Origin of the sequence: Micromonospora sp. NPDC003816, assembly GCF_042874705.1 — a bacterium.
Lineage (GTDB): Bacteria > Actinomycetota > Actinomycetes > Mycobacteriales > Micromonosporaceae > Micromonospora.
The window spans coordinates 452,274-498,183 of record NZ_JBIANP010000004.1; the positions used below are offsets into that span (position 1 = coordinate 452,274).

Genomic DNA, 45,910 nt, shown 5'->3' on the forward strand with positions numbered 1-45,910 from the left:
CGTGCGGTTCGGGGTGGAGCTGTCGTCCTGCACGGAGCGGACCTCACTGGATCGAGGGGTACGTGACCTGGAAATCCTGGTGTCGGTCGGGTGTGTGTCGGGTACCGGGGTTCGGCGGGTGGATGGTGGCGGCGGGACGGCCGCCCGGTTCTGTCCCCGGTTGCCACCGGATGACCGGGTCGGTGCGTCGGCTGTGGTGTGCGCTCCGCCACAAAGCAGCCTGTGGCCTGGGACACTTTGCGTTCGGGCCGCGCACGCAAAACCGCCCGGATCGATCGATCCGGGCGGTCAACGGGTGCAACGGGGTGTCAGGACTCCGTTACCTCGCTGTAGATTGCCTCGACTTGCAGCTTGATGTCCACTCCGCGCTCCTGGAGCCAGGGCACCGGGTCGAGCGGCTTGCCCTTGACATGGATCTCCAGGTGCAGGTGGACCCCGTAGGAGTGGCCGGTGTTGCCCACCAGGCCGAGCTGGTCGCCGGCCTTGACCTGCTGGCCTTCCCGGACGCTCAACGCCGAGGAGTGGCCGTAGATCGCCTCGCTGCCGTCCGGGTGCTGGACGATCACGGCGTTGCCGTACCCGCCGAACCAGCCGGCCTTGGTGACGGTGCCCTCGTGGATCGAGACGTACGGGGTGCCCTCCGGTGCGACCAGGTCGATGCCGGTGTGCAGCTTGCCCCAGCGCATGCCGTAGGGGGAGTTGAAGTCGTAGCCCTGCAGCGGCAGCAGCCAGACGCCGGAGTCCTCGACGCTCTCCGGGGCGCTGCGGCCGTCCCGGGAGGGCCGCTCGGCGGCGTCGGCGCGCTCGGCAGCTCCCTGGCTGCTGACAGCGGCCTGCTTCAGCTCGTCGAGCACCGACTGTTCGACGCTCTTGGCGTCCGGCAGTGCGCCGGCGCCCAGTGCCACCACGCCGGCACCGACGAAGGCGGTGGTGACGACTGCGGCGTAACGGCTACGTGGGGGGGTGGGTACGCGGCGGCGACCGCGATATCGATCGGGCTCAGACGACAGGCGCTGGCGCACGCACACCCTCCGTTGTCGGGGTTCCGAAGCGTTCGGCCGCCGTCCGGATCAGTGATCCGTCCGTCGGCTGGTCGCGTCGTCACCCGTCCGCAAACCTGATGACAACCGTGGACACGGTAGCCAACCGTCAGTCGCCCCACAAGCCGGAGCGCCGAACTCGTTGCACCTTTCTGTCCCTTTCCGTCCATTAATGTCATGGCTCGCGGCACTAGTGGGCTGCCCTCGTTATCGTCCGTTCGTCGCAGACCGTGACCGATCGGCGGAGTCGTCCTCCTTGACCCGAGCCGCGTCGGTCGTGCCTGTGTGTGAGGTCGTCGTGGCGGCGGGTCCGTCCTCGGGTCCCGGCCCCGGTTCCCCGGAATCCGTGGCGCGGGTTACCGTTCGTTCAGGTGAAAGCCCCGGAGCCGGTGAAAGGGATGCGCTGATGAGCTCTCGTGTTCGGGTCGTCGTCGCCAAGCCGGGCCTGGACGGCCACGACCGTGGGGCCAAGGTGGTGGCCCGCGCTCTCCGCGACGCCGGCATGGAGGTCATCTACACCGGCCTCCACCAGACCCCGGAGCAGATCGTGGAGACCGCCATCCAGGAGGACGCCGACGCGGTCGGTCTCTCGGTGCTCTCCGGCGCGCACATGACGCTGTTCCGCCGGGTGCTCGAACTGCTGGGCGAGCGCGACGCCCGGGACATCGTGGTCTTCGGCGGGGGCATCATCCCGGACGCGGACATCCCGGAGCTGGAGCAGATCGGCGTAGCCAAGATCTTCACGCCGGGCGCGACCACCCAGTCCATCGTGGAGTGGGTCCGTAGCAACGTCGCCCAGCCGGTGAGCTGACCCGGACGAGCGGACCCGGGGGCCGACGCGAGAGTCGGGTACGGGGACGTGGGGCGAATGCGGGCAAGGGGAGGGGCCGGACGCACCCCTCACACGTCCGGCCCCTCTATGCACGATGCCCCGCCGCCACCCCTCGACCGACAGGGCATCGGCCGCTTGCGTCCTCGCGCCGTTCAGCGCTCCGACACCTGACTCAACGAGGCCCTGCCAACCGGGTTACGCGCCGACGTCCGGTTCCCTGCCAGGCCCGCCGAGATCGCTCGAACGGGTGACATCGGGGCGGCCGCTGCGGCGTGGCGCACACCGGTGACACAGCGTCGGTGGTGGCTGTGGATTACCGCACACCCCGCACCCGCTCGGTTGCCGCCCGTGCCGACATCGTTAGGCTGCGCCCAATGGACCTCGCACCACCTCCGCCCACGGTCCGACGGATCCACCGGGCGGGTGCGGTGCGCGAGCGCCGTGCGGTTCGGGCCGTGCGAGGTTCAGCGGTCTGCGTCAACTTCGACTGATGTCAGGCACCGCACTGTTTACTTTCCATACGCTGGTGGCGGCGCGACGGTGCGCCGCGGAGACGGGACGGGACGCGCAATCGTGGACCTGTACGAATACCAGGGGCGGGACCTGTTCGAGCGGCACGGTCTTCCCGTGCTCGCCGGCGGCGTTGCCACCACCCCGGAGGAGGCCCGCGCGATCGCCGATCGCCTCGGCGGCCGAGTGGTCGTCAAGGCGCAGGTGAAGGTCGGCGGGCGAGGCAAGGCCGGCGGCGTCAAGCTCGCCGAGGGCGCGGAGGAGACGGTGGCCCGCGCCACCGACATCCTCGGCATGGACATCAAGGGCCACACGGTCCACAAGGTCATGATCACGGTGACCGCGGACGTGGCCGACGAGTACTACTTCTCGTACCTGCTGGACCGGGCGAACCGCACCTTCCTCTGCATCGCCAGCGTGGCCGGCGGCATGGACATCGAGCAGGTCGCCGCGGAGACCCCGGACAAGGTGGTCAAGGCCCCGATCGACGCCGTCAAGGGTGTCGACGAGGCCAAGGCCCGGGAGATCGTCACCGCAGCCGGCTTCCCGGCCGATCTCGCCGACCAGCTCGTCGACGTCGCGGTGGGGCTCTGGAAGGCGTTCGTCGCCGAGGACGCCACCCTGGTCGAGGTCAACCCGTTGGCCAAGACCGGTGACGGCACGCTGCTGCTGCTGGACGCCAAGATCTCGCTGGACGAGAACGCCGGCTTCCGGCACCCGGACCACGAGGCCCTGGTCGACCAGGCGACCGTGGACCCGCTGGAGCAGGCGGCCAAGGAGAAGGACCTCAACTACGTCAAGCTCGACGGCGAGGTCGGCATCATCGGCAACGGCGCGGGCCTGGTCATGTCCACGCTCGACGTGGTCGCGTACGCCGGTGAGCGGCACGGCGGTGTCAAGCCGGCCAACTTCCTCGACATCGGCGGTGGCGCGAGCGCCGCGGTGATGGCCAACGGCCTGGAGATCGTGCTCTCCGACCCGTCGGTCCGCAGCGTCTTCGTCAACGTCTTCGGTGGCATCACCGCCTGCGACGAGGTCGCCAACGGCATCATCCAGGCGCTGGCCCTGTTGGAGCAGCGCGGGGAGCAGGTCACCAAGCCGCTCGTCGTGCGGCTCGACGGCAACAACGCCGAAGCTGGTCGGGCGATCCTCGACAGCGCGAACAACCCGCTCGTGCAGCGGGTCGACACCATGGACGGCGCGGCCGAGCGGGCCGCCGAGCTGGCGGCTGCGGGGGTCTGACAATGGCTATCTGGCTGACCAAGGACTCGAAGGTCATCGTCCAGGGGATGACCGGTTCCGAGGGTTCCAAGCACACCCGGCGGATGCTCGCGGCCGGCACCAACGTCGTCGGCGGCGTGAACCCGCGCAAGGCGGGCACCACCGTCGACTTCGACGGCACCGAGCTGCCGGTCTTCGCCAGCGTCGCGGACGCGATGAAGGACACCGGTGCCGACGTCACCGTCATCTTCGTGCCCCCGCAGTTCACCAAGGGCGCGGTCATCGAGGCGATCGACGCCGAGATCCCGCTGGCCGTGGTGATCACCGAGGGCGTGCCGGTGCACGACACCGCCGCCTTCTGGGCGTACAACACGGGCAAGGGCGAGCGGACCCGGATCGTCGGGCCGAACTGCCCCGGCATCGCCTCGCCGGGTTCCTCCAACGCCGGCATCATCCCGGCCGACATCACCGGCAGCGGCCGGATCGGCCTGGTCAGCAAGAGCGGCACGCTGACCTACCAGATGATGTACGAGCTGCGGGACATCGGCTTCTCGACCTGCGTCGGCATCGGTGGCGACCCGATCATCGGTACCACGCACATCGACGCGCTGGCCGCGTTCGAGGCCGACCCGGACACCGACGCCATCGTGATGATCGGTGAGATCGGCGGCGACGCCGAGGAGCGGGCGGCCGAGTACATCAAGGCCAACGTCACCAAGCCGGTGGTCGGCTACATCGCCGGCTTCACCGCCCCGCCCGGCAAGACCATGGGGCACGCCGGTGCGATCATCTCCGGTTCGGCGGGCACCGCCGACGCGAAGAAGGCGGCGCTGGAGGCGGTGGGTGTCAAGGTCGGCAAGACCCCGACCGAGACCGCCAAGCTGATGCGCGAGATCATGTCCGCCGGCTGAGCCGGTACGACAGTCTTCGAGGGGCCGACCGGAAGGTCGGCCCCTCAGCGGTTCCAGTACGGGTAGTTGCCCGTGGCGGACAGGATCAGGCTGACCACGATGTTGACCACACCCAGACCGATCGAGACGTAGCCCAGCACCGGGGACTGCCGGTAGCGGCGCGCGTCGCGGATCGACAGCCAACCGAAGACGATGCCGAGGATGCCGCAACAGAGCACCCCGGTCACGATGCCCAGCACGCCCCACAGGGTGGTGCGGTCCCGGCCCGCCGGTGGCGGCGGGGGCGGTGGATACGGAGCGTTCACGGCTTCCCTCCGGACACTAACTGCCGCGACGTCGGCCACGGCTCTGAGCCGAGGCTAGACCGGAGCCCCTTGCCGGCACGGCGGATCAGGCGAACTCACCTCCGGACGGGGTGGTGTCGGACAGCCGAGGCGGCCCCGACATGCCAGAGTAGAGACGATGTCCTCCGTCACCCCTGACCAGCCCCGCCGGGCCACCGACGCCCGTGGGGTCGGCGCCCGGCCACCCGGTCGTGCCGGCCCGCCCCGTCGGGTACCGGTGCAACGGGGCACACCCGGCGGCCGCCGTCACCCGCCCCTCGCGGTCGCCGCGCTGGTGGCGGCCGGTGGGGCCGCGCTCACCTCCTGGTTGCCGGTGGTGCTCGTGCTCTGGTTGTTCCAGCTCAGCGAAGGCGCCGCCACCCCGCTGGGCGCGATCCGCGCGGGCGCGGCCGGTTGGCTGCTCGGGCACGGCGTACCGCTGGAGACCGCCGCCGGCCCCCTGGGCCTGGCCCCGCTCGCGGTCACCGTGCTGGCGATCTGGCGGCTCACCCGGGCCGGCGTGCACGCCAGCCGCGCGGTCGGCGCACGCGGCGACCGGTCCCCGGGCCGCACGGTCGCCGTCGCGGCGGCGGTCGGCGTCGGATACGCCCTGATCGGCCTGCTCGCCGCGCTGCTCGTCGATTCCGGTGGCACCGGTGTGTCATGGCCACGGGCCGGCGTGACGCTCGCGGTGCTCGGCACGCTCGCCGCGGGTCTCGGCGCGGCCCGGACCACCGGGCTGGCCGAGGTGCTCGCAGGGAAGCTGCCGGGGCCGGTACGCGAAGGGGTCCGTGCCGGTCTGGTGGCCGCGTTGGTGCTGCTCGGCGCGGGAGCCGCCGGGGCGGGACTGGCCGTGGCGACCGGCGGGGGCGACGCGGCCGACCTGATCGGCGCCTACCGCACCGGTGTGGCCGGGCAGGCTGGCATCACGCTGGTCAGCCTGGCGTACGCGCCCAACGCCACCGTCTGGTCCACCAGCTACCTGCTCGGGCCTGGTTTCGCCGTGGGCACCGACACGGCCGTCCGCACCAGCGAGGTCTCCGTCGGCGCGCTACCGGCGCTGCCGTTGTTCGCCGGGCTGCCGAGCGGGCCGGTCGACGGGCCCGCCTCGATCATGGTTCTCGCGATGCCGGTCCTGGTGGGTATGGCCGCCGGTGGGCTGCTGGCCCGCCGGTTGATCCGGTCGGCCGGGGCGGACCGCGCTCCGCTGCGCTGGCGGCGTCTGCTGGTGCCGGCCGTACTCGTCGGTCCGGTGGCCGGGGTGCTGCTGGGGGTGCTCGCGGAGGTCTCCGGCGGACCGCTCGGTGCCGGTCGGCTGGCCGAGGTCGGCCCGGTCGGGTGGCAGGTGGCGCTGGCCGCGACGCTGATCACGGGCGGTGGGGCGGTGCTCGGTGCGGGGGCGGTCCGCTGGCTCACCCGACGCGCCGTCTAGACCTGCCGCAGGGCGGCCAGACCTCGACAGCGGGCCTGCTCACGACGAGGGGCGCCCCGGTCGTCCGGAGCGCCCCTCGCGTACTGCTGGTTCAAAGTCGCGGCACGGCGTAGTTCACCGCGATCAGCACGACATAGAGCAGGCCCAGCAGCAGGCCGATGCCGCCGCAGATCAGGCCGGTGAGTGCCTGCCCCGGGTTGCCGGCCAGGCCCTGGTCGACCTTCTGCTTGCCGAGCCAGCCGGTGATGACCGCGGCCAGACCCAGCGGAATACCGAGGTAGCAGCAGTTCAGCGGGATCGACGCGATGCCCAGGATCATCGCCACCAGCGCGAGGGTGTTCTGCTGGCCGCCGTGGCCGACGAAACCCGCGTGCGGGTACATCGGCGCGCCGCCGTACGGCTGCGGGGCGTACGGGTCCTGGTAGGGCTGGCCGTAGGGGTGCCCCGACGTCGGCGGCTGCCCGTAGGCCGGGGGCTGACCGTACGCCGGCTGTCCGGCGGGCGGTGCAGAGTACGGATCGTAGGGCTGCCCCGAGGTAGGCGGCTGCTGGCCGTACGGGTCGACCTGCTGGTACGGATCGACCTGCTGGTACGGGTCTGCCTGCTGGTACGGGTCGACCGCGGGCGTGTGCGGCTCCGGTGTGGCGTACGGGTTGGCCGGCGGAGGTGCGTAGGGATTGGCCGCCGGTGGCGCGTACGGGTTGTGCGGAGGTGGAGCTGTCGGATCCCCGTACGGCTGTTGCTGGCCGTACGGGTCCTGACCGGGGTTACCGGGTTGCATGTGGTTCCGTTACTCAGGCGTTCGAGCCGCTGAGCGAACCGAGGACGCCACCGCCCAGGCAGCAGAGCAGCACGATCACGAGCCACGCGACACCGACGATGATGGCCCACTTGGACCACTTCTTCGACTCGGCGGACGCGGCCTGGGCACCGGCGTAGTCACCCTGCTGGAGCAGCTGGTTGACCTTCGAGGCGTTGATGATGGCGGGGATCGCCAGCGGCCAGAACAGGAAGATGGCGACGATCGACATCGTCATGTTGTTGTCGACCTGCTGGGGCGGCTGGGACGGGTATCCGGGCTGCATGGTGACGAGCTCCTCACGTACGTGTCGCTGACGGGTGCGGGCCGGACATGCGCCGGTCCCAAGCGACCGGCAGCGTACCCGGTCTGTGCGACTTCGGTGGTCGGCGAAGGGTCGGCGGCCCATCGGGTGGGCACCGGACCAGCGCTGATCCGCCGCCGGATAGGGTGTGCCGGTGACCGAGCCCGCCCGCATCGTCGTCCTCGTCTCCGGCTCCGGCAGCAACCTGCAGGCGCTGCTGGACGCGACCGCCGACCCGGCGTACGGGGCCCGGGTGGTCGCGGTGGGCGCGGACCGCGACGGCATCGCCGGGCTGGACCGGGCCGCCGCCGCCGGGGTGCCGACCTTCGTGGCGAAGGTCAAGGACCACCCGTCCCGCGAGGAGTGGGACGCGACGCTCACCGAGCAGGTCGCCGCGCACCGGCCCGACCTGGTCGTCTCCGCCGGGTTCCTGAAGCTTGTCGGTTCCCGGTTCCTCGCCGCCTTCGGCGACCGCTACCTGAACACGCACAACACCCTGCTGCCGGCTTTCCCCGGCATCCACGGCCCGCGGGACGCGCTCGCCTATGGCGTGAAGGTCACCGGGGCGACGCTCTTCTTCGTCGACGCCGGAATGGACACCGGCCCGATCGTGGCGCAGGTGGCGGTGCCGGTGCACGACGACGACGACGTGGACACGCTCACCGAGCGCATCAAGGAAGCCGAGCGGCAGCAACTCGTCGAGCAGGTGGGCCGGCTGGTCCGCGACGGCTGGACGATCACCGGGAGAAAGGTCACAGTTCCGTGAGTTCCATCGAGGACGGGCGCCGCCCGATCCGGCGGGCACTGGTCAGCGTCTACGACAAGAGCGGTCTGGTCGACCTGGCCAAGGCCCTGCACGCCGCCGGGGTGGAGATCGTCTCGACCGGCAGCACCGCGTCGACGATCGCCGGTGCCGGCGTACCGGTGACCGCCGTGGAGCAGGTGACCGGCTTCCCGGAGATCCTCGACGGCCGGGTGAAGACCCTGCACCCGAAGATCCACGGTGGACTCCTCGCCGACCTGCGCAAGGACACCCACGTCGCCCAGCTCGACGAGCACGGCATCGCCGGGGTCGACCTGCTGGTCTCCAACCTCTACCCGTTCCAGCAGACCGTCGCCTCCGGCGCCAGCCAGGACGAGTGCGTCGAGCAGATCGACATCGGCGGTCCGGCGATGGTGCGTGCCGCCGCCAAGAACCACGCCTCGGTGGCCGTGGTGACCGACCCGGCCGCGTACCCGCTGCTGGTGGCCGCGCTCGACGGCGGTGGCTTCACCCTGGCGCAGCGGCGGGCGCTGGCCGCCCGCGCCTTCGCCGACATCGCCGAGTACGACGTGGCGGTCGCCGACTGGTTCGCCACGTCCCTGGCCCCGGCCGCCGACGGCGGGCCGGAGTTCGCCGGGCTGGCGCTGCGGCGGCAGGCGGTGCTGCGGTACGGCGAGAACCCGCACCAGGGCGCGGCGGTCTATGCGGACCCGGCGAGCCCGCCCGGCCTGGCCCAGGCCGAGCAGTTGCACGGCAAGGAAATGTCCTACAACAACTACGTCGACGCCGACGCCGCCTGGCGGGCCGCGAACGACTTCGCCGACCAGCCGGCGGTGGCCGTCATCAAGCACGCCAACCCGTGCGGGATCGCGGTCGGCGCGGACGTGGCCGAGGCGCACCGCAAGGCACACGCCTGCGACCCGGTCTCCGCCTTCGGCGGCGTCATCGCGGTGAACCGTCCGGTCTCGGTCGAGCTGGCCGGGCAGATCGCCGAGATCTTCACCGAGGTCGTGGTGGCGCCCGGCTACGAGCCGGGGGCCGCCGAGGTGCTCCAGGCCAAGAAGAACATCCGGCTGCTGCGGGCACCGGAGTTCCGTCCGCCGTCCACGGAGTGGCGGCAGATCACCGGCGGCGTGCTGGTGCAGGAACGCGACGCGGTCGACGCCGAGGGCGACGACCCGGCGACCTGGCGGCTGGCCACCGGTGACGCGGCCGACGAGGCGACCCTGGCCGACCTGGCCTTCGCCTGGCGGGCGGTGCGCGCGGTGAAGAGCAACGCGATCCTGCTGGCGCAGGACGGCGCCACGGTCGGTGTCGGGATGGGGCAGGTCAACCGGGTGGACTCGGCGCGACTGGCGGTCAGCCGGGCCGGTGCCGACCGGGCGCGGGGCGCGGTGGCGGCCTCGGACGCGTTCTTCCCGTTCGCCGACGGCCCGCAGATCCTCATCGACGCCGGAATCCGGGCCATCGTGCAGCCGGGCGGCTCGATCCGGGACGAGGAGGTGATCGCCGCCTGCAAGCAGGCCGGCGTCACCATGTACCTCACCGGCACCCGGCACTTCTTCCACTGACCCGCCGCCGCGCGACCGGCGGCGCCGTGTGCGCTTGCGGCTGTGATGTTAGGAAGGGTCCCCTGCTATACACCAGGCGTTAGCAGGGGACCCTTCCTTACACCGATCGCAGCTCGGCGAAATGACAGGCGGACGGGTGCGGGTCGGCGGCCCGTGGCACCGCCTGCGGATCCTCGACGGCGCAGATCTCCTGGGCCTTCCAGCAGCGGGTCCGGAAGTGGCAGCCGCTCGGCGGGTCGGCCGGGCTCGGCACGTCACCGTGCAACCGGATCACCGTCCGATGCTCCCGGGCGTCCGGGTCCGGCACCGGCGCGGCCGAGAGCAGCGCCTGCGTGTACGGGTGGGTGGCGCGCTGGTAGATCTCGTCCTCGGTGCCGATCTCCACGATCCGGCCCAGGTACATCACCGCGATCCGGTCCGAGATGTGCCGCACCACGGACAGGTCGTGCGCGATGAAGATGTACGACAGCCCCAACTCGTCCTGGAGCTGCTCCAGCAGGTTGATCACCTGGGCCTGGATGGAGACGTCCAGCGCGGAGACCGGCTCGTCGCAGACGATCACCTCGGGCCGCAGCGCGAGTGCCCGGGCGATGCCGATGCGCTGCCGCTGACCGCCGGAGAACTGGTGCGGGTAGCGGTTGACGTGTTCCGGGTTCAGCCCGACCACGTCGAGCAGCTCCTGCACCCGCCGGTCGCGACTGCCCTTCGGGGCCGCCTCGGGGTGGATCTCGAACGGCTCCCCGATGATGTCGCCGACGGTCATCCTCGGGTTCAGCGAGGTGTACGGGTCCTGCATGACCATCTGCATGTTCCGGCGGATCCGGCGCAGCCGGGCGCCGGAGGCGGCGAAGAGGTCCTGCCCGGCCAGGGTGGCCCGCCCGGCGGTCGGGCGTTCCAGCCGCATCAGCAGCCGGGCCAGGGTGGACTTGCCGCAGCCGGACTCGCCGACGATGCCCAGCGTCTCGCCCCGGCGGAGCTGGAAGCTCACCCCGTCGACGGCCTTCACCGCGCCGACCTTCTTCTGGAACAGCACCCCCTGCGTGATCGGGAAGTGCTTGACCACGTCGTCGACGTCGAGGAGCGTCTCGCCGCGCACGGTGGTGGGCTCAGTCGGCGCGGTCATCACGTACCTCCTGCGCGAAGTGGCACGCACTGGTCCGGCCGTCGCCGAGGACCAGGTCGTGCGGTACCTCGTCCACACAGACCTGCTGCGCGTACGGGCATCGGGGATGGAAGGGACAGCCGCTGGGGATGCGCATCAGGTTCGGCGGCAGGCCCCGGATGGTGGAGAGCCGCCCGCCGCGCTGGTCCAGGCGCGGGATCGACGCCAGCAGCCCCTTGGTGTACGGGTGGGCAGGTGCCCGGTACAGCGACCGCACGTCGGCGTGCTCGACGATGCGGCCCGCATACATGACGGCGATCCGGTCGGCCACGTCGGCGACCACGCCCAGGTCGTGGGTGATCAGGATCATCGCCATGTCCAGGTCCCGCCGCAGGTCGGCGAGGAGGTCCATGATCTGCGCCTGCACGGTGACGTCGAGCGCGGTGGTCGGTTCGTCGGCGATGAGCACCTTCGGTTCCATGGCCAGCGCCATCGCGATCATCACGCGCTGGCGCATACCGCCGGAGAACTGGTGCGGATAGTCGCCCAGACGTGCGCCGGCGGCCGGAATCTGCACCAGGTCCATCAACTCCACCGCGCGGCGACGGGCGTCGGCCCGGGACATGCCGAGCCGCTGGCGCAGCGTCTCGCCGATCTGCCAACCGACCGGGAAGACCGGGTTCAACGCGGAGAGGGCGTCCTGGAAGATCATCGCGATCTCCTTGCCCCGCACCTGCCGGCGTTGCTCCTCGGGCAGGGTGAGCAGGTCGCGCCCCTGATAGAGGATCTGTCCGGAGCTGACGTGCGCCGGTGGGCTGTCCAGGATGCCCATCACCGCCTGCGCGGTGACGGACTTCCCGGAGCCAGACTCGCCCAGCACCGCCAGGGTCTCGCCCGGATCCAGGTGGTAGCTGACCCCGTTGATCACCTTGGCCACTCCCTCGCCGGTGCGGAACTCGATGTGCAGGTCCCGTACCTGGAGCAGGTGGCCGCCGGGCGGGGTGGGGGTGGCCGGGGTCGGTGGCGTCGTGGTCATGTCGGTCACCGCAGCTTCGGGTCGAACGCGTCGCGGATGGCGTCGCCCAGCATGATGAACGCCAGTACGGTCAGGGCCAGGAACGTCGACGGGACGACCAGCGGTGTCGCCGACTCCCGCATGTGCACCCGACCGTTGTTGATGTCGATACCCCAGGAGATGGTGGGCTCCCGCAGGCCGATGCCGAGGAACGAGAGTGTCGCCTCGGCGGCGATGAACGAACCGAGCGCGATGGTCAGCACCACGATCGCCGGGGCGAGCGCGTTCGGCAGGATGTGCCGCCACATGATCCGGCCGTTGCCGGCACCCAGCATCCGGGCGGCGGACACGTAGTCCTGCTCCCGAGCGGTGATCACCGACGAGCGGACCACCCGGGCGGCGGTGGTCCAGCCGAGCACCGCGAGCACGAAGATGACGGCACCGACGCGTACCGTGGCGCTGTCGCTGGCGACCCGCTTGAGCAGCACGATCGCGGCCAGCAGCAGGGGGATGCCGAGCACGATGTCGATCACCCGGGAGAGCACCGCGTCGACCCAGCCGCCGAAGTAGCCGGCGAGCATCCCGACGACCAACGCGATCACCCCGGTGAGCAGCGCCGAGAGGGCGCCGACCAGCAGGGACGCGCGGGCGCCGTAGACCGCGCGGGCGTACGTGTCGCAGCCCTGGAAGTCGTACCCGAAGATCGCGCCGCCGGACGGGGCGGCGTGCTGCCGGGACAGCACGCAGTCGCCCGGATCGTTGCCGGTGAAGAGCCCGGGCACGGCGGCCATCGCGGCCACCAGCAGCACCAGGAACAAGCTGATCCAGAAGATCGGCTTGCGGCGCAGGTCGCGCCAGGCGTCCCCGGCCAGGCTGCGCGGCTTGCGAGGGCGGCCGACCTGGTCCGGCGCGCCCGGCTCACCCGACGGCCCCCGTCGCGCGGCCTGGTTCTCCGTCGCCGCGACGGTCTCGAAGTCACTCATGCCGTCCCCTCGCTGCGCTCGGTGCCGGCATTTCCGCTGAGCTGATGATTCGTTCGCTGGCGCTCACTCATGCCGTCCCTTCGCTGCGCTCAGTGCCGGCATTTCCGCTGCGCTGGCCGATTCGTTCGCTGGCGCTCACTCATGCCGCCCCCTCGCTGCGCTCGGTTTCGGCATTTCCGCTGAGCTGATGATTCGTTCGCTGGCGCTCACTCATGCCGTCCCCTCGCTGCGCTCACACATAGCGGATCCTCGGGTCCAGGACGGCGTACAGGATGTCCACCACCAGGTTGGAGACCAGGTAGACCACGACGAGCACGCTGACGATGCCCACCACCAGCGGGCCGTCCTCGGTGCGGATGCCGCGGAACAGGTTGAAGCCGACGCCGGGGATGTTGAACACGCCCTCGGTGATGATCGCGCCGCTCATCAGGTTGCCCACCTCGACGCCGAGGAAGGTGATCACCGGGATGAGCGAGTTGCGCAGCACGTGCACGCTGACCACCCGCCGGTTCGGCAGGCCCTTGGAGCGGGCGGTACGCACGTAGTCGGCGCGCAGGTTCTCGGCCACCGAGGTACGGGTCAGCCGCAGCGCGGTGGCCAGCGAGAGCGAGCCGAGCACGATCCCGGGCAGCAGCAGGGAGCGGAAGTCGGGGTCGGCACCGGCGGTGGGTGGGAAGACCTGCCACCGGACGCCGAGGAAGTACTGCGCGAGCGGCGCGAGCACGATGGTCGGGATGCCGAGCACCAGCAGCGTCAGCAGCAGCGTGGCGTTGTCGAAGATGCCGGCCCGTCGGATGCCGGCGAGGACGCCCGCGGTGACTCCGAAGATCACGGCGACCGCGAGAGCGATCAGCGCCAGTTTGATGGTGACCGGCCAGGCGGTGGCGAGGATGTCGCCGATCGACCGGCCGGTGAGCGATTCGCCGAGGTCGCCACGGAGCAGGTTGGAGAGGTAGTCGACGTAGCGGTAGAAGAAGCCGCCGACCCCGGTCGCGTCGAGGTGGTACTTCTCGGTGAGGTAGGCCCGTTGGGCCTCGGTCACCGGACGTTCACCGGCGAGCGCCTGGATCGGGTCGCCCTGGCCGGCGAACATCAGCGCGTAGACGATCAGCGTGGTGCCGAAGAAGGCCAGGACCATCTGAAGCAGGCGCCGCACGATGAAGCGGAACATACTAGGCAGTCTCCCCAAAAAGGGCGAACCACGTGGCGGGTCGGGTCACCTCGACCCGACCCGCGCCCGTGGTCGTTACGAGACGGCCTCGATCTGGATGAGGTCGATCCGGTCGAAGAGGTCCATCTCCACGTTCTTCACCTTGGTCGAGTGACCGAAGTTGTTCTGCCCGAAGCGCAGCGGCACCACCGGCATCTCCTCGGCCAGCAGGTCCTCGGCCGCCTGGTACTTCTCGATCGCCTCGTCCTCGCTGGGGGCGCTGGCGCCCTCGGCGAGCAGCTTGTCGAACTCCGGGTTGCGGTAGCCGTAGTAGTTCGACGAACCGTTCGAGCTGTAGAGCGGGCCCAGGTAGTTCTCCATGGACGGGTAGTCCATGATCCAGCCCATCCGGAACAGGCCGACCGGCTGCTTGGCCTTGACCTTGGTGAGCAGGTCGGCGAACTTCGGCTCGGCGTTGCCGACGCAGTCCACACCCAGGTTGGCCTTGAGCTGGTTGCAGGTGGCGTCGATCCAGTCCTTGTGCCCACCGTCGCCGTTGTACGACAGGGTGATCTGCGACGGCCCGCCTGCGGCCTCGTACAGCGCCCTGGCCTTGGTCGGGTCGAACTCGCCCGGTGAGCCGACCGTGTTCTCCCGGTAGCCGGCGACCACCGGGGAGACGAACGAGCGGGCCGGCTGCTGCGAGTCCTTGAAGATCGACCGGGTGATCTCCTCACGGTCGATCGCCATCGAGATGGCCTTGCGGACGTCCGGGTTGCTGTACTCCTCCTGGAAGGTGGGGAAGGCCAGGAAGTGCAGCGACGACGCGGGACTCTGCTGGAACCGGTCACCCAGGTCGGTGGCGGCGGTGGAGAGGTTCTCGGTCGGGATGGTCTTGATCACGTCGAGGTTGTCCGAAAGCACGTCCGCGTACGCGGCGGTGAGCTGCTGGTAGATCCGGAACTCGACGCCGGCCACCTTCGGCTGCTCGCCGGGGAAGGCGTCGTAGCGCTCGACCTCGACCTTGGCGTCGTGCTGCCAGGTGCCCTTCATCTTGAACGGACCCTGACCGATCGGCGCCTGCTCGTACCCCTCGGCCAGCTCGCCGGGAGCGGAGAACGCGGCCTCCGGCAGCGGGTAGAAGGCGGTGTACCCGAGCATCGCGGTGAACTCGCTGTACGGCTGGGACAGCGTGACGGTGAAGGTGTCGTCGTCGACCTTCTTCAGCCCGCTGAGCGTGGTGGCCTTCGGGTCCTCGCCCTGGAGGTCGTCGTACCCGGCGATCTTCTCGAAGAAGTAGCTGGAGTTCTGCCCGTTCGGGGCGTACGCGCCGTAGTTCCAGGCGTCGATGTAGTTGTCGGCGGTGACGTCCTCGCCGTTGTGGAACGTGTAGCCGTCCTTCAGCGTGATCGTCCAGGTGGTGTTCTCCTCGGACGTGATCGACTCGGCCGCCACCGCGTACGGCTTGTGGGCCTCGTCGTAGTCGACGAGCGGGCTGAACAGGGCGGCGAGCACCTGGGAACCGCTCGTCTCGTTGGTGTTGGTCGGCACCAGGTGCTGCGGCTCGGCGATCTCGATCCGCACGGCCGCGTTGGGGTCGCTCTCACCGGAACCGCTGCCGCCCGAGCCGCAGGCCACCAGGCCCAGGGTCACCGCGAGCGGGAGGGCGGTCCAGGCGGCGAGCCTACGAACGCGCATTGAGCCTCCTCATCTCATTACGCTGCGCTATTGAGCCCGACATTGAGGTGACTCTGCGCAACGCTGGGCAACGGTAGGTCGTGCACCGGGGCTCGGCAACGTGCCGGTCTCGAAGGGGTAACAGAACGAGGGCGTACAGGTTGGCGAGGGCTTGTCGGCGTGCTAGGCCGAACCGCCCAAAGCGTCGGCGGCGCGCGGATGCTTGCGACGGTTGAGGGGCGTGACGCAGTGGTCGACGCCTTCTCGGGGCCGGACGAATCGATCGTCGGGTTGCGGGTGTTCGTGCGCCCGTTGTCCGGAGCCGTGGTGGCCGGCGGCACAAGCCGTCACTCCGAGTGAGGAACGACACCTTACGGAAAGTAGTTTCGTGGTCCGCGTCGTCGGCCCGCCAGGTCGGGAGAGGCGACGGTGGTGGGCGTGAGACGATCAGGTCGTGACGGCGACGCTTCTGGACGGCAAGGCGACTGCGGCGGAGATCAAGGACGAGCTGCGGACGCGGGTCAAGGCCCTGGCGGAACGGGGGACCGTGCCGGGGCTGGGCACGGTCCTGGTCGGCAGCGACCCCGGTTCCCAGGCGTACGTCAACGGCAAGCACCGCGACTGCGCCGAGGTGGGCATCGCCTCGCTGCGGCGGGAGCTGCCGGCGGACGCGACCCAGGAGCAGGTCGACCGGGCCGTGGCGGAGCTCAACGCCGACCCGGCATGCCACGGCTACATCGTCCAGCTGCCGCTGCCGGCACACCTGGACACCCAGCGGGTGCTCGAACTGATCGACCCGGACAAGGACGCCGACGGCCTGCACCCGGTCAACCTGGGTCGGCTGGTGCTCGGCTACGACGCGCCGCTGCCGTGCACCCCGCGCGGGATCGTGGAACTGCTCCGTCGGCACGAGGTGCCGCTGCGCGGCGCCAACGTCGCGGTGGTGGGTCGGGGCAACACCGTCGGGCGTCCGCTCGGGCTGCTGCTGACCCGGCGCAGCGAGAACGCCACCGTGACGCTCTGCCACACCGGCACCCTCGACCTCGCCGCACACACCCGCGCCGCCGACATCGTCATCGTCGCGGCCGGCGTACCCGGCCTGCTCACCGCCGAGATGGTCACCCCGGGCGCGGTCGTGGTCGACGTGGGCATCACCCGGGTCATCGGCTCCGACGGCAAGGGTCGCTACACCGGCGACGTGGACCCGGAGGTCTTCGAGGTGGCCGGCAAGGTGGTGCCGATGCCCGGCGGGGTCGGTCCGATGACCCGCGCCATGCTGCTGACCAACGTGGTCGAGCGGGCCGAACGCGGCTGAGGTGACGGAAGGCCCATAACCGTCCGCCCCTGCCCTGCCCGGTGCCAGGATGGCTGATACCGTCCGGAAAACCGACTGGTAGCAGGGAGTGGGACGACCATGGGTAAGAAGGTCACTGTCGTCGGCGCCGGATTCTACGGCTCCACCACCGCGCAGCGCCTGGCCGAGTACGACGTCTTCGACACCGTCGTGATCACCGACATCATCGAGGGCAAGCCCGCGGGCATCGCCCTCGACCTCAACCAGTCCCGTGCGGTCGAGGGTTTCGAGACCAAGGTCGTCGGCGTCACCACCAGCCCGACCGGCGAGGGTTACGAGGGCATCGAGGGCTCCGACGTCGTCGTCATCACCGCCGGCCTGCCGCGCAAGCCGGGCATGAGCCGGATGGACCTGCTGGAGACCAACGCGAAGATCGTGCGCCAGGTCGCCGAGAACGTCGCCAAGTACGCCCCGAACGCCGTCGTCATCGTGGTCTCCAACCCGCTGGACGAGATGACCGCGCTGGCCCAGATCGCCACCCAGTTCCCGCGTAACCGGGTGCTCGGCCAGGCCGGCATGCTCGACACCGCCCGGTTCTCCAACTTCGTCGCCGAGGCGCTGGAGGTACCGGTGAAGTCGGTGAAGACGCTGACCCTGGGGTCGCACGGCGACACCATGGTCCCGGTGCCGTCGCAGAGCAGCGTGAACGGCAAGCCGCTGCGTGAGGTGATGCCGGCCGAGCAGATCGAGGACCTGGTCGTCCGCACCCGTAACGGTGGGGCCGAGGTGGTCGCCCTGCTCAAGACCGGTTCGGCGTACTACGCCCCGTCGGCCGCCGCGGCGCGGATGGCCAAGGCCGTCGCCGAGGACTCCGGCGAGGTCATGCCGGTCTGCGCCTGGGTCGACGGCGAGTACGGCATCTCCGGTGTCTACCTGGGCGTGGAGGCGGCGATCGGCGCCGAGGGCGTCAAGCGGGTGGTCGAGACCGACCTGGACGCCGACGAGCTGGCCAGCCTCAAGGAGGCCGCCGAGGCCGTCCGCGCCAAGCAGGCCGACGTCGTCAACATGTAGCCCCGACCTCCCACCCAGCGCCCCACGCCCTCTCCCGGTCGTGGGGCGCTGCACTGTCTCCACCCCGCGTTGATCAAGAGGTTTGCGTCTCCGAAGCGCGATCCGGAGACGCAAACTTCTTGATCAACTCGACTGGTCGATGAGGGTGGTCAGGGCGTCCAGGATGCGGGTCAGGCCGAACGTGTAGGCGTGGTCGGGGTGGTAGGCGGCGTTCTGGGCGGTGCCGGCGGCGGCGCCGACGCGTACGGCGGTGGGGTATTGCTGCTCGTCGAGGACCTGGGCCAGGAGGGGGGCGTTCGCTGTCCACCACTGCTCGTCGGTCCAGGCGCTCTGCGCTCGGGCGGAGCGCGCCTCGGCCGCCGAGCGGGCCGCGGCCCGGACGAAGTCGAGGACGAAGGTCAACGCGGCGTCCCGGGTGACGTCGTCCAGGCCGGTGTCGTCGAAGGCGCGCAGCTCGTGCTCGTACTTGGCCATCAGGCCCGGCCCCAGCGGCGGGCGACCGGTGGCGACCTCGGCGGCCCAGGGGTGGGCGGTGAAGAGCTCCCGGTTGTCCTGCGCGAGCGCCGCCACCCGCACCCGCCACGGCTGGTCGGAGAGGTCCGGCCGGGGCATGTCCGCATAGATCGCGTCCAACATCAGGTCGAGCAGCTCGGCCTTGCCCGGCACGTACGTGTAGAGGGTCATCGGTGCCACGCCGACGGCCTGGGCGAGCGCTCGCATGGTCACCGCGTCCAGCCCCTCGGCGTCGGCCAGCGCGATGGCGGCCATCACGATCTCGTCCAACGAGCGGCCCTGGCGGGGGCCGCGGCGCGGGGGGTCGGCGTCGGGCTGCCGCCAGAGCAGGCGCAGCGTGTGGGCGGGATCGCCGCCTCCGGTGTGATGGTCGGGCACTCTCCGATCTTTGCAGGCCAAATCTCTGTACGCAGTACGATGTACAATGTACGGAGTAAGTTTCCGCAAGGTGGGAGAGCGCATGCAGATCACCGGTTCGGCCATCTCGCTCAACGTCGAGGACGTGACGACGTCGGCCGAGTTCGTCAAGCAGCACTTCGGGTTCCGGGAGGAGATGTCGGCCGACGGGTTCGTCTCGCTCGCCCGGGACGGGGTCGGCTTCAACCTGATCTTCCTGCGTACGGGCCTGGCCAGCCTCCAGCCCCCGAGCCTGAAGGATCAGCGGGCCGAGGGCCTGCTCGTCGTCTTCGTGGTGGACGACATCGACGCCGAGTACGCCCGCCTGCAGGCCGCCGGTGTGCCGATCGTCACCGAGTTGCAGACCGAGCCCTGGGGGGAGCGGTTCTTCCAGGTCACCGACCCCAACGGGGTGATCCTGCAGGTGGTCCAGTGGCTGCACGGCACCGAGCAGGCCGACTGATCCACCGCGCATGCGCCGGGTCTGGCGGGGTAACTCCCGTCGGGCCCGGAGGCCGCGTCCGGCACCTGCCCGTCGGCGAACGGGTGGCCGCGATGTTTCCGCTCGGGGCGGATCCAGTACGCTCGTACTGCTTGAGCATGTGTCCCCTGAGAGGAGCGCCGGCCGATGGCGAAGATCAAGGTAAACAACCCGGTCGTGGAGCTCGACGGCGACGAGATGACCCGGATCATCTGGAAGCAGATCCGCGAACAGCTGATCCTGCCCTACCTCGACGTCGACCTGCACTACTACGACCTGTCGATCCAGCACCGTGACGCCACCGACGACCAGGTGACCGTCGACGCCGCGAACGCCATCAAGGAGCACGGCGTCGGCGTCAAGTGCGCCACGATCACCCCGGACGAGGCCCGGGTGGAGGAGTTCGGGCTGAAGAAGATGTGGCGGTCGCCGAACGGCACCATCCGCAACATCCTCGGCGGCGTCGTCTTCCGCGAGCCGATCATCATGTCCAACGTGCCGCGGCTCGTCCCGGGCTGGACCAAGCCGATCATCATCGGCCGGCACGCCCACGGCGACCAGTACCGCGCCACCGACTTCGTGGTCCCCGGCCCGGGTACGGTCACCATCACCTACACCCCGGCCGACGGGTCGGACCCGGTCGAGATGGAGATCGCCAACTTCCCGGGCGGCGGTATCGCCATGGGCATGTACAACTACGACGACTCGATCCGGGACTTCGCGCGGGCCTCGTTCCGCTACGGCCTGGACCGCGGCTACCCGGTCTACATGTCCACCAAGAACACGATCCTCAAGGCGTACGACGGCCGGTTCAAGGACATCTTCGCCGAGGTGTTCGAGAACGAGTTCAAGGCGGAGTTCGACGCCGCAGGCCTCACCTACGAGCACCGGCTCATCGACGACATGGTCGCCGCCGCGCTCAAGTGGGAGGGCGGCTACGTCTGGGCGTGCAAGAACTACGACGGTGACGTGCAGTCGGACACCGTCGCGCAGGGCTTCGGCTCGCTCGGTCTGATGACCTCCGTGCTGCTCTCGCCCGACGGCCGCACCGTCGAGGCCGAGGCCGCGCACGGCACCGTCACCCGGCACTACCGGCAGTGGCAGAAGGGCGAGAAGACCTCCACCAACCCGATCGCCTCGATCTACGCCTGGACCCGGGGCCTGGCCCACCGGGGCAAGCTGGACGGCACCCCGGCGGTCACCGAGTTCGCCAACACCCTGGAGGAGGTCATCGTCTCCACGGTCGAGAGCGGGCAGATGACCAAGGACCTCGCGCTGCTCATCTCGCGGGACGCCCCGTGGCAGACCACCGACGAGTTCATGAACACGCTCGACGAGAACCTGGCCCGCCGCCTGGCCGCCTGAGTTCCGTCCGTATCCGCGAGCCCGCCGGCCGACCGCCGGTGGGCTCGCGGCTCTCTGCGGCGGGCTCGCCGACGGGCTCCTGTGACGGGCTCGCGGGCTCCGGCGGCGCGGCGCGGGCGGACACGCCGTGCGGCGTCACCCGCTCCGGCGCGCCTCGTTGACCAGGGTGGACGAGATGCCAGTCCCGTCCTGGAAGGTTGACCGTCGCCGCCGCGCGGCACGCGTGCCCAGCAGCCAGCCTTCCTCGGCTGTCACCGACAGCCAGCCGTCCCTTCCCCGCGGGGGGCCCTGTCCCGGGCCCCCCGCGCCCTGCTCTCCGCCCCGACGCGTCACCGCAGCAGGTCCCGCGCACGTCGCGGTCGACTCAGACGGCGCGGAGCCGGGCGGCGGCCTGCTCGGGGGCGATGTCGTTGCTGAACACGCCCATCGCGGACTCCGTACCGGCCAGGTACTTCAACTTGTCCGCAGCCCGCTTCACGCTGAACAGTTGCAGATGCAGGTGACCCAGCTCGCGGTCCACGCGTACCGGCGCCTGGTGCCAGGCGGCGATGTACGGCATCGGCGCGTCGAACAGGCCGTCGAAGCGGCGCAGCAGGTCCAGGTAGAGCGGGCCGAAGGCGTCCCGCTCGGCCTCATCCAACGCCGGGATGTCGGGCACCGGCCGGTGCGGGGCGAGGTGCACCTCGAACGGCCAGCGGGCAGCGGCCGGGACGTACGCCGTCCAGTGGTCGTTGGCGGCGACCACCCGCTCGCCGGCCGCACGTTCGGCGGCGAGCACGTCGGCGTAGAGGTTCCGGCCTCCGGTGCGCTCCGCGTGCCGGCGGGCCGCGCCCAACAGCGACCGGGTACGCGGCGTGACGAACGGGAACGCGTAGATCTGCCCGTGCGGGTGGTGCAGGGTCACGCCGATCTCCACCCCCCGGTTCTCGAAGCAGAACACCTGCTCCACTCCGGGCAACTCGCCCAGCGCGGCGGTCCGGTCGGCCAGCGCGTCGAGCACGGTACGGACCCGGCGCGGCGGTAGGCCGGCGAAAGAGCCATGGTGGTCGTCGGTGAAACAGACCACCTCGCAGCGCCCCTGCCCGGGCCGGACCGCCGTGAACGGCGTCATCTCGGTGGGCTCGTCGACCACGTTGCCGCTCAGGGCCGGGAAGCGGTTCTCGAAGACCGCCACGTCGTAGTCGGGCGCCGGGATCTCGCTGGACCACTCGTCGGTCGAGGGACAGAGCGGGCACTGGTCGGCCGACGGCAGGAAGATGCGCGTCTGCCGGTGCACCGCCAGCGCCACCCACTCGTCGGTGAGCGGGTCGTAGCGGAGCTGGGAGGCGGGTGGGGGAGGGGGCAGGTCGCGCCGGTCCGGATGGTCCCGGACGCCGTCGTCCCGTTCGTCGAAGTAGATCAGTTCGCGGCCGTCGGCCAGCCTGATCGCGGTACGCCTCATCGCGGCCCTCCTGGTCCGGTCGCCGGCACCACGAGCAGCTCACCGACCCGGTCGGCGAGCAGCCGGCGGGCCTCCGGAGCCAGCCGGTCGTCGGTGACCAGCACGTGCGCGTCCGACAACGGGGCGATGGCGGAGAGGCCGACCGTGCCCCACTTGGTGTGGTCGGCGAGCACCACGAGCCGATCGGCGGCGGCCACCAGGGCGCGGTTGGTTTCCGCCTCCATCAGGTTCGGCGTGGTGAAACCGGCCCGGTCGGTGACCCCGTGGACGCCGAGGAAGAGCAGGTCCAGGTGCAGGGACCGGACGGCCGCCACGGCCAGCGGTCCGACCAGCGCGTCCGACGGCGTCCGCACGCCGCCGGTGAGCACCACCGTCTGGTCGTCCCGGCCCTGGTCGTGCAGGATGTCGGCGACCGGCAGCGAGTTGGTCACCACGGTCAGGGACGGCACGTCGACCAGTCGTCGGGCCAACTCGGCGGTGGTGGTGCCGGCGGAGAGCGCGATCGCCGCGCCGGGATGCACGAGTCGTGCCGCGCGGGCCGCGATGGCGGCCTTCTCGACCTGTTGGCGCACCGACTTGGCCTGGAAGCCGGGCTCGTCGGTGGAGCCGGCGACGGTGGCCCCGCCGTGTACCTTGGCCAGCAGGCCGCGCTCGTGCAGCAGGTCCAGGTCGCGCCGGATGGTCATGTCGGAGACACCGAACTCGACGGCCAGCTCACCGACGCGGACCCCGCCGGTCGCCCGGACCCGGTCCAGGATCGCCGCCTGGCGTTGTTGGGCGAGCATCGGCACCCTCCGCGCCCCACGTCAACGAACATCTTCGAACATGGGCAAACATAGCGCGGGTCGGCAACCTCCCGGAAGGGACGATCCCCGGGTCAGAGCGCGGGACGCGGCGGCTCGACCCAGCCGGTCTCGGTGAGCTGGTGCAGGACCGCGTGCACGGCGTTCTCCACCGCGAGATCCGTGGTGTCGAGCACCAGATCGGCGTCGGTCGGTTCCTCGTACGGGTCGTCGATGCCGGTCATGCCGGTGAGCAGACCTGCCCGCGCCCGCGCGTACAGGCCCTTGCGGTCGCGCTGCTCGCACACCTCCAACGGCGTGGCCACGTGCACCAGGACGAAACCGGCGCCCGCCGCCGTGGCCATCTCCCGGGCGGTCGCCCGGGCCTGGGCGTACGGGGCGATCGGGCAGCAGATGGCGATGCCCCGGTGCCGGGCGATCTCGGCGGCCACCCAGCCGATCCGGCGCACGTTCGTGTCCCGGTCGGCCCTGCTGAAGCCCAGCCCGGCGGTCAGCTCGCGGCGCACCACGTCGCCGTCGAGCAGCGTCACCGTACGCTCGCCCTGCTCGCGCAGCGTGTCGGCGAGCCCCCGGGCGACCGTCGACTTGCCCGAACCGGAGAGCCCGGTGAGGAAGACCACCAGCCCACGATGCCGCCGGGGCGGCCGGGCCCGCGTCAACTCCTTCGCCACCGCGGGCGGGGTGTGCCACTCGGGCAACGGGAAACCCCGGTCCAGCAGATCGTCGACCTCGGACTGGGTCAGCGCCAACCGGCGGTTGCGCGGCGGGATGTCCTCGCGCCAGCGCCACTGGCCGTCGCGGTTGTCGTACGCGAGCTCCCGGGGCACCAGCACCCGCAGCCCGGCGCCGGAGAGCATCTCACCGGTGGAGAGCAGGTGGGTGACGCCGTACGCGGCGGACACCCGGGCCCGCAGCAGGGCGTCGCTGATCTCGTCCCTCCTCCGGGAGAACGGCACCGCGACCAGGGTGGCCGGCGGCATCCGGTCGCGGGCGGCGAAGACGCCGCGCACCAGCGCCTCCGGCGGCATGCCCCCGGTGCCCTCCTCGCCCACCGGAATCATGATCAACAGGTGGGCGCTGAGTGTCCGGACGGCGTGCGCGATCTGGGCCAGTTGCGGGCGGTGCAGCGGCCGGTCGGCGACCACACCGAGCACCCGGCCGGGCGGCAGCATGGCCCGGATCTCCTCGGGCGGGCGGCGCAGCCGCTGGAACGGGCCCTGCCCGCCGTCGCCGAGCCGGCGGACCGTGCCGCCGACGCCGGCCACGCCGTCACGGACCTGCCAGGCGTCGGCCACCTCCAGCGCCGCCACCGGCGCTCCCTCACCGTCGGCGAGCACCACCGTGCGGCGCTCCGGATCGTGCAGGTCGAGCCCCTGGACCAGCGTCGTGGGCACCTGGAGGGTCACCGCGACCGGCCACGGTGCGCCGTCGACGAGCCGACCACGGCGGCTGACGGAGACCAGGTCGGCCCGGGTCATGAAGCCGGTCAGCGGCGCGTACGCACCAGTGAGCAACAACTCCAGATCCGCGAGCTCGCCGGGACGCGGCGTGTACGTCGGCGCGTCCCGCAGCACCTCGTCGGGCAGCACCCACCCGTTGCTCATCAGACCCCCAACTCCGGCGACCGGCACACAGTTTCGCAGCCGGTCGCCGATCGGTCGAGAGCGCCACTCCTTCCACGGCCCCACCGGCCCCGGCGGCCGTCCGAGGGTCAGGTGGCGCCGACCGCGCCGGGCCCGGTCGCGCCGGGACGGCGGCCGAACGTCCGCTGCACCCGTCGCCACAGGCCGACCTTCTCCGGCGGTGGCGGGGGAGTCGGGCTCGGGCGCTTGTCCACCACCACCGGGCCGTCGGCCCCGACCGACAACGCCAGCGGCACCTTCGCGTCCTTGGTCCAGCCGAAGCTGGACACCCGGGCCTTCAGTGCCCAGTCACCCGGGTCCGGACCGCCGTCGAGCGTGTCGACGTCGACCGTCGCCGTGCCCCGGTAGACCACGCGCAGGCCACCTGCGGGAACGGTGACGCGCTTCACCTCGAAGCTCACCGGCAGGAAGGACTCAGTGCCGTCCCGGGCGCTCCGGGCGAGGACGTCCAGCCGGCCGTGCCGCAGCTCCTCGGTGCAGTCGAGCAGGTCGGTGGGGATCTCCTCGACCGGTACGACGAGCAGGTCCCGCCCGTCGACGTGGGTGAACGTGATCGGCCCGTCGCCGGTCCGTAGCTGACCGGTCAGGGTGACGACGAGCGTCGAGCCGGTCAGTTCGTACCCGGTCAGGCGGACGACGCCGCGGACGCCCGCCTCCCACTCGGCCAGGCGGTGCAGGTCCTCGACGCGGCCCTCGGCGGCGAGCGCGGTGACGGTCCGTTGCAGCGCTGGCAGCGCGGCGGCGACCCCCGGCGCGAACCGTTCCCGGATCGTCCTGCCGACCTCGTCGACGACCTGGTCGGCCCAGTCCCGTGGCGCGTCCCGCAGCCGCTTGCCGCGCAGCCGGGCGAGCATCTCGTTGCGTAGCCACCGCCGGTGCAGCCGGTCGCGCTGCGGACCCGGCGGCACGTGCGCGTCGACGATGTCCAGCACGGCGCGCAGACTGTCGAAGTACTCGGCCGGATCGAGTCGGCTGGCGGTCAGGTTGCCGCCGTCGGTCCGTTTGGCGTGGTGGTAGCAGGTGTAGCCGGAGAGCACGCTGACGCGGCGGGCGAGCAGGTACGCCCGGGTCACCAGATGGTGGTCCTCCAGACGTCTCCGGTCCTCCGGGAACCGCAGGTCGTGCTCCAGCAGGAAGGCCCGCCGGAACATCTTGTGGCAGGTCATGCTGTCGATGAGCGGGGCGTCGTGGAGCGTGGCGTCGGGGCGGTCGACGCGGAACAGCTCCCGGGGCACGGTCCGACCGTGACCGACCATCCTGCCGATCGCGATGTCCGCGTCGTGCCGCACCGCGTACGCGTGGAGCCGCTCCAGGGCCTCGTCGGCGAGCCAGTCGTCGTCGTCGACGAACTGGACGTACTCCCCGCGGGCCCGGGCGATCCCGAGGTTGCGCGGACGCGACGGCCAACCGGCGTTCTCGGTGTGCAGCACCTGGATGTGCGGGTGCGCGGCGGCCAGCTTGTCCAGCAGGGCCCCGGTGTCGTCGGTCGAACCGTCGTCGATGAAGATCACCTCGAACTCCGCCGCCGGCATGGACTGCCGCAGCAGGGAGTCGACGAGCGTCTGGATGGTCCCGGCCGCGTTGTACGCCGGCACCACCACGCTCACCTTGGGCCCGCCAGCCGTCATCGTCCTCCTGCCCGCCACTTCCGCCGGTTGTCGTGTCGCATGCTCCATGGTGTACCAAATGCCGCGATCACTGAGTGTGCGGGGTCGAATCCTCCTCTTCCGGCCCGGCGTACGCAACCGACTCCGGCGTGCCGGTGGTGGCGGGGATGCCGGCCCAGGTCCGGGACGCCTCACCCTAGGGGGCGGCCACCCGGGGAGGATCAGGGGAAACAGGGGCCCTCACCGGGGTCCGGAACATTGCCGACCCTCTCTAGGCTGTCGACGTGACACTGATCGCAACCGAGTCGTTGACGAAGGTCTACGGCGGCGGGGTCACCGCACTGTCCGAGCTGACGGTAGCGGTGGAGCCAGGAATAGTCGGGCTGGTCGGCGCCAACGGCGCCGGCAAGTCGACGCTGATCAAGCTCCTGCTCGGCCTGCTCGCCCCGACCAGTGGCCAGGTACGCGTACTCGGCCTCGACCCCACCACCGATCCCACGGCGGTACGCGCCCGGGTCGGCTACATGCCGGAGCACGACTGCCTGCCACCCGACCTGTCCGGCGCCGAACTGGTCACCCACCTCGGGCGGATCAGCGGCCTGCCGAAGACGGTCGCGCGGGAACGTGCCTCCGAGGCGCTGCGCCACGTCGGGCTGCACGAGGAGCGACACCGCCCGGTCGGCGGCTACTCCACCGGCATGAAGCAGCGGGTCAAGCTGGCCCAGGCGCTGGTGCACGACCCCGACCTGCTGCTTCTCGACGAGCCCACCAACGGTCTCGACCCGGCCGGCCGGGACGCGATGCTGGCCCTGGTGCACCGGATCGGCACCGAGTTCGGCATCTCCGTGCTGGTCTGCTCCCACCTGCTCGGCGAGGTCGAGCGGATCTGCGACACGCTGGTCGCGATCGACGGCGGGCGGCTGCTGCGCGCCGACCACATCGCCGCGATGACCACGGCCCTCGACGTGCTCGCCGTCGAGGTCAGCGAGGGCACCGACGAGCTGGCGACCCGGCTGACCGCGCTCGACCTGCCGGTGAACCGGGAGGGGCAACTGCTCCTGGTCCCGCTCGCCGACGACGGCACCTACGACCTGATCCTCGGAGCGGTGGCCGAGCTGGACCTGCCGCTGCACCGGTTGGACCAGCGCCGACACCGGGTCTCCGAACTCTTCTCCCGGAGGGAGAGCACCCATGCCTGAGCCGACCGGCGTCATCCACGACATCGGCTACCAGCGGTACACCGGTCCCCGGCTCGGCCGCCGGTACGTCTTCGGATCGCTCTACCTGCACGGCGTACGCACCGCCTTCGGTCTGGGGCGCAGCGCCAAGGCGAAGATCTTCCCCTGGCTGGTGGTCGGCATCGTGCTCATGGTGGCCGTCGCCGCCACCGCGATCCGCGCCCAGTTCGGCGAGGTCGTGATGACGTACGCCCAGTTCGCCGACAACATGAGCTGGCTGGTCCTGTTCTTCGTCGCGGTGGCCGCGCCCGAACTGGTCTCGCGGGACCTGCGCAGCGGTGTGCTGCCGCTGTACTTCTCCCGGCCGCTGCCCCGCGCCGACTACCCGCTGGCCAAGCTGCTCGCCCTGGTCACTTCGCTCTGGCTGCTGCTCGGTGCGCCGCAGCTGTTCATGTTCCTCGGCGGCGCGTTCACGCTGGACGGTCCCGGAGCGGTCTGGGACGAGTTCGTGGACCTGACCGGCGGGCTGCTCTACGCCGGGCTCTGGGCGGCGGTCTTCGCCTCGATCGGCCTGCTGGTCGCCTCGCTGACCGGCAAGCGGGCCTTCGCCGCCGGTGGCATCGTCGCGGTCTTCCTGATGACCACGCCGATCGTCGGCACCATGTCGATCCTGCCCTCACAGGCGGCCAACCAGCTCTCCGGTCTCGCCTCGCCGTCCACCCTGGTGCAGGGCGTCGGCGTCTGGACACTGCGCGACCTGCTGATCACCGACCAGGACGCCTTCGTGCCCGACCTCGGCCCGTTCGGCCCGCTGTACGCCGTGGCCGCCGTCGCGCTCGTGGCCGGCTGCGTCGCCCTGCTGCTGGCCCGCTACCGGAAGGTGGCCGCACGATGACCACGACCTCCTCCGCCGCCGCGCCGACGGCCACCGCCACCAGCAGCCTCGACCTGGCCGGGGTCTCCCGCTGGTACGGCAACGTGGTCGCGGTCAACGACGTCAGCATGTCCCTCGGCCCCGGGGTGACCGGTCTGCTCGGACCGAACGGGGCCGGCAAGACCACGCTGCTGCACATGATGGCCGGATTCCTCGCCCCGTCGCGGGGCGCGGTCACCCTCGACGGGCGGCCCACCTGGCGCAACCCCGAGGTGTACCGCCGGCTCGGGCTGGTCAGCGAGCGGGAGGCGGTGCACTCGTTCCTCACCGCGTACGAGTTCGTGCTCGCCACCGCCAGGATGCACAAGCTGCCCGACCCGAAGGAGGCGGCCCGCCGGGCGATCGCCCTCGTCGAGTTGGAGAGCGCACAGGACCGCCGGATCGGCACGTACTCCAAGGGCATGCGGCAGCGGGCCCGGGTGGCGGCGGCGCTGGTGCACGAACCGCAGGTGCTGCTGCTCGACGAGCCGTTCAACGGCATGGACCCGCGCCAGCGGCTGCACATGATGGAGCTGCTGCACTCGCTCGGCGACGCGGGCCGCACCATCCTGTTCAGCTCGCACATTCTGGAGGAGGTCGAGCAGGTCTCCGGCACCGTGCAGGTGATGGTCGCCGGCCGGCTCGCCGCCTCCGGTGACTTCCGCACCATCCGCCGACTGATGACCAACCGGCCGCACGTCTTCGCGATCCGCTCCACCGACGACCGGGCGCTGGCCGTCGCGCTGATGGCCGAACCCTCGGTCAGCGGCGTCGAGCTGGGCCGCAACGGGCTGACCGTACGCGCCGGCGACTACGGCTCGTTCACCCGGGCGCTGCCGAAGGTGGCGCTGGCCCGGGGCGTACGCGTCAGCCAGCTCGTGCCCGAGGACGAATCCCTGGAGAGCGTCTTCTCCTACCTGGTGGAGGCCTGATGTCCACTGTCTCCTGGATCACCGCGCGCGGGCTGTTCGGTCGCCGCCGGTTCCTGTTGCTGCTGCCGTTGCCCATCCTGCTGGTGGTGCTGGCCGTACTCTCCCGTGGTCTGGGGGTGAAGCCCACCGACTGGGGACCGCCGGTCCTGGTCGGCCTCGGCCTGGCCGTGGTGCTGCCGGTGATCGCGCTCATCGTCGGCACCGGCGTGCTCGGTGCCGAGATCGACGACGGCACGGTGGTGCACGTGCTCACCACGCCACTGCCGCGCTGGCAGATCGTCCTGCCCAAGCTGGCGGTGGCGGCCGGTGCCACCGCCGTCACCGTGGCGGTGCCGCTCTTCGTCGCCGGTCTGCTGGCCGACTCGGTCCGCCTCGGTCTGGCGCTCGCCGTCGCCGCGACGGCCGGTGCGCTGGCCTACTCGGCCCTGTTCGTGGCGAGCAGCCTGCTCACCCGGCGGCCGGTGCTGCTCGGCCTGGTCTACGTGCTGATCTGGGAAGGGCTGCTCAGCAACGTGGTGACCGGCACCCGGGTGCTGTCCATCCAGCACTACGTGATCGCCGTCGCCGACAGGCTGGCCCCGACCGAGCTGCTCAACACGACGGTCTCCGTGCCGGTGGCGGCGGTGATGATGGTACTGGTCAGCGTCGGCTTCACGCTGCTCGCCATCGACCGCCTACGGTCCTTCTCGGTGGCCGGCGAAACCAGCTGAGGGATGCAAGGAAGGGCACCTTGTTAACGCCTCCGGTATAGGAAGGGCCCCCTGTTAACGGTTCCGACGGGCTCGTGCCGGCCGGTTGTTAGCAGGGGGCCCTTCCTATGCACCAGGCGTTAACAAGGTGCCCTTCCTTTCACCCGAGCGCTAGAAGGCGCAGGCGATGACGAGTTCGGTGGTGCGGTCCGGCAGCAGGTCGAGTTTGCCGATCCGGCCCGCCGCCCGCAGGTCGTCGGCGACCTCGGTGAGCTGGTCGAGCAGGGCCGCCGGACCGAGCGCCTCGGCCAGCGGCACCTCCGCCCTCATCGACAGTTTCCGCTCCGACTTGGCCCGTCGGACCTGCCCCAACGCGTCGGAGGCCAACCGCAGCAGCGCGGGATCACCCTCGCCCTGGACTGCCCGGTTCACCTCGTACGTGGTGGGCCACGGCGACCGGTGCACCGACCCGTAGCGCCACCAGGACCACACCTCCTCGGTCGCGTACGGCAGCACCGGCGCGAACAACCGGAGCTGCACGGAGAGCGCGGTGGCCAGCGTCGCCCGGGCCGAGTCCGCCCCGGCACCGGTGCCGTAGGCGCGTTCCTTCACCAACTCGATGTAGTCGTCGCAGAACCGCCAGAAGAACGACTCGGCGGCCTGCAACGCGGCCGTGTGGTCGTACGCCTCGAACGCGGTGGTCGACGCCGCCACCACTGACGCCAGTTCGGCCAGTACCGCCCGGTCCAGCGGGGTGGTCGCCGGGGCGCGCAGGGCATCGGCGGCACCGAGCCCGAGCGCGAACCGCGACGCGTTGAGCAGCTTGGTGGCGAGCCGCCGCCCGACCTTGATCTGTGCCGGGTCGAACGCCAGGTCGGTGCCGGGCCGGCCGTTGGCCGACCAGTAGCGCACCGCGTCGGAGCCGTGCTGCTCCAGCAACGCCATCGGGGTCACCACGTTCCCCTTGGACTTGGACATCTTCTTGCGGTCCGGGTCGAGGATCCAGCCGGACAACTCGGCGGTGTGCCAGGGCAGCGTGCCGTGCTCCAGGTGGGCCCGGACCACGGTGGCGAAGAGCCAGGTCCGGATGATCTCCTGGCCCTGCGGGCGCAGGTCCATCGGGAAGATCTTCCGGAACAGTTCCGGGTCACGTTCCCAGCCGCCGGCGAGCTGCGGGGTCAACGACGAGGTGGCCCAGGTGTCCAGCACGTCCGGATCGCCGACGAATCCGCCCGGCACGCCGCGCTGCGACTCGTCGTAACCCGGCGGGGCGTCCTCGGACGGGTCGATCGGCAGCGCGGAGTCCTCCGGCGTGAGAGGGTGGGACCAGTCCGGCTCGCCAACGTCGTCGAGCCGGTACCACACCGGCACCGGCACGCCGAAGAATCGCTGTCGGCTGACCAGCCAGTCGCCGGTCAGGCCGCTCACCCAGTGTTCGTAGCGGTGCCGCATGTGCTCCGGCACCCAGCGCATCTCCCGCCCCCGGGCCAGCAGCACCTCGCGCAGGTCGGCGTCGCGGCCACCGTTGCGCAGATACCACTGCCGGGTCGAGACGATCTCCAGCGGCCGGTCGCCCCGCTCGTAGAACTTCACCGGATGCGTGATCGGTCGCACGTCGCCGACCAGGTCACCCGCGTCGGCGAGCAACTCCACCAGACGACGCCGGGCTCCGTTCACGGTCTGCCCGGCCAACTCCGCGTACGGGCCGCCGGGCACCCCGGACGGTGGCTCCGGCAGCAGCCGTCCGTCGCGGCCGATCACCACCCGGGTCTCCAGGTCCAGTTCCCGCCACCAGGTCACGTCGGTCAGGTCACCGAACGTGCAGACCATCGCGACGCCGGTGCCCTTGGCCGGGTCCGCCAGCGTGTGCGCGCGCACCGGCACCTCCACCCCGAAGACGGGGGTACGCACCACCGTGCCGACCAGGTCGGCGTACCGCTCGTCGTCCGGGTGGCAGACCAGCGCGACGCAGGCCGGCAGCAGCTCCGGGCGGGTGGTGTCGATCAGCACCTCGCGCCCGTCCGGCCCGTGGAACCGCAGCCGGTGGTACGCGCCGGGGCGCTCCCGGTCCTCCAGTTCGGCCTGGGCCACGGCGGTGGCGAAACCGACGTCCCACAGCGTCGGCGCCTCCGCCTGATACGCCTCGCCCCGGGCCAGGTTGCGCAGGAAGGCCCGCTGCGAGGTGGCCCGGGCCGCCGGACCGATCGTGGTGTACATCAGCGACCAGTCCACCGAGAGCCCCAGCCGCCGCCACAACGCCTCGAACACCTGCTCGTCGGAGACGGTCAGCCGCTCGCACAACTCGATGAAGTTGCGTCGGGAGATCGGGGTCGGGTCCTTGCGGGCGGCGTCGTCCACCGGCGCCTGCGGTGCCTGCCACTGCGGGTCGTACGGCAGGCTCGGGTCGCAGCGCACGCCGTGGACGTTCTGCACCCGTCGCTCGGTGGGCAGTCCGTTGTCGTCCCATCCGATCGGGTAGAAGACCGTCCGCCCCCGCATCCGCTGGAAGCGGGCGACCAGGTCGGTGTGGGTGTACGAGAAGACGTGCCCCATGTGCAGCTCGCCGGATACGGTCGGCGGCGGGGTGTCGATCGCGTACACGTCCGACCGCTCCTTCGTGCGGTCGAACGTGTACGTGCCCTCCTCCTGCCAGCGGCGCGACCAGGTCTCCTCGAGTCCGTCCAGGGTCGGACGCTCGGGGACGCCGGTGCGGGCCGTCCTCGCCGTATCAGTCATCCGTCGATCGTAGGCGGGGGACCAGGGGGGCGGTCACCGGAATTTCTACAGCAGCGAGTCGCGCCACTGGCGGTGCAGCGCGGCGTACCGGCCTCCCTCGGTGACCAGTCGGGCCGGGGGGCCGTCCTCGACGATCCGGCCGCCGTCGAGGACCAGCACCCGGTCGGCGGTCTCCACCGTGGAGAGCCGGTGCGCGATCACCACTGCGGTCCGGTCCCGCAGGATGGTGCCGAGCGCGTGCTGCACCAGACGTTCGGTCGGGACGTCCAGCGACGAGGTGGCCTCGTCCAGGATCAGCACCGCCGGATCGGCCAGGAAGGCCCGCGCGAACGCGACCAACTGCCGCTGCCCGGCGGAGAGCCGGCCGCCACGCCGGTGCACCTCGGTGGCGTACCCGCCGGGCAGCGCGGCGATGAAGTCGTGCGCGCCGATCGCCCGCGCGGCGGCCTCGACGGCGGCGTCGTCGGCGTCCGGCCGACCGAACCGGATGTTCTCCGCGACCGTGCCACCGAACAGGTGGGTCTCCTGGGTGACCAGCACCATCGTCCGGCGCAACTCGGTGTCGGCCACCTGGCGCAGGTCCACGCCGTCGAGGCTGACCGTGCCGCCGGTCGGATCGTGGAACCGGGCCAGCAGCTTGGCGACGGTGGACTTGCCGGCGCCGGTCGGCCCGATCAGCGCCACCGTCTGCCCGGCGGGAATGTCGAGGTCCAGGCCGGTCAGGATCGCCCGCCCGGTGTGGTAGCCGAACGACACGTCCCGGAACTCCACCGCGCCCCGGGTCGGCCCGCGCGGCAGCGGCACCGGCTGCGCGGGCTCGGCGACCTCCGGACGCTCGTCGAGCACCCCGGCGAGCTTCTCCAACGCGGCCGTGGCCGACTGGAGCGAGTTGTAGAACTGGCTCAGCTCCTGCATCGGCTCGAAGAACCGGCGCAGATAGAGCAGGAAGGCGGCGAGTACGCCCACGCCGGTCTCGCCACCCAGCACCCGCGCGCCGCCGTAGCAGAGCACCACCGCCACGGTGACGTTGCCGATCAGCTTGATTCCCGGGGAGTACGTCGCGATCAGGCGGAAGGCGTGCCGGCTGCTGTGCCGGTAGTCGTCGTTGACCGAGGCGAAGATCTGCTGGTTGCGCTCCTGCCGGCGGTACGCCTGCACCGCCCGGATGCCGCGCATCGACTCCACGAAGTGCACGATGACCAGCGCCATCGCCTCTCGGGTCCGGCGGTACGCGGCGGCCGAGGCGCGGGCGAACCAGCGGGACAACCAGAACAGCAGCGGGAAGGCGAGCAGGGTCACCGCCGCCAGCGGCAGGTCCAGCCAGAGCAGGATGCCGGCCACCGACACGATCGTCAGAGCCGCCATGACCAGGCTCTCCACGCCTCCGTCGACCAACTCGGCGATCGAGTCGATGTCGCTGGTCAGGCGCGAGATCATCCGGCCCGAGGTGTACCGCTCGTGGAAGGCCACCGGCAGGCGCAGGAAGTGCGCGTACACCCGCTGGCGCAGGTCGAGCAGGACGGCCTGGCCGATCCGGGCGGAGAGGGCGAGGAAGGCGCGCCGGGCCGCGTACTCGATGCCGGCCGCGGCGGCGAAGGCCACCGCGACCGCGACCAGCGGACCGGGCCGGCCCTCGCGCAGCGGGTCGATGGCCCGGTCGATGCCGAGCATCACCAGGTACGGCCCGGACATGGCGGCGGCGTTCTGGGTCAGCAGCAGCGCCACCGCGGCGCCCAGCCGGGCGCGGTGCGGGCGCAGCACGTCGGCCAGCAGCGCCCGGCTGCGGGCGCGCAACCGGGCCACCGCCTCCGGGCTGGTGTCCTCGGCGAGGCTGCGGTCGGCGTGCGGGTCGGGGGCGATGCCGCGCCAGTGCGTCGGGTCGGCGACCGTCGGGCGGGAGGTCTTCGGTGCGGCGATCGTCGGGCCGGACAGCGCGGGATCGGCGGCCGTCGGTGCGGGGGCGGCCGGTTCGGGTCCGGCGGCGCCGGTCATGAGCGCACCAGCGGTGAGCCGTCGGGTGCCGGGTCGGCGGACGCCCGGGGCGGCGGTGCGACCGGTTCGTCCGGCCCGGCCGGGGAGACCGGAGCAGCCGGTCCAGCCGGAGCGACCCGTTCGGTCGGTTCGGCCGAGAGCACCGCCCGGTACGCCGGCACCGTGGCCAGCAGTTCGGCGTGCGGACCGATCGCGGTGATCCGGCCCTGCTCCAGCAACGCGACCCGGTCGGCGAGGGCGATCGTGGACGGCCGGTGCACCACCAGGAGCGCGGTGGTGTCGCGCAGCACCCGCTTCAGCGCCGACTCGACAAGCGCCTCTGTGTGCACGTCGAGCGCGGAGAGCGGATCGTCGAGGACGAGCACGGCGGGCCGGACGAGCACCGCCCGGGCCAGCGCCAACCGCTGCCGCTGGCCGCCGGAGAGGGAGAGCCCCTGCTCACCGAGCCGGGTCCGCAGACCCCACGGCAGGTCGTACGCGAACTCGGCCTGGGCCAGCGTGAGTGCCGCCCGGACCTCGTCCTCCCCGGCGTCGGGCCGACCCAGGGTGAGGTTCTCCCAGACCGACATGGAGAAGAGCGTCGGCTCCTCGAAGGCCATCCCGACCAGCCCACGCAACGAGGCCAGCCCCAGGTCCCGCAGGTCGTGCCCGTCCAGCGTGATCCGGCCGCCCGTCGCGTCGTGCAGTCGGGGCACCAGCGACAGCAGTGTGCTCTTGCCGCTGCCGGTGGCACCGACCACGGCGAGCGTCTCGCCCGGCTCCACGGTCAGGTCGATGCCGCGCAGCACGGCGGCGGTGCTGCCCGGGTAGCGGAACGTCACTGCCTCGAAGCGCAGCCGCCCGCGTACCGCCGGACCGGAGAGAGCCACCGCACCCGGCGCGTCGACGATGCCCGGTGCGGTGTCCAACACCTCCTGGATGCGGTCGGCGGCGGTGGCCGCCTCCTGCCCGTTGGCGATGATCCAACCCAGCGACTGCACCGGCCAGATCAGCATGAGCTGGAGGCTGACGAACGCGACGAGCTGACCGATGGTGAGCCGGCCGGTGGCGACGGCCGCCGCGCCCGCCACCAGCACCACGCCGAGCGTCAGGTTGGGCACCAGGTCGAGCAGGGCGGAGGTACGGGCGAGCAGCCGCCCCTTGCCCACCCCGGTGTCGTGCAACGCCCGGGTGCCACCCGCGAACCGGGCCGCCAACTGCGGTCCCCGCCCGTACGCCTTCATGGTCCGCAGCCCCTGCGCGGTCTCCTCGACCAGCGTGGCGACGTCGCCCTGCTGGTCCTGCATCCGTCGGGACGCGGTGTGGTAGTGCCGGCCGAAGCGGCGGGCGATCAGGAACAGCGGCACCGCGCTGGCCGCCACCAGCAACCCCAGGACCGGGTGCAGCCGGATCAGCAGCACCACGACGACCAGGTAGGTGACCAGGTTGAGGATGAGGAAGAACAGCCCGAAGGAGAGGAACCGGCGCAGCACGGACAGGTCGCTGGTGATCCGGGACAGCAGCTGACCGGACGGCCACCGGTCGTGGAAGCTGGCCGGTAGTCGTTGCAGATGGGCGTAGACGTCGGCGCGGATGGTCGCCTCCATCGCCACCGAGGACGACGACTGCACCCACCGTCGAATGAAGATCAGCACGGCTTCGGCCAGCCCGAGCGCCAGCGCGAGCGCGCCGAGCCTGAGCAGCCCTGGCAGATCCTGCGCGGCCACCGGACCGTCGACCACCCGTTGCGCCACCAGTGGCACGGCGATGCCCGCGCCGGTGGCGGCGAGCCCGGCCAGCATCAGCCAGGCGAACTCGGTGGCGTGTGGGCGCAGGTAGCGGCGCAGCCGCCACAGGTTCCGCAGCGGATGTCGTCCGACCTCGCCCCGGTCGGTCGGGCCGCCGTCGCTCCCCGCAGCCACTACCCGACGGTAGCGGCAAACGCCGGGTCACCGGTGTCGGTTTGTTGTCAGCTATGTTGCCCTGTCGGACGGTTGTCCACAGGGGAGCGTCCGGGGCTGCGGGCAGCCACTCCGGCTGTCAGGATGGGGCGATCGCGGTCATCGAGAACCACCGCCTGCTGTTCCGCCGCCCGGGCCCCCTTCCGCCAGCCGGCCGTCAGCACTGGCGCGGCTCGCGGCGAAGCGGGTCGGGCCCGCGCCTCAACGGCCTCCCTCGTGCGCGAGCAGCCACTCCTTCACCGGCAGTCCCCAGCGGTATCCGCCCAGCGTCCCGTCGGTGCGCAGCACCCGGTGACACGGGACGAAGAGGGCAGCGGCATTACGGGCACAGGCCGCTGCGGCGGCGCGGATCGCGGCCGGGCGTCCGGCCAGTCCCGCGTACGCGGTGTAGGTGACCGGCTCACCCGGCTTCACCTCCCGCAGCACCTGCCAGGCGTGGGCCAGGAACACCCCGTCGGTGTACTGCTCGACCGGCACCGCGTCGATCGCGGTCAGGTCACCGTCGAGGTACCGGGTGACGGCGTCGGTGACCGGGCCGAGGTCCCGATGCTGCCGAAGGGTGCCCCGCAGGCGCGGATGGATCAGCGGCAGCAGGAGTGCCGGGTCGGCGGTGAAACCGGCGGACCGTACCGCGCCGTCCGGACCGGTGAGGATGGTGAGCGGACCGGCCGGAGTGTTCACGGTGGCGTAGTCGACGGTCGGGTCGGCCGGGCTCTGCGAGGTGGGGTTCACACTCTTCTCCAAGGTCGGGTTCATGCTGCTCTCCAGAGTCGGATCACCGCGTACGAGCGCCAGGGGCGCCACGCGGTGGCGTACGCGTCGAGGGCCGTCGGGTCGTCGGGCAGGCCGAGGGCGGCAGCTCCCCGGCGGACCGCCAGGTCGGTGGGAAGGAACGCGTCCGGGTCGCCGAGCGCGCGCATCGCCAGGTAGCCCGCCGTCCACGGGCCGATGCCCGACGTCGCGGTCAACCGCCGTGCGGTCTCCTGCCGGTCGCCGCCGGGTGCCAGGTCGAGTCCGCCGTCGACGACCGCCCGGGCCACCCGCCGGATCGTCTCGCGCCGGCCCACCGGCATCCGGAAACCCGCGTCGGGCACCCGCAGGATCTCCTCCGCCGTCGGGAACCCGCGCAGCCAGCCCTGCCGCTCCCGCAGGCGCTCGACGGCGGGATCGCCGTCGCCCGCGCCGGCTGGGCCGTCGGGTGGGGCGTCGGAGATCGCGGCGAGCAGCCGGGTGAGCGTGGTGCGGGCCGAGGCGAGCGAGACCTGCTGGGTGGCGATCGCCCGGACGACCGTCTCGAAGCCGTCCACCGCGTGCGGGACACGGATGCCGGGCTCGGTAGCCACCGCGCCGGCCAGCGCCGGATCGGCACCCAGGGTCTGGTCGACCGCGACCGGGTCGGCGTCGAGGTCGAACAAATGCCGGCACCGGGCCACCGCCGGGGCGAGATCCCGCAGATCGGTCAGTCGCAGCGTGGCCACGACGTACCCGTCCGCAGGGGTCAACACGGCCTCGCCGGGGCCGTGGGGCAGCCGCAACCCCCGGCGGTACGCCCCGTCGCGCACCTCGTCCACCCCGGGCAGCGTCCGTTGGGCAAGGAAGTCGAGCAGTGCGGCGGCGTGCAGCGGCGGACGGTACGCCAACCGCACGGTGACCGTCCCCGCACCGCCCGCGTCGGACCTGCGGACACTGCGCAACTGGGACGGGGGTACGCCGAAGACCTCGCGGACGGTGTCGTTGAACTGCCGGACGCTGCCGAAACCGGCGGCGAAGGCGATCTCGGCCAGGCCCAGTCCGGTGGTCTCGATCAGCGTTCGGGCGGTCTGGGCCCGTTGCGCCCGGGCCAGCGCCAGCGGCCCCGCGCCGAGTTCCGCCCGGAGCATCCGGTGCAGGTGCCGTTCGGTGTACCCGAGCCGGGACGCCAGCCCCGGCACGCCGTCGCGGTCCACCACGCCGTCGGCGATCAACCGCATCGCCCGGCCCACCACGTCGGCACGGACGTCCCACTCGGGCGAGCCGGGGGAGGCGTCCGGCCGGCACCGTCGGCAGGCACGCAGTCCGGCCCGCTGGGCCGCCGCCGAGGACGGGAAGAACCGGACGTTGCGCCGCTTCGGGGTCACCGCCGGACAGGACGGCCGGCAGTAGATCCCGGTCGAGGTCACGCCGGTGTAGAACCAGCCGTCGAACCGCTGGTCGCGGCTGTCGACAGCCCGGTAGCACCGCTCGAAGTCCAGATCCACGTCACCGATGATGCGCCTCCCGCCGACCTCCGGCTGGCGGAATTCGGACCCGGTGCAAGGAGGGGTCCCCTACTAACGCCTCGTGTATAGGAAGGGTCCCTTCCTTACATCTGCCCCCGGTGCGAGCTGCGGGAAGTGGGGAGGGGGAGTGCCGGGTGAGGGGAAAGTGTCGGTTGTGGTCGGTAGCGTGCGGCCACCAACTCAAGAAGGGGCGCGGTGATGGCGAGCGTGGCGGGTCGGGCATCGGCGTCGAGGCAGGGACACCCCCCGCTGGACGAGGCTGTCGTCCAACGCTTCTACGAGCGGATGCGCGTCGTCGCCCCGGCGGCGGTCGGCGCCATCGAGCGGGACCGTGCCGACGACCCGGGGCGCGCCTTCGGCGACACCGCCTGCGGGCGCCTGCTGCGGTCGCTGGACCACGACGGCGTACGGGCCCTGGGCATGTGGGTGCACCACTGGTGCATGCGCTTCTACGACGACGACACCCGCGCCGCACTGCGACTGCTCCGGGAGATCGCCACCCGGTCGACGTTGGGCTGGACGGCCGACGAGGTGCACTGGATGCTCGGCGAGTCGCACGGTGCCGACCCGACCGCGGACGCCCGGTTCACGCTGCCGCTGGCCGCTGCGGCCGAGCTGGCCCCGGGTTCGCTGCGGGTCGACACGCTGGTGCCCCGGCAGGCGGGCCCGAGCCGGCGAAGCTGACCCACCGCTGACCGTGGTCGGCGGGTAACGGCGTAAGCTGGCTCGTCGTGAGTCTTACCATCGGCATCGTCGGCCTGCCCAACGTCGGCAAGAGCACCCTGTTCAACGCGCTGACCAAGAACGACGTGCTCGCCGCGAACTACCCGTTCGCGACGATCGAGCCCAACGTCGGCGTGGTCGGGCTGCCGGACGAGCGGCTGGTCAAGCTCGCCGAGATATTCGACTCGCAGAAGGTGCTTCCCGCGCCGGTGTCGTTCGTCGACATCGCCGGCCTGGTCCGGGGCGCCTCCAAGGGACAGGGGCGGGGCAACGCCTTCCTCGCCAACATCCGCGACGCCTCGGCGATCTGTCAGGTGGTGCGGGCCTTCTCCGACCCGAACGTGGTGCACGTCGACGGCAAGGTCTCCCCGGCCGACGACATCGAGACGATCAACACCGAGCTGATCCTCGCCGACCTGCAGACCCTGGAGAAGGCGCTGCCCCGGTTGGAGAAGGAGGCCAAGCTCCGCAAGGACCGGGCCGCCGCGGTGACCGCCGCCAAGCAGGCCGTCGAGGTCCTGGACGGCGGCACCACCCTGTACGCGGGCGCGGCGGCAGCCAAGATCGAGCTGGAGCACCTGCGGGAGCTGCACCTGCTCACCACCAAGCCGTTCCTCTACGTCTTCAACGTCGACGAGGCCGAGCTCAACAACGCCGAGTTCCTCGACGAGTTGCGGGCGCTGGTCGCCCCGGCCGAGGCGGTCTTCATGGACGCCAAGATCGAGTCGGAGCTGGTGGACCTGCCCGAGGAGGAGGCCCGCGAGCTGCTGGAGTCGATCGGCCAGTCGGAGCCGGGGCTGGACCAGCTGGTCCGCGTCGGTTTCCGCACGCTCGGTCTCCAGACGTACCTCACCGCCGGCCCCAAGGAGGCACGGGCCTGGACGGTCGCGGTCGGCGCGACCGCGCCGGAGGCCGCCGGGGTGATCCACTCCGACTTCCAGCGCGGCTTCATCAAGGCCGAGGTGGTCTCCTACACCGATCTGGTCGCGGCCGGTTCGATGGCGGCGGCGAAGTCGGCGGGCAAGGTCCGCATCGAGGGCAAGGAGTACGTGATGCAGGACGGCGACGTGGTGGAGTTCCGCTTCAACGTCTGATCCTGGTCCGACGTCTGCCACCTGGGCTTCGCTCCATGGTGAAGCTGAGGGCGGTGGCTGTGCGTTGGCACTGGGACGACTTTCCCGGCTGGATCGAGGCTGGGGCGATCCGGATCGTGGCAGTGCAGCTACTCCCGACCCGGCGTGTCGGACAGCCACACTGCCACGCTCAGCTTCGAGGTGGCGCTCTCCTACGCACGGCAGCACACCGATCACCTGAGGCGCCGGTGCGGCGGCGTGTCAGCCGGCGCGCAGCGCGTCGTCGAGGGCGGTCTCGCGCTCGCCCAGGTGCACCGGGTCACGGCCGGAGAGGACGTCCACCGCCGCCTTCAGACCCGCGCCGTACTCGCGGGTCGAGCTGATCCGCCAGGTCCGGTTGTTCAGCTCCCGCATCGTCTCGTCGCCCACACCGTTGGCGTCGACGCCGAGGTGACGGCAGACCGTGACGGCCCGGTCCAGGTGGAACGACTGGGTGACCACGGTCGCGCGCTCCACGCCGAAGACCCGCTTGGCGCGGGCGCAGGAGTCGTACGTGTCGAATCCGGCGTAGTCGAGCACCACCTTGTCGGCGGGTACGCCCCGGTCGACCAGCCAACGTTGCATCGCCTCGGGTTCGTTGTAGTCGTGGCGCATGTTGTCGCCGGAGACGAGGATCGCCCGCACCTTGCCGGTGGCGTACAACTCGCGGGCGATCTCCAGGCGGGCACTGAGGAACGGCGACGGGGTGCCGTCCGGCTGGACCCGGGTGCCCAGCACCAGGGCGACGGGGGCCTCGGGCACCGCCTCGGCGGTGTACGTGTGCCCGTCGGCGCCGGAACGGATCCAACCGATGCTGGCCCAGGCTCCGGTCGTGACCAGCACCACGCCGGCCGTGCCGGCGAGCACCGCCCGGCGCAGCCAGCGGCCCCGGCCGTTCTCCCTGACCCGGCGCAGTCCGGCTGACACGGCGGTACGGATCGGCATGTGATCGATTATCCCAGCCCGTGGCGAGGCCACTCCCCGCGCCGGCATGTGGATGGCTGGTGCAGAGGGTGGCGTCGGTATAGGGATATGGACGCTGTCGAGCTGATGGCGCGAACGGATCACCGATCGGCCCACTCGGTGCGAGCCGCCGGCCTGGGTGATGCGCTGAACGGTTCAGCTCGACAGGGGCAGCAGGGGGCGAGCTTCCGGGCCCGACGTACCCGTCCGGACCGGTGGGTGGTGCGGGCACGAAGCGGCACGACGGCCGTCCCGTGCCCGCACCGGTTGTCAGCCGAGCCGGTAGACGGAGACGTGCGAGGTGCTGTCCGCCCCGAACGCCGAGCGGTCCCAGTCGGCGTACCGTTCGGCGAGGTGGAAGCCGGCCTGGGCCGCCATCTCGTCGATCTGCTCCGGCCACATGTACCGCATGGCGAACGGGTGCAGGTGTACTCCGGTGCCGTCGAAGGTGACGGTCTGCCGCAGGAACGTCTGCGCCGCACGGTCGTACCGGTGTACTCGGATGGCGACCGAGTCCTCGGTCACCTCCCAGGGCTGGACCTGCTCGTCCCGGTCGATGCCCGCCGGGTCGGGCACGTACGTCTCGATGACGAACGTCCCGCCCGGTTCCAGCACCCGCGCGACGTTGCGGAAGCAGTCCGCCTGCCGTTCCGCGCGGGTCAGGTTGAACAGCGTGTTGAAGACCAGGAACACCAGTCGGTACGGCCCGGTGACCCCGGGTACGTCCGCCATGTCGCCGATGGCGACGGGGACGTCGGCGCCGCCCGGCTTGTCGCGCAGTTTCGCGACCATCTCGGGCGACCCCTCCACCCCCTCGACGGCGCAGCCGTGCGCGGCGAGCGGGAGGGCCACCCGGCCGGTGCCGATGGCGAGTTCCAGCGCCCGACCGTCACCGGCCAGGTCGGCGAGGAACGCCGCAGCCGGCATCGGGTCGGGCAGTCCACCGGGCAGGTCGTAGGTGTCGGCCCAGAACCGGCCGAAGTGCCCCGGGTCGTCGAAGACCGACATCAGCGGCCTCCGGTGGTGCTAGTGGCGCCGTGCGGCGCCTCGATCGTGGGAAACCACGTACTCACGAAGCCTCGTTTCGACGGAGTCGGTGACTGTGGGTCGCTGGACGTGCGTCGTGGCGTACCTCATGTCGGTCGCTCCCTTCGATCGGCTGAGGACCAGCCAAGCGGGCTCGATGGCGGCGGGCAACCCGTTTTCCGGCGCGTGGGTGCCGCGTCGGCCGTCGTCAGCTGATGTAGTGCAGGATCACGTTGTGCACGTGGTGGCTCTTCTGGTCGCCCCGGAACTCCACCTCGTAGGTGTGCGTGCCGACGTGGATGGCGATGGCGCCGGTGGAGAAGAACGAGCCGCCCCAGGATTTGTTGCTGACCACGCTCACGCTGGTGATCTTCGAGTACGGGATGCTGGTGATCGCGTACTTCTTGCCGATGAACGAACGGTCCTGGATGATCACGCGCCGGTCGGTCAGCCCGATGAACCCGGTGCCGGTGCCGACGGCGTCGTAGACGGCGATGATCTGTTCCCCGTCGAGCAGGCCACTCTGGATCTGCTGGAACTGCTCCTTGCGGTCGTACGTCGCGTTCGTCATGTACTCCACGGTAGGTGGCCGACGCCAACCACAAGATCCGCCAGGTCAGTCCGTCGGGGCGTGGGTGGTCGCGGCGTCAGCTCAGGCGGTCCTCGCCCGGCTCCGCCACCGCGCGGTAGGCGTCCTCGATCCGGGCGGCCAGCAGGACCTCACCCTCGGTGAGGGGCTCGTCGTGGTGCCCGACCCGGATCTGGGTGTGGTCGGCCCGCCGGCTTATCTCCGGACGTAGGTGCAGCGCGTCAGCGACCACCTTGACCCGTTCGGTCAGGGCCGCGTGCTGCGTGTCGTCTATGACCAGAGTGCGCCGAATCTGGTCGCCCTCGCGCGTCCACCCGTTGAGTAGGGTGAGGGCGTCGCTGAGGTAGTCGTGCTTTGCTCGACCGCCGAACAGCGCACGCATCACCGCACCTCCCAGGCTTCGTTGCCGGCTTGTGGCCAAATCGTCGCCGCCCCGTGTCTTGTCGGTGCCTCTAGTCTTACGTCACTCGGATGGTGTGTCCACGCCCACACTTCTTGGGATTCCTGCCCTGACGGTCGACCAGGCTACCCAAACCGCCGATTGATCTGGCACGCTGGACGCCCGTGCGGACCGAACGGGCTAATGGTGGCGGGCAGGTTGCCCGCAGGGACCCGAAGGTGATCGTCGGGGCGGCCATCATCGAGGACGGGCGAGTGCTGGCCTGTGCCCGATCGGCCCCACCCGAGGTCGCCGGCATGTGGGAATTCCCTGGCGGGAAGGTGGAGCCGGGGGAGAGCGAGACGGCGGCGTTGGCCCGGGAGTGCGCCGAGGAGCTCGGCGTACGCGTCGAGGTCGGCGACCGGGTCGGCCGCAGCGTCCGGATGGCACACGGCCGCTCGGTGCTCAAGGTGTACGCGGCCCGCCTGCTGCACGGTGACCGACCGCAGGCGTTGGAGCACTCGGGGATGCGCTGGCTCTCCGCCGCCGAGCTGGACACCGTCACCTGGCTGCCCGCCGACGCCCCCATCGTCGCCGCCCTCCGTCCGCTGCTCGGATCCGCCGACGCCCCGCCCGACGGGCCGGCATCCGAGAGGTAACCCGCCGTACGCGTCAGGTGTTACCGATGGTCAGACGATGGTGCCGAACGGTGCCAGTGCGGAGACTGTGACTCCCGGTAGCCGAGAGCATACGGAGCATTGATGAGCGGACGGCCCTCTCATGTCCTCCTGGTGGGTGGCGGCAACGGCGCGTTCCTGGCGCACCGCCCGCAGACCCGCACCACCTTCGTCACCTCCCGCGAACTCCTGACCTGGTTCGGCAGTCTCGGACACCACGCGCGCGTACTCGCGATCCAGGGTGACGAGCCCGACGACCTGGTCGTCGAGATGGTCCGGTCCATCCACGCGGTCGACCCGTTCGACGCCGTCGCCTGCCTGGGTGAGCCGCTCACCGTGCTGGCGGCGCGCATCGCCACGGCACTCGACCTGCCCGGCGTGCCGCCGCTCTCGGTGGTCCGGCGCATCGTGGACAAGGAGTCGATGCGGACCCACCTGGCCGAGGCCGGCGTCGAGAACGTCCGGGCCCGCACCGTCGAGAGCCTCGCCGAGTTGACCGCTATCGTCGGCGCGGGGCACCCGGAGGCCGCCTGGATCGTGAAGCCGGCCGCCGGTTGCGGAAGCCTGGGCGTGTCGAAGGTGACCCGGGGCAGTGACCTGGCCGCGGCGCTACGACGGGCGTCCGACCAGGAGTCACCGATCGATCCCGACCGCGCCAACCGCCGCGTGATCGTCGAGCCCTTCCTGTCCGGGCCGCAGTTCAGCGTCGAGTCGATCAGTCAGCACGGAGTCACCTCGGTGCTCGCGATCACCCAGAAGTTCTCCCACCCGGAGACGTTCGTCGAACTCGGGCACGTGGTGCCGGCGCAGATCCCCGACGCGGAGGCCGAGGTGGTGCGCGCGTACGTCGTCAGGATGCTCGACGCCCTCGGGTTCACCGACGGTCCCGCCCACACCGAGGTCGTCCTGACCTCGGACGGACCCCGGATCGTGGAGGTCAACGCCCGTCTCGGTGGTGACGACATCGGGCGGATGGCGTCGATCGTCAGCGGGGTGGACATGTCGGCGGCCTCGATCGACCTGGTGCTCGGCGAGCCGGTCCAGGAGCGGCTGCGCAACGCCGAGCCGAGCGGCACCAGCGAGGCGATCTGGTTCGTGACCGCGCCGGAGGCGGGGATCTTTGCCGGGTTGGACGGTGTCGAGGACGCCCAGGCCCTGGGTCCGTCGGTCGAGGTCACCGCACTGGTCCAGGTCGGTGCCCCGGTGGAGCTGCTCTCCGACTCGGGTTCCCGGGTCGCGCAGGTGCGGGCCAGCGCCGCCAGCGCCGAGGAGGCGGTCGGTCTTGCCCAGCGGGCCGCGTGGAAGCTGAACCTGCGGATAGCGAAGCGGGTGCCGGCCGAGGTCGGTGCCGAACACGCGATCTGAGCCGACGGCGACCACGGCCGTCGAGGCGGAGATCGCATGGCCATGGCGCGGGAACGAAGCGGGGGGGCGGGGGGGGGGGCCCCGCCCCCCCCCCCCAACCGGGGGGGGGGGGTGGGGTAGTGCGGCGCCCGGTGCGCCGCCGTGTGGGGGTGCGGGGGGCCCGGGGAGGGGACCGCGGCGCCCCACGGCGC

Annotated in this window: 42 protein-coding genes (1 of these 42 running past the window's edge); 18 read left to right on the forward strand and 24 right to left on the reverse strand. The window is 71.3% G+C overall.

The annotated features are described in order from the left end of the window. Positions 1–33, reverse strand: the 5' portion of a protein-coding gene (locus ACFYTT_RS17790; RefSeq protein ID WP_387260389.1) for a M23 family metallopeptidase. It extends 777 nt beyond the left edge of the window; the window shows 33 of its 810 coding nt (coding positions 1–33); the start codon lies at positions 31–33; its stop codon lies off the left edge, out of view. A 275-nt stretch (positions 34–308) separates the two neighbouring features. Then, positions 309–1,022, reverse strand: a complete 714-nt coding sequence (locus ACFYTT_RS17795; protein WP_131056218.1) for a M23 family metallopeptidase — start codon at positions 1,020–1,022, stop codon at positions 309–311. Positions 1,023–1,446: 424 nt separating this feature from the next. On the opposite strand from ACFYTT_RS17795, the gene ACFYTT_RS17800 reads away from it, so the two are divergent. The 3 genes from ACFYTT_RS17800 to sucD all read left to right on the forward strand — a co-directional run bounded on the left by ACFYTT_RS17800 (position 1,447) and on the right by sucD (position 4,514). Continuing rightward, positions 1,447–1,851 carry a cobalamin B12-binding domain-containing protein gene (locus ACFYTT_RS17800; protein ID WP_131056220.1) on the forward strand — a complete coding sequence of 135 codons (405 nt, stop codon included), beginning with the start codon at positions 1,447–1,449 and terminating at the stop codon, positions 1,849–1,851. Positions 1,852–2,445: 594 nt separating this feature from the next. Next, positions 2,446–3,624: an ADP-forming succinate--CoA ligase subunit beta gene (gene sucC / locus ACFYTT_RS17805; RefSeq protein ID WP_131056222.1), complete on the forward strand. Its 1,179-nt coding sequence runs from the start codon at positions 2,446–2,448 to the stop codon at positions 3,622–3,624. Between the two features lie 2 nt (positions 3,625–3,626). Beyond that, a complete protein-coding gene (sucD, locus tag ACFYTT_RS17810) occupies positions 3,627–4,514 on the forward strand; it encodes a succinate--CoA ligase subunit alpha (protein ID WP_131056224.1) in 888 nt (295 codons plus the stop codon). A 44-nt stretch (positions 4,515–4,558) separates the two neighbouring features. On the opposite strand, the gene ACFYTT_RS17815 is transcribed toward sucD, so the two are convergent. Beyond that, positions 4,559–4,819, reverse strand: a complete 261-nt coding sequence (locus ACFYTT_RS17815; protein WP_131056226.1) for a DUF4190 domain-containing protein — start codon at positions 4,817–4,819, stop codon at positions 4,559–4,561. Between the two features lie 157 nt (positions 4,820–4,976). Here ACFYTT_RS17815 and ACFYTT_RS17820 point away from each other — a divergent pair, with 157 nt between their 5' ends. Next, positions 4,977–6,269, forward strand: a complete 1,293-nt coding sequence (locus ACFYTT_RS17820; protein ID WP_387260394.1) for a DUF6350 family protein — start codon at positions 4,977–4,979, stop codon at positions 6,267–6,269. A 91-nt stretch (positions 6,270–6,360) separates the two neighbouring features. On the opposite strand, the gene ACFYTT_RS17825 is transcribed toward ACFYTT_RS17820, so the two are convergent. Further along, a complete protein-coding gene (locus tag ACFYTT_RS17825) occupies positions 6,361–7,050 on the reverse strand; it encodes a DUF4190 domain-containing protein (RefSeq protein ID WP_131053274.1) in 690 nt (229 codons plus the stop codon). A gap of 13 nt (positions 7,051–7,063) precedes the next feature. After that, on the reverse strand, positions 7,064–7,354 hold the full coding sequence (locus tag ACFYTT_RS17830) for a CD225/dispanin family protein (RefSeq protein WP_131053273.1): 291 nt from the start codon (positions 7,352–7,354) through the stop codon (positions 7,064–7,066). A 172-nt stretch (positions 7,355–7,526) separates the two neighbouring features. Here ACFYTT_RS17830 and purN point away from each other — a divergent pair, with 172 nt between their 5' ends. Continuing rightward, positions 7,527–8,138 carry a phosphoribosylglycinamide formyltransferase gene (gene purN / locus ACFYTT_RS17835; protein WP_131053272.1) on the forward strand — a complete coding sequence of 204 codons (612 nt, stop codon included), beginning with the start codon at positions 7,527–7,529 and terminating at the stop codon, positions 8,136–8,138. Beyond that, the gene (gene purH, locus ACFYTT_RS17840) at positions 8,135–9,706 is read left to right on the forward strand and encodes a bifunctional phosphoribosylaminoimidazolecarboxamide formyltransferase/IMP cyclohydrolase (RefSeq protein WP_176095197.1); all 1,572 of its coding nucleotides are present in this window, start codon (positions 8,135–8,137) and stop codon (positions 9,704–9,706) included. The genes purN and purH overlap by 4 nt, the downstream gene beginning before the upstream one ends. Before the next feature lie 97 nt (positions 9,707–9,803). Here the strand turns inward: purH and ACFYTT_RS17845 are convergent, their stop codons facing one another. The 5 genes from ACFYTT_RS17845 to ACFYTT_RS17865 all read right to left on the reverse strand — a co-directional run bounded on the left by ACFYTT_RS17845 (position 9,804) and on the right by ACFYTT_RS17865 (position 15,654). After that, complete coding sequence (locus tag ACFYTT_RS17845; RefSeq protein WP_131053270.1) at positions 9,804–10,829, reverse strand: ABC transporter ATP-binding protein; 1,026 nt, start codon at positions 10,827–10,829, stop codon at positions 9,804–9,806. Beyond that, complete coding sequence (locus tag ACFYTT_RS17850; RefSeq protein WP_387260401.1) at positions 10,813–11,844, reverse strand: ABC transporter ATP-binding protein; 1,032 nt, start codon at positions 11,842–11,844, stop codon at positions 10,813–10,815. The genes ACFYTT_RS17845 and ACFYTT_RS17850 overlap by 17 nt, the downstream gene beginning before the upstream one ends. Positions 11,845–11,849: 5 nt before the next feature. After that, a complete protein-coding gene (locus ACFYTT_RS17855) occupies positions 11,850–12,806 on the reverse strand; it encodes an ABC transporter permease (RefSeq protein WP_131053268.1) in 957 nt (318 codons plus the stop codon). A gap of 232 nt (positions 12,807–13,038) precedes the next feature. Continuing rightward, a complete protein-coding gene (locus tag ACFYTT_RS17860) occupies positions 13,039–13,977 on the reverse strand; it encodes an ABC transporter permease (protein WP_131053267.1) in 939 nt (312 codons plus the stop codon). A 75-nt stretch (positions 13,978–14,052) separates the two neighbouring features. Further along, on the reverse strand, positions 14,053–15,654 hold the full coding sequence (locus ACFYTT_RS17865; protein WP_387260406.1) for an ABC transporter substrate-binding protein: 1,602 nt from the start codon (positions 15,652–15,654) through the stop codon (positions 14,053–14,055). 433 nt (positions 15,655–16,087) lie between these two features. On the opposite strand from ACFYTT_RS17865, the gene ACFYTT_RS17870 reads away from it, so the two are divergent. Further along, positions 16,088–16,948: a bifunctional methylenetetrahydrofolate dehydrogenase/methenyltetrahydrofolate cyclohydrolase gene (locus ACFYTT_RS17870; RefSeq protein WP_131053265.1), complete on the forward strand. Its 861-nt coding sequence runs from the start codon at positions 16,088–16,090 to the stop codon at positions 16,946–16,948. 99 nt (positions 16,949–17,047) lie between these two features. Further along, positions 17,048–17,998: a malate dehydrogenase gene (locus ACFYTT_RS17875; protein WP_131053264.1), complete on the forward strand. Its 951-nt coding sequence runs from the start codon at positions 17,048–17,050 to the stop codon at positions 17,996–17,998. 123 nt (positions 17,999–18,121) lie between these two features. Here the strand turns inward: ACFYTT_RS17875 and ACFYTT_RS17880 are convergent, their stop codons facing one another. Beyond that, a complete protein-coding gene (locus tag ACFYTT_RS17880; protein WP_387260409.1) occupies positions 18,122–18,889 on the reverse strand; it encodes a TetR/AcrR family transcriptional regulator in 768 nt (255 codons plus the stop codon). A gap of 82 nt (positions 18,890–18,971) precedes the next feature. Here ACFYTT_RS17880 and ACFYTT_RS17885 point away from each other — a divergent pair, with 82 nt between their 5' ends. Next, positions 18,972–19,370, forward strand: a complete 399-nt coding sequence (locus ACFYTT_RS17885) for a VOC family protein (protein WP_387260412.1) — start codon at positions 18,972–18,974, stop codon at positions 19,368–19,370. Positions 19,371–19,535: 165 nt separating this feature from the next. Next, positions 19,536–20,753 carry an NADP-dependent isocitrate dehydrogenase gene (locus ACFYTT_RS17890; protein ID WP_131053261.1) on the forward strand — a complete coding sequence of 406 codons (1,218 nt, stop codon included), beginning with the start codon at positions 19,536–19,538 and terminating at the stop codon, positions 20,751–20,753. A gap of 364 nt (positions 20,754–21,117) precedes the next feature. Here ACFYTT_RS17890 and galT read toward each other — a convergent pair whose 3' ends face one another. The 4 genes from galT to ACFYTT_RS17910 all read right to left on the reverse strand — a co-directional run bounded on the left by galT (position 21,118) and on the right by ACFYTT_RS17910 (position 26,268). Beyond that, a complete protein-coding gene (gene galT / locus ACFYTT_RS17895; protein WP_131053882.1) occupies positions 21,118–22,194 on the reverse strand; it encodes a galactose-1-phosphate uridylyltransferase in 1,077 nt (358 codons plus the stop codon). Next, positions 22,191–22,979, reverse strand: a complete 789-nt coding sequence (locus ACFYTT_RS17900; protein WP_131053881.1) for a DeoR/GlpR family DNA-binding transcription regulator — start codon at positions 22,977–22,979, stop codon at positions 22,191–22,193. Before ACFYTT_RS17900 ends, galT begins: the two co-directional genes overlap by 4 nt. A gap of 92 nt (positions 22,980–23,071) precedes the next feature. Continuing rightward, positions 23,072–24,601 carry an adenylyl-sulfate kinase gene (gene cysC, locus ACFYTT_RS17905; RefSeq protein WP_131053880.1) on the reverse strand — a complete coding sequence of 510 codons (1,530 nt, stop codon included), beginning with the start codon at positions 24,599–24,601 and terminating at the stop codon, positions 23,072–23,074. Between the two features lie 107 nt (positions 24,602–24,708). Beyond that, positions 24,709–26,268 carry a glycosyltransferase family 2 protein gene (locus tag ACFYTT_RS17910; protein ID WP_131053879.1) on the reverse strand — a complete coding sequence of 520 codons (1,560 nt, stop codon included), beginning with the start codon at positions 26,266–26,268 and terminating at the stop codon, positions 24,709–24,711. Positions 26,269–26,531: 263 nt separating this feature from the next. Here ACFYTT_RS17910 and ACFYTT_RS17915 point away from each other — a divergent pair, with 263 nt between their 5' ends. From ACFYTT_RS17915 to ACFYTT_RS17930, 4 genes are read left to right on the forward strand one after another with little or no spacing between them, the layout of a single operon-like run. Continuing rightward, positions 26,532–27,446: an ABC transporter ATP-binding protein gene (locus ACFYTT_RS17915; RefSeq protein WP_131053878.1), complete on the forward strand. Its 915-nt coding sequence runs from the start codon at positions 26,532–26,534 to the stop codon at positions 27,444–27,446. Then, complete coding sequence (locus ACFYTT_RS17920; protein ID WP_131053877.1) at positions 27,439–28,320, forward strand: ABC transporter permease; 882 nt, start codon at positions 27,439–27,441, stop codon at positions 28,318–28,320. Before ACFYTT_RS17915 ends, ACFYTT_RS17920 begins: the two co-directional genes overlap by 8 nt. Continuing rightward, the gene (locus tag ACFYTT_RS17925; protein WP_176095189.1) at positions 28,317–29,270 is read left to right on the forward strand and encodes an ABC transporter ATP-binding protein; all 954 of its coding nucleotides are present in this window, start codon (positions 28,317–28,319) and stop codon (positions 29,268–29,270) included. Before ACFYTT_RS17920 ends, ACFYTT_RS17925 begins: the two co-directional genes overlap by 4 nt. Beyond that, a complete protein-coding gene (locus tag ACFYTT_RS17930) occupies positions 29,270–29,980 on the forward strand; it encodes an ABC transporter permease (protein WP_131053875.1) in 711 nt (236 codons plus the stop codon). Before ACFYTT_RS17925 ends, ACFYTT_RS17930 begins: the two co-directional genes overlap by 1 nt. A 150-nt stretch (positions 29,981–30,130) precedes the next feature. Here ACFYTT_RS17930 and valS read toward each other — a convergent pair whose 3' ends face one another. From valS to ACFYTT_RS17955, 5 genes are all read right to left on the reverse strand, one after another. Continuing rightward, positions 30,131–32,695 (reverse strand): valine--tRNA ligase, encoded by a 2,565-nt coding sequence (gene valS / locus ACFYTT_RS17935; protein ID WP_387260420.1) that lies wholly within the window; start codon positions 32,693–32,695, stop codon positions 30,131–30,133. A 45-nt stretch (positions 32,696–32,740) separates the two neighbouring features. Further along, the gene (locus tag ACFYTT_RS17940) at positions 32,741–34,687 is read right to left on the reverse strand and encodes an ABC transporter ATP-binding protein (RefSeq protein ID WP_387260422.1); all 1,947 of its coding nucleotides are present in this window, start codon (positions 34,685–34,687) and stop codon (positions 32,741–32,743) included. Beyond that, on the reverse strand, positions 34,684–36,588 hold the full coding sequence (locus tag ACFYTT_RS17945; protein WP_176095187.1) for an ABC transporter ATP-binding protein: 1,905 nt from the start codon (positions 36,586–36,588) through the stop codon (positions 34,684–34,686). The genes ACFYTT_RS17940 and ACFYTT_RS17945 overlap by 4 nt, the downstream gene beginning before the upstream one ends. Before the next feature lie 240 nt (positions 36,589–36,828). After that, a complete protein-coding gene (locus ACFYTT_RS17950) occupies positions 36,829–37,383 on the reverse strand; it encodes a methylated-DNA--[protein]-cysteine S-methyltransferase (RefSeq protein ID WP_176095186.1) in 555 nt (184 codons plus the stop codon). Beyond that, positions 37,380–38,864, reverse strand: coding sequence for an AlkA N-terminal domain-containing protein (locus ACFYTT_RS17955; protein ID WP_387260426.1), 1,485 nt, complete (start codon positions 38,862–38,864; stop codon positions 37,380–37,382). Before ACFYTT_RS17955 ends, ACFYTT_RS17950 begins: the two co-directional genes overlap by 4 nt. Positions 38,865–39,083: 219 nt before the next feature. Between ACFYTT_RS17955 and ACFYTT_RS17960 the strand changes: the two genes are divergently transcribed. Together ACFYTT_RS17960 and ychF are read left to right on the forward strand one after the other, a co-directional pair. Further along, positions 39,084–39,569: a hypothetical protein gene (locus tag ACFYTT_RS17960; protein WP_176095184.1), complete on the forward strand. Its 486-nt coding sequence runs from the start codon at positions 39,084–39,086 to the stop codon at positions 39,567–39,569. A gap of 47 nt (positions 39,570–39,616) precedes the next feature. Continuing rightward, on the forward strand, positions 39,617–40,702 hold the full coding sequence (gene ychF, locus ACFYTT_RS17965; protein ID WP_131052720.1) for a redox-regulated ATPase YchF: 1,086 nt from the start codon (positions 39,617–39,619) through the stop codon (positions 40,700–40,702). Between the two features lie 240 nt (positions 40,703–40,942). On the opposite strand, the gene ACFYTT_RS17970 is transcribed toward ychF, so the two are convergent. From ACFYTT_RS17970 to ACFYTT_RS17985, 4 genes are all read right to left on the reverse strand, one after another. Beyond that, positions 40,943–41,665 (reverse strand): vancomycin high temperature exclusion protein, encoded by a 723-nt coding sequence (locus ACFYTT_RS17970; protein WP_131052717.1) that lies wholly within the window; start codon positions 41,663–41,665, stop codon positions 40,943–40,945. Positions 41,666–41,953: 288 nt separating this feature from the next. Beyond that, positions 41,954–42,691, reverse strand: coding sequence for a class I SAM-dependent DNA methyltransferase (locus tag ACFYTT_RS17975; RefSeq protein ID WP_387260430.1), 738 nt, complete (start codon positions 42,689–42,691; stop codon positions 41,954–41,956). Between the two features lie 226 nt (positions 42,692–42,917). Further along, entirely contained in the window at positions 42,918–43,280 is a 363-nt protein-coding gene (locus tag ACFYTT_RS17980; protein ID WP_117226445.1) for a PH domain-containing protein, read from the reverse strand. A 76-nt stretch (positions 43,281–43,356) separates the two neighbouring features. After that, a complete protein-coding gene (locus tag ACFYTT_RS17985; protein ID WP_176095181.1) occupies positions 43,357–43,680 on the reverse strand; it encodes a 4a-hydroxytetrahydrobiopterin dehydratase in 324 nt (107 codons plus the stop codon). Between the two features lie 182 nt (positions 43,681–43,862). On the opposite strand from ACFYTT_RS17985, the gene ACFYTT_RS17990 reads away from it, so the two are divergent. Further along, positions 43,863–44,336 carry a (deoxy)nucleoside triphosphate pyrophosphohydrolase gene (locus tag ACFYTT_RS17990; protein ID WP_131052713.1) on the forward strand — a complete coding sequence of 158 codons (474 nt, stop codon included), beginning with the start codon at positions 43,863–43,865 and terminating at the stop codon, positions 44,334–44,336. A gap of 102 nt (positions 44,337–44,438) precedes the next feature. Then, the gene (locus ACFYTT_RS17995; protein ID WP_357210569.1) at positions 44,439–45,719 is read left to right on the forward strand and encodes an ATP-grasp domain-containing protein; all 1,281 of its coding nucleotides are present in this window, start codon (positions 44,439–44,441) and stop codon (positions 45,717–45,719) included. Positions 45,720–45,910 lie beyond the last annotated feature (191 nt).

Bases quoted from the DNA above. Each gene is read 5' to 3' on its own strand.
- ACFYTT_RS17800 (WP_131056220.1), top strand. From the start codon at position 1,447: ATGAGCTCTCGTGTTCGGGTCGTCGTCGCCAAGCCGGGCCTGGACGGC.
- sucD (WP_131056224.1), top strand. From the start codon at position 3,627: ATGGCTATCTGGCTGACCAAGGACTCGAAGGTCATCGTCCAGGGGATG.
- ACFYTT_RS17820 (WP_387260394.1), top strand. From the start codon at position 4,977: ATGTCCTCCGTCACCCCTGACCAGCCCCGCCGGGCCACCGACGCCCGT.
- ACFYTT_RS17825 (WP_131053274.1), bottom strand. From the start codon at position 7,050: ATGCAACCCGGTAACCCCGGTCAGGACCCGTACGGCCAGCAACAGCCG.
- ACFYTT_RS17830 (WP_131053273.1), bottom strand. From the start codon at position 7,354: ATGCAGCCCGGATACCCGTCCCAGCCGCCCCAGCAGGTCGACAACAAC.
- ACFYTT_RS17845 (WP_131053270.1), bottom strand. From the start codon at position 10,829: ATGACCGCGCCGACTGAGCCCACCACCGTGCGCGGCGAGACGCTCCTC.
- ACFYTT_RS17850 (WP_387260401.1), bottom strand. From the start codon at position 11,844: ATGACCACGACGCCACCGACCCCGGCCACCCCCACCCCGCCCGGCGGC.
- ACFYTT_RS17855 (WP_131053268.1), bottom strand. From the start codon at position 12,806: ATGAGTGACTTCGAGACCGTCGCGGCGACGGAGAACCAGGCCGCGCGA.
- ACFYTT_RS17860 (WP_131053267.1), bottom strand. From the start codon at position 13,977: ATGTTCCGCTTCATCGTGCGGCGCCTGCTTCAGATGGTCCTGGCCTTC.
- ACFYTT_RS17865 (WP_387260406.1), bottom strand. From the start codon at position 15,654: ATGCGCGTTCGTAGGCTCGCCGCCTGGACCGCCCTCCCGCTCGCGGTG.
- ACFYTT_RS17875 (WP_131053264.1), top strand. From the start codon at position 17,048: ATGGGTAAGAAGGTCACTGTCGTCGGCGCCGGATTCTACGGCTCCACC.
- ACFYTT_RS17885 (WP_387260412.1), top strand. From the start codon at position 18,972: ATGCAGATCACCGGTTCGGCCATCTCGCTCAACGTCGAGGACGTGACG.
- ACFYTT_RS17890 (WP_131053261.1), top strand. From the start codon at position 19,536: ATGGCGAAGATCAAGGTAAACAACCCGGTCGTGGAGCTCGACGGCGAC.
- galT (WP_131053882.1), bottom strand. From the start codon at position 22,194: ATGAGGCGTACCGCGATCAGGCTGGCCGACGGCCGCGAACTGATCTAC.
- ACFYTT_RS17900 (WP_131053881.1), bottom strand. From the start codon at position 22,979: ATGCTCGCCCAACAACGCCAGGCGGCGATCCTGGACCGGGTCCGGGCG.
- cysC (WP_131053880.1), bottom strand. From the start codon at position 24,601: ATGAGCAACGGGTGGGTGCTGCCCGACGAGGTGCTGCGGGACGCGCCG.
- ACFYTT_RS17910 (WP_131053879.1), bottom strand. From the start codon at position 26,268: ATGACGGCTGGCGGGCCCAAGGTGAGCGTGGTGGTGCCGGCGTACAAC.
- ACFYTT_RS17920 (WP_131053877.1), top strand. From the start codon at position 27,439: ATGCCTGAGCCGACCGGCGTCATCCACGACATCGGCTACCAGCGGTAC.
- ACFYTT_RS17925 (WP_176095189.1), top strand. From the start codon at position 28,317: ATGACCACGACCTCCTCCGCCGCCGCGCCGACGGCCACCGCCACCAGC.
- ACFYTT_RS17930 (WP_131053875.1), top strand. From the start codon at position 29,270: ATGTCCACTGTCTCCTGGATCACCGCGCGCGGGCTGTTCGGTCGCCGC.
- valS (WP_387260420.1), bottom strand. From the start codon at position 32,695: ATGACTGATACGGCGAGGACGGCCCGCACCGGCGTCCCCGAGCGTCCG.
- ACFYTT_RS17940 (WP_387260422.1), bottom strand. From the start codon at position 34,687: ATGACCGGCGCCGCCGGACCCGAACCGGCCGCCCCCGCACCGACGGCC.
- ACFYTT_RS17950 (WP_176095186.1), bottom strand. From the start codon at position 37,383: ATGAACCCGACCTTGGAGAAGAGTGTGAACCCCACCTCGCAGAGCCCG.
- ACFYTT_RS17960 (WP_176095184.1), top strand. From the start codon at position 39,084: ATGGCGAGCGTGGCGGGTCGGGCATCGGCGTCGAGGCAGGGACACCCC.
- ACFYTT_RS17970 (WP_131052717.1), bottom strand. From the start codon at position 41,665: ATGCCGATCCGTACCGCCGTGTCAGCCGGACTGCGCCGGGTCAGGGAG.
- ACFYTT_RS17975 (WP_387260430.1), bottom strand. From the start codon at position 42,691: ATGTCGGTCTTCGACGACCCGGGGCACTTCGGCCGGTTCTGGGCCGAC.
- ACFYTT_RS17980 (WP_117226445.1), bottom strand. From the start codon at position 43,280: ATGACGAACGCGACGTACGACCGCAAGGAGCAGTTCCAGCAGATCCAG.
- ACFYTT_RS17985 (WP_176095181.1), bottom strand. From the start codon at position 43,680: ATGCGTGCGCTGTTCGGCGGTCGAGCAAAGCACGACTACCTCAGCGAC.
- ACFYTT_RS17995 (WP_357210569.1), top strand. From the start codon at position 44,439: ATGAGCGGACGGCCCTCTCATGTCCTCCTGGTGGGTGGCGGCAACGGC.